A 57,671-nucleotide genomic window follows, 5' to 3' on the forward strand; every position below is an offset into this window, starting at 1 on the left:
CACGCCAACCTGCTTTATCGGGCCGGCATCTCTGCATTGATGTTGTGCGGTTGTGTCGGTAAGAACGGCGGTGGTCTTAATCACTATGTGGGTCAGGAAAAACTAGCTCCAATTGCCCCCTGGTCGACCATTATGGGTGCCCTTGACTGGTCAAAACCACCACGTTTTCAAAATGCTCCCTCTTACCATTATGTCCACAGTGACCAGTGGCGTTATGAACGTACAGCAGATGAGATGCGTGTCAACCCTGTCGCTAAAAGCAATAAAATTACCGAAGGACACACTATTGACCAGCAAATCCGTGCTGTGCGCAACGGTTGGCTCCCCTTCTATCCCCAATTTGACCGTAACCCGTGCGAGGTCATCAAACAAGCGGAAGCGGATGGCGCCAAAAATGATCAGGACATCATCGATTGGACCGTCAAGCAACTCACTGACAAAAAGATGAAGTTCTCTGTTGAAGACCCTGATGCCCCGGAAAACTGGCCAAGGATCTGGTTCATCTGGCGTGGTAACGCGTTGATGTCAAGCGCTAAAGGACATGAGTATTTCCTCAAACATTACCTTGGAACCCATACCAATAGCGTCGCTCCAGAAACGGCTGAAGACTCTGTGAAGGACGTGGTCTGGCACAAGCAAGCTCCAGAAGGAAAACTCGACCTTGTCGTTGATATCAACTTCAGGATGGACACCTCAGCAGTCTATTCAGATATCGTCTTACCCACTGCAACCTGGTACGAAAAGGATGATTTGAACACCACAGACATGCACTCCTTTATCCATCCGTTCCAAGAAGTCGTCCCTCCTTGTTGGGAGTCAAAGAGTGATTGGGATATTTTTAAAGGATTGGCAAAAAAAGTCAGTCAGTTGTCTGAGACCCATCTCCCGGCTCCGGTCCGTGAAATTGTTTCAACCCCCCTTGCCCACGATACTCCGGCAGAGATGTCCCAGCCAGAGATCAAAGAGTGGATCAAGGGTGAATGTGCGGCAATTCCAGGCAAAACCATGCCGGGACTGACAGTTGTCGAACGTGATTATGTCAATTTATATAAACGTTACATCTCCTTGGGACCGGGAGCGCGCAAGAACGGCATCGGCGCACATGGTCTTTCATGGCAGATTGAGGACTTTTACGATGAATTGATTAAAACCAACCCGAGCGTTGCCTGGAACGGGCAGTGCTATCCCTCGCTCGAAAACGCCAAAGATGCTGCCAACGTCATTCTCCAGCTAGCTCCTGAGACCAACGGTGAACTCGCCTTCAGGGCATTTCAGGCTAAGGAAGAAAAAGTTGGCATGCCGCTGGTCGATCTAGCAGCAGATACCCGTGCGATTGGCACCACTTTCAGCGATCTCGATCGCCAGCCTAGACGGCTTCTGACCAGCCCTTGTTGGAGTGGTTTGACAAATAACGGTCGTGCTTATGCTGCCTATTGTCTCAATGTTGAACGCCTGGTTCCCTGGCACACTTTGACGGGAAGACAACATTTTTATCTTGACCATGAGGGTTATATTGCCTACGGCGAGAATCTGCCAACTTACAAGCCGAAACCCGATCCGAGTTCGTTACAGGATCTGGTCGTCACCCATTCCGACGAGCAAAGCATCATGCTTAACTACCTGACTCCGCACGGAAAATGGGGAATTCACTCCACCTATGGTGATAACCACAGGATGTTGACACTGTCACGTGGCTGCCATCCATTCTGGATCAACGACAAGGACGCAGTAAAAATCGGTGTCATCGATAATGACTGGGTCGAAGTGTACAACGACCACGGCGTTGTCGTCACCAGGGCCGTCGTCAGCGCCCGCCTGCCACAAGGGATATGTTTCCTTTATCACGCACCGGAACGGACCATCGGCGTTCCCAAATCACCATTACGCGGTAACAAACGTGCCGGCAGTCATAACAGCCTCAACCGGATTCGGCTCAAACCAAATCTGATGCTCGGTGGCTACGGGCAGTTTACCTACGGGTGGAACTATTGGGGGCCACCTGGGGCCAATCGCGATACTTTTATTTTGGTGCGTAAACTCAAAGATGAACCGAGCTGGTAAACCCGGTACAGGATTTAAGGAGCTATGAACTATGAATATACGTGCACAGGTGTCGTCGGTATTCCACCTCGATAAATGTATCGGTTGTCATACTTGCAGCATCGCCTGCAAAAACCTCTGGACTGACCGTAAAGGGGTCGAATACATGTGGTGGAATAATGTTGAAACCAAACCGGGAACCGGTTATCCGACCCAATGGGAAGATCAGCAGCACCATCAAGGAGGCTGGCAAAAAAAAGGCAATGATCTACAGTTAAGAATGGGCAGTAAAGGAGCATCATTAGGGAGGATATTTCATAATCCAGACCTGCCGACGATGGACGATTACTACGAACCTTTCACCTTTAAGTATCAGGATCTGACCAATGCTCCCGCCGGTGATGACCAACCGACCGCCCGACCGGTATCCATGGTCAGTGGCAAGCCGATAAAGATTGAATCTGGTCCCAACTGGGACGATGATCTGTCGGGATCAAACATCTATGCCGCCAATGATCCAGGTGTCCTCCAGTTGAGTGAGAAAGAACAGCAACAGATGTTCGCCATCGAAAAGATGGTGATGTTTTACCTGCCGCGCATCTGTAACCACTGTCTGAATGCTGCCTGCGTGGCCGCATGCCCTTCCGGGGCGATCTACAAGCGTGGTGAAGACGGCATCGTGCTGATTAATCAGGATAAATGCCGTGGCTGGCGGATGTGCGTATCGGCATGCCCTTATAAGAAGACCTATTACGGCTGGACCAGTGGTAAATCAGAAAAATGCATTCATTGCTATCCACGTCTGGAAGTTGGAGAAGCCCCAGCCTGTTTTCATTCATGCGTCGGTCGCATTCGTTACCTTGGTGTTCTCCTTTATGATGCCGACCGTATTGAGGACGTTGCTAAACTTGAAGATACAGAACTCGCAGCAGCTCAACGTGACATGATCCTTGACCCATTCGATCCACGGGTACAGGAAGAAGCTCTAAAGTGTGGAATTGCCGCTGAAGTTCTGGAAGCAGCACAGAAATCCCCAACCTACAAATTTGTCAAAGAATGGGGCATTGCGTTACCTCTACATCCAGAATATCGGACTCTGCCGATGCTGTTTTATGTTCCGCCATTGCTACCAGTTATATCAAAAGAGACCTTAAACGTTCAAAAATTGGCAGATGATTTTTTTACCAGCTTGGAAAAAGCCCGCTTGCCCCTGAAATATCTTGCTGGTCTCTTCAGTGGCGGCAATGAAGAAGAAATCAAGGCCGTGTATCGTAAGCTGATCGCTGTACGCATCCAACGTCGCAATACCACCGTTGGAGATATGTCAGCAGAAGAGGCACAAAAGGCTCGCGACATTGCCGGGGTCGACAGTGACATGATCGAGGCTATTTTCCGGATGACAACAATAACCAGCATCAAAGAACGAATCGTGATTCCCCCCATGTTACGCGAGCAGGCAATTGAAGCCGGGATGGATACTGAAACCTATAAACAAGAAATGGGATTTGGCAAGAGACAACCACCCAAGAGACGCTGGTAATTATGATGAATGAACCCATCAATAAAAACTTATGTCATCAATTCTCTGTGCTCCTGAGTTACCCCGTTTCAGGTTTACAAAATACGGCTATTATGTGCAGAGATTCGCTTGCAAGAATATCTCCTGATGCCGCCTGTCAGCTGCATGAATTCATCGATTTCGTGGATACTGCCGATCGGGCCCAGATCGAGGAAATATACACCTCAACCTTCGACCTCCAACCTGTTTGCCATCCCTATGTTGGCTACCAACTCTGCGGAGAGAATCAGAAACGTGCCATGTTTCTGATGAAGATGCAGCAGATCTATCGTCATTATGATTACACTCCGGGAAACGAATTACCTGATCATTTATGTGAAATTCTTCGCTTTATCAGCAGAACAAACGCCCCGGACTGTTGTCAGGAACTGATTGACGATGGAGTATTACCGGCACTGGAAAAGATCATTCAAGCGATTGAAAATGATGATCATCCCTATAAAAGACTTCTCATGACCCTGCAATGCTTTCTCAGTGAAAGCCGTACGGAAAATGGAGCATTATTATGATGGATCTGATTTTATTCGGCGTGTTCCCCTATGTAGCCATGACCCTCGCGATTGCTGTCGGTTTTTATCGCTACTGTTTTGATCGTTACTCTTATTCATCACAATCTTCCCAGTTTCTTGAAAGTCGCACCCTTTTCTGGGGATCGGTTCCTTGGCACTACGCTATTCTCCTGATCCTGTCGGCCCACCTTTTGGCGTTTCTTTTTCCGTCTCTTTGGGGGTCTCTGCTCGGGGCCCCAGGCCGACTGTATTTATTGGAGATAACAGGTATCGCTCTCGGGGTGGTCACGACGATCGCGATGCTGGTTTTGCTGCTCCGCCGCGCTAGTAATGCCCGGGTCAACGTAGTCACCACGACCATCGACTGGGTCCTTTTAATTTCTTTATTACTTCAGGTGATCACTGGCGTTTATATCGCTATCACCATGCGTTGGGGGGGCTTCTGGTACGTCCATACGGTCACACCTTGGCTCTGGTCACTAGTCTCCTTCAGCCCGAAAATTGATTTTCTGGTGAACATGCCATTTGTCGTCAAGCTGCATGCCGTCAATGCCTTTTTTCTCGTGGCATTGTTCCCTTTTTCCCGCTTGGTTCACGTTGTCAGCATCCCTCTTGCCTATGTCACCCGCCCCTATCAGCTGGTGATCTGGTATCGGCAACGCAATAACCAGCTTTGATATAAATTTATTTGCCGTGTTCTAGCAACAAACTGAATTATGACCTGAAGGGTGTGACCATGCAAGACGTTGCCACAGGTAAATCTCACAAAATGCTCTTCCTTAACACCCTGGCATTCACGATCTGTTTCGCCGCGTGGATGTTCAATGGTGTTCTGGTAACCTTTCTAGTTGATAATCAGGTTTTCGATTGGGGACCGGTCCAGATTGGTTGGCTGATGGGGATTCCAGTCCTGACCGGATCAATTTTCAGATTGCCAGCTGGGATGCTGACCGATAAATTTGGCGGTAAACCGATCTACGGCACCCTGTTACTCGTCTGTGCAATACCGATGTATTTACTCTCCAAGGCAGATAGTCTCACAACATTCGCCCTTTGCAGCTTCGGTTTCGGTCTGGCCGGAGTCAGTTTTTCTATCGGTATTGCGTTTACATCAGTCTGGTATCCACAGAAGCGACAGGGAACTGTTCTCGGAATCTTTGGAGCCGGCAATGCCGGTGCAGCACTGACAACACTGTTTGCCCCAACTTTGCTAAATCGTCTGACAGATAATGGCGCCCATATCGAGGGGTGGCGGCAGCTACCGGTTTATTACGCAATGATGCTGGCATCGATGGGAATTCTGTTCTTCATCTTTGCTGAGAACAAGAAACCTGAATCGTCAACCAAAAACCTTATCCAAATGCTTAAACCATTATCAAATATCCGCGTTTGGCGTTTTGGACTTTATTATTTTCTCGTTTTTGGCTGCTTTGTTGCCTTTTCGCAGTGGCTGGTTTCTTATTTTGTCAATGTCTACTATCTGTCTTTAGTTACCGCCGGAATTTTTGCTGCAGCCTTCAGTCTTCCGTCCGGAGTGATCCGGGCACTGGGGGGCTGGTTATCGGACAAGTTTGGGGGACGCACGGTGATGTACTGGGTTTTGAGCGCTTCGGTGCTGCTCAGTTTTATGGTCATTATTCCCAAAATGGACATCTACTCTCCTGGCCGGGGAGTGATGGCGCAGCGAGCCGGGAGTGTGACCGAGGTAACGTCCACAGTAATTGGCATCGGTGACAAGCGCTACAGTCTAAAAGCAAAACCCGATGAGCTTAACAACTTTGATGACAGAATGTTGATTCTGCCAAGCAAGCAGACTTGGCAGGAACCAGCGGTCGAAGTCGGTCAGCAGGTTAAGAAAAAGGAACTTTTGGCCAAGGGCGTCACACGCATATTTTTTCAGGCCAATGTTTGGATTTTCGCTGGAATTGTTGTACTGCTCGGCAGCATCTGGGGGATTGGCAGCGCGGCTGTCTATAAACTGATCCCTGATTACTTTCCTGAAGAAGTCGGAGTGGTGGGCGGTATGGTCGGTGTTCTCGGCGGGCTCGGTGGTTTTTTCTGCCCGATCGTATTCGGATATCTGCTTGAATGGACCGGGCTCTGGACCAGCTGCTGGATGTTCATGTTCGCCCTGTCACTTTTGTGTTTACTCTGGATGCATCTGGTTGCGACCCGAATGATGAAGAGTAAACACCCGAAAGATATGCAGAAATTTGAAATTAGCAGCTAGTCAACTGTCTTTAACTGGAGAGATAAAATATGTCGGCTAACCTCGATAAATGGGACGTTGAAGACGAAGAGTTCTGGAATTCCACAGGTAAGAAAATTGCCACTCGGAATCTGTGGATCTCTATTCCCAAACTGCTCTGCGGCTTTGCTGTCTGGCTTTATTGGAGCATCATCACCGTCCAGATGATCAATCTTGGCTACCCCTTCAGCCAATCGCAGCTGTTTACCCTCTCGGCGATCGCTGGACTAACCGGGGCAACCCTGCGCATTCCCAGTTCATTCTTGATTCGCATAGCCGGTGGCCGTAACACCATCTTCTTTACTACCGCGCTACTGATCATCCCAGCACTTGGAACCGGCATCGCTTTACAAAATAAAACCACACCGATAGAAATCTACTACCTGCTGGCACTGCTATCGGGGATCGGCGGTGGCAACTTTGCTTCGTCAATGTCCAACATCAGTTTCTTCTTCCCCAAGCGGGTTCAAGGGACGTCACTCGGACTGAACGCCGGTCTGGGTAACTTTGGTGTCACCACCATGCAGATTCTGATTCCTCTGGTAATGACCTTTGGATTGTTTGGTGGTGAGTCACAGACGCTTATAAACACTAGCGGAACCCTGATCGGCAAGATTCCGGCTGGCACTGAAACCTATATCCAAAATGGCGGCTACGTCTGGTTAATTTTGTTGATTCCACTGGTCATTGTCGGCTACTTCGGCATGCACAACATCAGAACCGAAGCGGTCTCACCTGATGTCAACTCGACCACCCATGCGTTTATTAAAATTACCGGCTTGCTGATGATCGCCTTTGTTACCGCCAGCATCGGCCTCTATCTTTTATTGCCACCTCCTGTCGGGTTAGGGATGCTGAGCAAGTGGATTGTCCTGCCACTCATTATTGCCGCAACAGTGTTCGGCATGAAATACCTGACTCGGGGAGAATTGCGCGCTAATCTCGAAAGACAATATCGGATTTTCAATAATAAGCATACCTGGGTGATGACCATCATCTACACAATGACTTTCGGCTCGTTTATTGGCTATTCTGCGGCTTTTGCTCTCTCAATCAAGGTCATTTTCGGCTTTTCACACATCATGATTGACGGCATTATGACGCACACTACGGCCAATGCCAACGGACCCAGTGCCTTGATGTTCGCCTGGATGGGACCATTCATCGGTGCACTGATCCGTCCGATTGGAGGAAAGATTGCTGACAAGCTCGGTGGAGCACTGGTCACTCAGTGGGTTTCTATCGTCATGATCGCCTCAGCACTTGGTTGTGCCTATTTTATGCAGGCGGCATACTCCTCACCTACTCCGGAAAATTACTTTGTCCCCTTTTTACTCCTATTTATTATTCTATTCGCCGCTACGGGAGTTGGTAACGGCTCTACTTTTCGTTCAATAGCGATGATTTTTGATAAAGAACAAGCAGGACCAGCCCTCGGCTGGACATCAGCAGTCGCCGCTTACGGCGCTTTTATTATTCCGCAGGTTTTTGGCGAGCAGATCAAAGCCACTACACCTGAATACGCGCTCTACGGTTTTGCCGTTTTTTACCTCTTTTGCCTGGTTCTGAATTGGTGGTTTTATCTCAGCAAAAATGCCTCCATCAAGAACCCATGACTGCTATCGATACACCTCTTTTAATCTGATGACAGCGCCCTCTTAGCGAAAGGAAATTTAATATGGAAATAAAAATCAAACAACATATTTACGCAATGATTTGTGAACAAGCCCCAGATGCCATCCTCTATGCCGATCGAGAGGGAGTTATTCAACGATGGAACCGCGGTGCGGAAATGATTTTTGGATATACAGCAAAGGAAGCGATCGGTCAGCCTCTCGATATCATCATCCCGGAAAGGCTCCAGCAGAGACATAATGATGGATATCGACGAGTCATGGTTGAGGGGACGACCAAATATGGCGCAGATTTACTTTCAGTTCCGGCCCGTGACAAAGACAACCACTCACTGTTCAGTGACTTTTCCATTATTATGATTAAAGATGACAACGGTCAGATGCAAGGAATTGCGGCGATAATGAGAGACTCTACGGCCCAAAAAGCAAAAGAAAAAGAGTTGAGAGAACAGATAAAAACACTGACATCAACACAGCAATCAGAATGATTAAAGCGGCAATAAAAGAGCCAAAACTTTCGAAAACTGAGCGTAAAATTACAAGTATTATCGATTTTTTCAATCTGCTGGCTGTACCTATAAGTTGAGAAGTTTTATGATGGAACAAAAATCAACAATGGACTGTTTACAACCGTGGGATTGAAATCATATGAGTGATAAACTTCTTGATCAACTTAACGCACATTTAGAAACATTTCTGCAACTCTGGACCCAGCAAATGTCAGATGCCGGATACCTCGCTCATACAACGGCGAAGCGGGATGATTGTATTGAGTCATTTAATGGGGTCATAGAATCGATTCGGAAAATGGTTCCTGCTGCGGAAATACCAACATTTGCTCCGTTGATGAGAAGGGCCCAAGATGGGGCCTGCTACATGCTTCAAACGGCAAAAAACCATCGTCATCGAGGCATTACCGCAGGAATGTTTCTGGGATGTTTCAAAACCCTGATCCATTCATTGGAAGATATTGTCTTAACCCTGGGATTGAAAGACGGAGAAAAGCTGGAAGCGGTCCTGCGAATTCGCCGTGTCTGTGATGTCCTGGAAACAACCTTTATCAGTGACTGGGAGCAGTCCAGCGATCATGATATGACCGAAAGGTTACAAGGGGTCAACCGTCAGCTCACCTTGAAAAAAAACCGCTACGAAAATATATATCGGAGCACTTCAGATCTGGTTATTTTAACAGATGACCAGGGATTGGTTATCGAGGTGAATCCAGAAACCGAAAAATATGTTTCTGCGGAACTTTTACACGGAAAACCCCTTTGTCAATTCCTGCGCATAGATTGTCAGGATATGGGACAAATGTTGACGAAGTTTACCGCGGGTGAATCTCATGAGGTCTCCTCTCTGGACAATCAGCATGTTTTTAGTCTGCGCATTGTCCCCCTCTCAAGAGTTTCTCTGGCTGCACAAGAGTACATGTTGATTCTCAGCGATATCACTTTGCTAGTCAACCACAGACAAGAGCTTGAACAACGGGTCGCTGAACGGACAGCAGATTTAAGCCATTCCCAAAATTTGTTACAGCAGGAGAAAGCCCAAACCGATGAAATGAACGTGACCTTAAGAAACGTGATGAAAAGCATCGAATCGGAACGACGAGACCTCGAGCAAAAGATCTCTTGTCGTATTTCCACCCACCTGCTCCCAGCTCTGGAAAAAATACGCCATGAAACCGCGCATACAAATCGATCCAGTTTTCTCGATCTGATTCAAGAGCAACTGATTTCCCTGACGTCAGGTTTTGATTCAGAACTCGATGCCGGGATGCTCAAGTTGAGTAAAACTGAAATCAGGATCTGTAATTTCATCCAAGCCGGATGTTCCTCCAAAGAGATCTCTGAAGCCATGAATCTGGCTTTTGATACCGTGAGAACTCACCGCAAAAATATCCGCACTAAACTTGGGTTGAAGGGGAAAGATGTCAACCTGCACCTGTTTCTCGCAAGTCGTAATTGCCCCCCTCCAGAAAAAATATAACCCTTGAATTGGCCCATTATGGGGTAGACAAAGATACCCCATAATGCCCCCACAACTCACCTTTTCATGATTTAATCAGATCGCTATTCTACCTGAAATCACGCCACAGGAGGATTGCGATGACCCAAAACAACACCACCACACCTCAAGAACCCTCTTATGAAACACAGGTCGGCTGCAACTTACGGGATTTTTTCTTCGCTGCTAACAGCCATGAAATTCAACATAGTTATAATCAATTACGCAGCCTGGTTAAAGAGCTTCCTGAGGCAGAAGATCTTGATCAGCTTGAGTTTTCCTTTAATCGTCTGTTCATCGGCCCCAAAGCACTCGTCGCCCCTCCCTATGCTTCAGTCTATCTGGAAAAAGACGAACTTGTTATGGGAACCACGACCCTTGATGCTCGGGATCTTTACTCTTCTCTGGGATTGAGTTTTCCATCACAGGGGACCTTCCCCGATGATCATATTTCACTTGAAATTGATGCCTGCCTACATTTACGCCAACTGCAAACACAGTCACAGGATCAAAACATAACCGCACTCTATCAACAATTTTTGCGGGACCATCTTTTAGTGTGGGCCCCCAAATTTGCTACACGTATCGCGTCCGCAGAGAATGGTTCCGAAACTATTCAAGCGACTGCTGACTTATTAATCGACTGGTTGGAACAAGAACTCTCTGATCACCACTAACAAGGAGACAGGTGATGAACGATTCATGTCAAGGTATGGTGGAGAAAGTCTTAAGGAACCCCTTAAGCCGCCGCAAATTTTTAAAGACGCTGGCTTTAAGCGGCGCAATGGCAATGGTCCCTGGAAGTTTGCTGCAAGCAGCAACGGCAGGGAAAGACATCAGCTATGAAGATGCTTTTGAGATCTTTCGTAACGCTTGTCCCCGCAACTGCTACGACACCTGCAGTATTAAGACTTTCGTCAAGGACGGCGTGATTCAATTCATTGAAGGGGCTTCGGAGTCGACCTTCACTGATGGGGGGCTCTGTGTTAAGGGGTTTTCTTACCCACGCCGCGTTTATAGTCCTGATCGGATTAAGTACCCGATGATGCAAGTCGGCCGTGGCAGCGGCAACTGGAAGCGACTCTCTTGGGACGAAGCGATTGATCGGATTGCCGAAAAGATTCTGGAAATCAACGAAAAAGATGGCAACCTTCTCGGCTTAGCTCTGGATAAATATTCTGGAAACTTTGGCATTACCCATTATGGTGTTGAAGGGATGATGTCTTCACTTGGCTACACGACCCGTTTCGTTGGGACCCCGTGCTGGCCAGCAGGTATCGATGCCCAGAATTTTGACATGGGTGAAATGTGGTGTAATGACCCTGAAGACATGGTCGAAAGTAAGTACATCATTGTCTGGGGAGCTAATCCCGCCTGGTGTTCAGTTCACAGCATGAAATACATATTTGAAGCCAAAAAACGGGGTGCCAAAATCGTGGTTATCGACCCAGTGATGACCCAGACCGCCGCCAAGGCCGATATGTATCTACAAGTGGACACTGCAACGGATGGCGCACTTGCCCTCGGCATGGCACGACACCTGCTCGATCAGGGAATGATCGATCGCGAATTTGTCAATAACCATTCTCTCGGATTTGAAGAATTCAGTCAGTACCTGAAAAAGAATGTCACCGTGACATGGGCAGCAAAAGAGACCGGTATTCCAGCACAAGTTATCAAGCAGATTGCGGAAGAATTTGCACAAGCAGACCCGGCAACAATCTGGATCGGTTATGGCATGCAACGGCATGTCAATGGTGGAGCCATGGTGCGCGCTATTGACGCTCTGGTTGCCATGACTGGTAACGTCGGAAAAGTGGGTGGTGGAGCCCGTTACGGTCACCTGCGGACCTGGGGTTTTAATTATAACGCCATGGTCAATGCAGCTCCAGAGGGTGCCGTTGGTATGATGGACGGCGCTGCGATCAAAGGAGATTTTCATTTTATTGGTGAAGGAAATGCCAAATTTACCGATCGTCCTCTCAATATGAACCAACTGGGACGCGAAATTCTACAGACACAGGATCCCAAAATTCGCATGTTGTGGCTCGCTTGCCGAAACCCATTCAGTCAAGATCCAGATACAGCGTTGCTAAAGAAGGCTTTCGATACTCTTGAAATGGTTGTCGTCGTTGATCAGTTTTTCACTAAGAGTGTGGAGCAAGCCGATATTGTTCTTCCACATACCACTCTCTTTGAAGAGAATACCGTCAATGTTGGTTATTGGCATTACTGGTTGAGCCTCAATGAGCAAGCGATCAAGCCTATGTATGAATCGCGTTCAGATGTGCAAATCGCCGCAATGCTTTCTAAACGGATGAATGAACGCCAGCCTGGATCCTGTACTTTCCCGACCGAACTGGATACCCGCAAGTGGATGGAAAAAGAATTCAACAAGGGTATTTACGATCTGTTTGGTCTTAACTCATGGAAAGATCTGCGCAACGGTCCCGCTAAAGCAAAACTGGTTTCCAGTGCGGCTTGGCACGACTTTAAATTCAAGACTCCTTCTGGGAAATACGAATTCAAGTCTGAATTAGCTGCGCAAAACGGTCATAAGGCGCTCCCTGAGTTCAAGCAGAAAAGAGCTGCCACTGGGCCCTTACGACTATTGACACCACACAGTAAATTCAGCCTCCATTCGCAGTTTCAAAATCTGGATTTCATGGAGGACTTTAATCCTGAGCCGATAGTCTACCTGCATCCAACGACAGCCAAAACAAGGGATATTGAAGAAGGTGTCCAAGTCCGTGTTTTTAATCAGAGAGGTCAAGTCGAACTGATGGCCAGATTGACGGACAACGTTCCACCTGATGTGCTGCTGATGTATGAAGCCTGGTTTAAAAACAGTGACTTCAATGTCCAGAACCTTCTCGATGATGAGTCAGCTGATATGGGTTCCTTTAAAACTGGAGCACCAGGGATAGCAACTCACGATCAATTTGCCAACATTCAGAAGGCCTGAGGAGAAATAGCATGAAAAGTCAATATGGATTTAAAATTGATGCAGAGCTGTGTATCGGTTGTTTTACCTGTGCCATGGCCTGCAAAAACCAAAACCAGTTAGAGCCGGGAGTTAAATGGCGTCAGGTTCATCCTTTGGATGAGGCTATTTATCCCCATACGGACAGAGCATTTTATTCCCTCTCATGCAATCACTGTGAGACCCCATGTTGCGTAGAGTCCTGTCCTGTTGGAGCCTATAGTAAGCGGGAAAAAGACGGAGTTGTCATCCATAACCAGGCAAAATGTATCGGTTGCAAAAATTGTATCCGCTCCTGCCCATTTGGTGCTCCCGTTTACAATGCCAGCCTGAAAAAAGCAGAAAAATGTAGCTTCTGTTTTCAGCGATTGGATGCCAACCGCACACCAGCTTGTGCTCAGGGCTGCCCGACAGGGGCATTAAAGGTTGTGGATCTCGCCACTGAAGATGTCAGTGACTTGGTGCAATACCCCCAAGGATTTCCTCAAGCCAAAAGACTGAACCCTTCAGTCCGTTTCCGTAATCCGCAACAGCCTCAAATTATAAGGAGAGAATCCTGATGAATGAGATGGAACTTCCATTGGTGTTTTTTACCGTACTGGCCCAGACATCTATCGGTCTGGTCCTCTTCAGCACCTTACGCAGCTTGACCTTTGCCGAAGGCCCCGACAAGCCGTTGTTTAACGAACAGATTGTCGCCATGGCCCTGATCAGTGTCGCTTTGTTAGCTTCACTGGCCCATTTAGGCCATCCGTTTGGTGCGATTCGAACTCTGACAGGTCTCAAGCATGCATGGTTAAGCCGCGAGATTCTGATTTTCGGACTGTTATCGTCTGCTCTGCTGGTCTCGGTGGTATTGCGATTAAGAGGAACAAACGACCGACGATTACAAGTTGTGACAGCTATTTTGGGACTGATTGCCCTTGTGGTGCAGGGATTTACCTATGCCCCGCCAAGTGAACCGACATTAGCTAATGGTGTTCCACTGGTGCTGTTCTTGTTCACTGCCGTTACTTTAGGAACAGCCTTTGGTTCCTGGTTTGTCTCTACAGAAAAACAACCAATATTGACTGCTGTGCTAGCAGCCGTTCTGCTGACAGGGCTCCTCATCAATCTGCTGTTACCCAATATCTGGTTGACCGGTGGATTTATTGCAGAGATGACGGGACATGCCTACCTGGATTCTCCGCTTTATTGGGGGCGTCTGCTTATCGGCTTTGTTGTGCCTCTTCTCATCCTGATCCGCATTCGTCGTATCCCCGTGTGGTTACCACTGCTGATTTTGTCAGGAGAGTTGATTGGTCGGATTGCATTTTTCAGCCTTGCTGTCAGCACGGCTCAGCATATCGGAATGCCACTATGAAAAGAATGCGTTGGTGTCGAGTTGAGATCACTCTGGTTACAATAATTCTCATCTATTGTACCCTGAGTGGATGGGCTGCAGAACCTGCCAGAGAGATCCGGCTCGACTCCAACAGCATCACCGGGGTGGTTGATAAACCGTTACAGATTCTGGTCGAAGGTGTTGCTGAACAACTTCCCAGTGGCCACATGTATAGCGTTGTCGCTGATACTTTAGCCTATCCAGGACCGACTCCCCCTGCGATTCTCACCGGCATTCCAGACACAACTATTGATTGTAAGGATGCCGGTGATTATCGTATTCGTATCAGGGTCAATGTCGTCAATAAAAGTTCATGCGGTGGTGCATCAGTGCGAACACTTCTGGATCAGGAGGTCACTCTGCACGTGCTTCAAAGGACTTTTTAGTTCACTATATAAACAGAATCATGGAGATTGTTGACAAAATCACAAAACATCCATCAATGTCATGTTTTTCCCTTGAATATGATGCACTTATAGTTTTACTATAGCTTCGAAAATTGATCATTATTGACGTTAATTTGATTGACGTTTTTTTTAGGATAGCGTTATGCAGATTTCGCAGGTCGGGATTACAGACAACGATCAAAACAATGTCACCGGGGTTTTGCTTGCTGGTGGTAAAAGTCGCCGCATGGGTCAGGACAAAGCTGCTATAAAGCTGGCAGGGTCTACCATGTTTGAACGCACATTAAAGCTCTTACAGAACAATTTCAAGCATGTACTAATCGCTGGTGATCGTCCTGATCTAGCTCGCCCACAGATCCCTGCATTCCCTGACATTTATCCCGGCAGTGCACTGGGCGGACTCTACACAGGGTTAAAGACGGCAACAACGGATTGGATTTTTGTCGCCCCTTGCGACATGCCTTTCCCAGACGAACGTATCGTCCATTTATTACTTCAATACCGTGCCAACTTTGACGCCGTTGTCCCACGAACTAATCAGGGTTACGAACCCGTCTTCGCTCTTTACCACAAGAACTGTCTGCCACAAATGGAGAAGATGCTGCAACAGGGTCAATATCGCATCTACGCATTTTATCAACGTATCAAGATCCGTTACTTAGATTCGTCTGAACTTCCCGATGGTTGGCAACAAGCTCTGCTCAACGTGAACACCCCAGACGATCTGGCCCGGATCAAGGAGAAAAACATGGCCCCACCAGTTGTTTCTATCGTTGCAAAAAGCGGCACGGGGAAAACCACCTTGCTGGAAAAATTAATTTCTGAACTGAAACAACGTGGTTACCGCGTTGCTGCGGTTAAACATGATGCCCACAGTTTCAGTATCGACCATGAGGGCAAAGATTCCTGGCGTCTGACCGCAGCCGGGGCAGACACGATGATTATCACTTCTCCGGAAAAACTGGCGATGGTTAAGCGTAATCCAGCGGATCAAGAACCGGACCTGAAAGATACTCTCGAAAAATATACGACTGATGTGGATATTGTTCTCACCGAAGGGTTCAAACGCAACACGATGCCGAAAATCGAGGTCCATCGCCAACAACGTAGCGAACAACTGCTTTGCCGTGGACTGGAACATGACCCGAAACTGCTTGCCGTCGCTTCTGACAGCTCACTTGATTTAGATGTTCCAGTTTATAACATAAATGATTCCAGTGGTTTATGTGATTTAATAGTCGCCAGGTTTCTGTCATGAATACGATCAGAATACGTTCCAAAATCTGGCTTGAAGTGGATGGTGAGCCGTTTCTTGGCGATGGTCGTTATCATATGCTGACTGCAATTGAGCGCTGTGGATCAATTAACGGTGCAGCAAAGGTTCTGGGGATTTCCTATCGCAAAATTTGGGCTCAGCTCCAAGCGATGGAAGAACACGCTCCGTTTAAGCTGCTAGAGCGCCGTACCGGCGGCATTGGCGGAGGAGAGACGAAGCTGACACCAGCAATCCAAGATTTACTGCGGCACTATCAACTCTTGCGGAAACAGGTCAATCAAGCCGCAGATCTTGGTTTTAAAGAAATTTATATCCCCTAATTGTCAGGAGTTCTTATGCTGACTTATGCTGATGCGCTAAAAATAGTCAAAGAGACGGTATCTCCACTCCCGTCGCAGATTCAACCGTTAACCACAGCGATCGGGCAAGTCATAGCTAAACCAGTGTGTGCCCGCTGGGATATGCCACGTTGGGACAATTCCGCAATGGATGGTTTTGCTGTTTCTTCACAGGCTTTGGATTCTACTGCTGGCCTTGATATTGTCGGCAGTTCATTTGCCGGTCACCCTTATAACAAAACTCTGCAACGAAACGAAGCGATCCAAATCACAACAGGGGCTCCTCTCCCCTGCGGTGCAGACACTGTAATTCCCGTTGAGGACACCAGCGTCAATGACAACTGTCTGAGTTGGACAGGCACAATCCGGGCAAAGCAACATGTCCGTTATCAGGGAGAAGAATACTGCGAAGGAGAACGACTTGTTAATGCTGGAACAGTGGTGGACGCCGGAACTATCGGCTTATTGACCGGAGCTGGAATAACCGAGGTTGCTGTCTATCCTCGACCTCGTGTAGCCATATTTTCTACCGGTGATGAATTGCTCAATCCCGGTCAAGATCCGGGGCCAGGACAGATCATCAACTCCAACCTCCAGTACCTTCAGGCTCGCTTGCAAGAATGTGGCTGTACCGTTCTACCCTTGGGAATAGGAGCAGATCAAAGGGATAATCTGGGCTTGATTTACAAACAAGCCAAAGAAGCTGATCTGATTGTTTCTACAGGGGGTGTCTCCGTCGGAGAAAAAGATCTGGTTCAGCAAACATTGCTTGATAACGGATTTGAACGCAAATTTTGGAAAGTCGCCATCAAACCAGGAAAACCGCTGTTATTTGGACTTCTCAACCATAAACCTTGCTTCGGTCTACCCGGCAACCCCGCAGCCACCGCTTCAACTTTTGAACTCTTCGTCCTTCCGGCACTGCGTATCCTCGCAGGTCATGGGACAACTGATCGAAAAATGACAGCAAGATTGAAACATGGAGTTAAAGCCGGTGGCAGTCGACACGCGTTTCTCTGGTCACGTTGTGAATGGCAGGGCGACGGTTACCATGTCGAGGTTCCACAACGACAGGGTTCCGGTCAAACCCGCAGCATCCAAGGAGCCAATGCACTCCTAAGTCTCGCAGTTGGATCGCCAGATCTAAAAACCGGGGATAAAGTCGAGATCTTCCCGTTATACTCACTTTAAGGATATCGTTATGCAGGATTTACACGGACGTAACATCAATTACCTTCGCCTCTCAATCACAGACCGCTGCAATCTACGTTGTCGTTATTGCATGCCAGCAGATGGGGTGCCACAGACAGATTGCGATGGAATCCTGCGCTTCGAAGATTTCTTGCAGATTGTCCGGGCCGCGACCCATCTCGGCATCCGTAAAGTCCGCATCACCGGTGGTGAGCCCTTAGTCCGCAAAGGGGTCATAGATTTTCTTGGAAAGCTTTCAAGTATTCCGGGCATTGAGGAAGTCGCTTTGACCACCAACGGTATTTTGCTCGCTGACAATGCTAACGCTTTAAAAGATGCCGGGATTAAACGTTTGAATATCAGTCTTGATTCTTTAAATCCTAAAACTTTCACAGAAATAACTCGTGGAGGTTCACTCGAAGCCGTGTTGAAAGGGATAGCGGCAGCAGAAAAAGCCGGTCTCAAGATCAAACTCAATATGGTTGTCATGCGTGGCGTCAACGATCATGAGGTCTTGTCTTTTGCTGCGATGAGCATCAACAATCCTTGGTCTGTACGCTATATCGAATATATGCCGACGATTCAGGAAAGCGACTGGCGCAGCCGGATTGTCAGCGGTGCTGAGATTTTGACCCAGCTACAGGAGAAACATACCTTGGAGCCACTGGGTCATAGCCGCTATTGTGGTCCAGCCAAGCCCTACCGCATCGCCGGCGCAAAAGGATCTATTGGCATCATCACCCCGATGAGTAGCCATTTTTGTAGCTCATGCAACCGCATCCGCGTCGATTCGATGGGGTGGGCCAAGAGCTGTCTGCTCAGTGATGATAGGTTGGATCTGAAACCATATTTGGAATTGCCGCAGCCCCATCTTATTGGCGCATTACAACAAGTCATTGAAAACAAACAACTCGAACATCATCTGGGCTGTGAGCAGGACGTAATGACACCGTTCAGTATGTCGAGTATCGGAGGATAAATCATGCCAAAACAACTTATAGCTGTCTGTATCAGTAAAAATAAAGGTGAACGCAAAACCCCGGTCGAGCAAGTCGAACTCAGAGAAAACCACGGTATTGTCAGTGATGCCCACGCTGGAGACTGGCACCGTCAAGTCAGCCTGCTGGCAAAAGAGAGCGTCGACAAGATGCGGGCTTTAGGGTTGGATGTGGACAATGGCGATTTTGCAGAGAATCTGACCACGACAGGGGTAGATTTACCCAAGCTCCCAATTGGAACCCACTTGCAAATCGGTGATGTGTTGCTGGAGATCACTCAGATCGGCAAAGAGTGCCACCACCACTGTGCTATCTATCATCAGGCCGGAGACTGCATCATGCCGAAGGAGGGAGTTTTTGCCCGCGTTCTTACGGGTGGATCGCTTCGTCCCGGAGACCAGATCAATTTACCGAGCTAAATAGATCCACCTTTAACTGTTTAAACCTTTTAACGGTTGAATGGCCTGCTGAATTCAACAGTTTCCGGCCATTCAACCGTTAATATAAACTCACAAGTATTTTTGAGACACAAGCGCGATATGAAGACAGTTGTCTGCACTCACTGCAAAAAAAAACATCAACTAAAAAACCTGAAAAGGCTTTGCGGTAACTGTTTTGCGTGTACCGGTTGTGAAATTTATCAATGTCCTGACTGTCGAAAAAAAATCGTTATTGTCCCAATCCGCGATCCAGATATCTGATCTCTCAAATAGAAGGGAATAATAATTCTGGTTAAACAAATCCCTGTTCTTGGTGTTTTGACGCTATTGCTTCGGCCAAAACGTCAAGAGCTTGAAAGTCTTGCTCCGACGGAAATCCTTTCGCAAACACGGGATCAATAATTTCAACATTAAGGTTGGGAATCATCCCCGCCAACGTTTCGACTGTTTTCCCACCCCAGCCATAAGAACCGATAATCGATAAGTACTGTGCTCGCGGACGTAACATGTTGGCAAGAAAAGTACAGTAAGCGACCGCAGGATGAGGTCCGTATAGAACTGTTGGCGTTCCAACCACAATGGTCGCGGCATCAACAAGGGCAATTGCCAACTTACCAATATCAGTCACAGATAAATTAAAAAGCTCGACCCTGACCCCTTTTTCCGTCAGCATTGATGCAAGATAGTCCACCATTTTTTTAGTACTGTGATGCATAGAGACATACGGGAGAATGACAACATTTTTCAGCGGGCCGGCGACCCAATCCTTATGAGCATTGATGATAAAAGACGGATTCCTATGGATTGGTCCGTGACTGGGTGCCACAATATCAATGTCGTAAGGGGTCAGTTTTTCCAAATGTTTTTCGATAATTTTCGCGAATGGCATCATAACTTCAGAGAAATAACGTTTTGATGCTTCGTAGACACGTGCTTCATCGACGGCGAAAAGATCCGACGTCGCAATGTGCGAACCAAAAAGATCACAACTGAAGAGAATTTTCTCCTCTTGCAGATAAGCAACCATCGTTTCAGGCCAATGAACCCATGGGGTATAAATAAACTCCAGAGTTTTATCACCAAGAGAGAGGGTTTCGCCATCAACTACGGTAATTATGGAATCCGCTGATATAGCAAGAAGATCCATGAGGATTTCTTTGGCTTTTGGGGTGGTAATCAGCTTTGCATCGGGATATTTGGAGAGAACCTTTGGAATACTCCCGGAATGATCCTGCTCTGCGTGCAACGAGACCAGATAATCAAGTTGAGTGACATTTTCCAGTTGTTCTTCAAGTTCACCAAAGAATTCGGGTTCAACAGTATCGATCAACACCGTCTTTTCACTACCTTCAACCAAATAGGCATTGTAGCTGGTTCCATCGGGCAACGGAATGAGCTGATCAAACAGACGCGCATCCCAATCGATATAACCCATCCAATAAATATTATCCTTTATTTTGCGTGGCTTCATCTCATGCTCCTATGCTGAATAAATTGATTGATCAACACCATGATAACGGAAGATTAAAGTTGTAAGACTATCATACCATCTCTGCAGAATTGTGCCGGTCCCTTAGCGACAACTCACTGTCTATCTGTCTACTTGCAGGATATAGGTCTAATCGGAACCCATCAAGTTTTCAATGTGTTGAATAAGTTCACCTGGGAAACGCGTCACAACATCAGCTGTTGATATTTCCACCTCTTCACCAAATCCCCAAGCAACTCCAATGGAGAAGATGCCATTCTGTTGCGCAGCGTGGATATCGTAATGAGTATCACCTATCATGACGCTTTTATCATGTAAGCAATGATGCTCGGTCAGAATGTGCCGGACTAATTCCGGTTTCGGTATTGTCGATGACCCGCCATAGACTCCTTGGAAATAGTGATCTAAGCGAAAATGTCGCAGCACATCACAGGCCGTTGCAGTCTTTTTAGTTGTCGCAATAAAAAGACGATAACCATTGGCAGCCAGCTGCAACAGGACATTGTCAATACCTGCGTATAGATCATTAATTTTATAACCAACAGTAGTGTAGTCGTGCCGAAAGAATTCCACTGCTGCGTTGACAATATCTTCATCATTCGTTTCCAGCAAGCTACGGAAGGACTCGTCGAGAGGGGGGCCAATATAACGATTCACATCTGTCCGCAACATGGTCGCAGCATTCATCTTATGCAAAGCGTAATTGAATGATTGAAAGATTCCTTCACTGGAATCACTGATTGTGCCGTCAAGATCAAATATGACTGTCTTCATACCTCATTCCTCAAATCCGATGCTGATCAACTAGAAGCGGTTAAGCATCGGAATCAACTGCATATAGTCACGATAACTGAGCGTGCTATGCCAATGGCCGCTGAACATCCCGGCGGCCACACCAAAGGTAAACACCAGCAAAACCAGAGCAGGAAACAGCCAAACGGGCAACACCCGGGGGCTGCCAAACAGCCCCATCTGCAAGACTTGATGCTCGGGGCAACTTTGCACACAACTTAAACAGCCGGTACATTCCATAGAATAGACCTGTTTTTTTCTGGAGACGTTGATTGATGCCGGACAGGCACGATCACAACTTCCACAACCAGTACAACCATTGATGTCACGGGTAATCCGACTGGGGCTTAAAAAACTAAAAAAACCAAGCAAAGCTCCATAGGGACATAGATAACGACACCAGAACTGGCGAATAAAAAAAGATAAGACCGCTAAAGTCAAAACAATCACAATGCTAAGCGTTGAGGGGTTAGTGAAGAAGTGGAGCATCTTCACATCACTGAGAGCCCAGTAGGGACTGGATAAAAACCCCTTAAGTGCAGGGCCAGGCATTCCGAACAGAATCAACTTGACGAAAAAAAACAGCAACAGATATTTGGCACTGCGCAGCACAAGATCCAACCAGCGCCACGGTTTTATCCTGCGACCGATCAGCCGTTCACTACTGCGCCAGAGCCATTCTGACAACGTTCCCACCGGGCAAATCCACGAACAGAACGATTTTCGGGTCAGCAATGCTAAGGCCAGGAAGGTCAAAAACAAGACCAAAGCAGCCGGATGAACCGGATCAATAATCCCGTTTAAAATCCAATTTTTTAAACTGACCAAAGCTCCAATGGGCAAAAAGGCTTCGATTCCCGGTGGCCTTGTGACCAGCGGGCTCTTTCCTTGACTGACAAAGTGTGCAACAAAACGTGAGAACTGAAACCCCAGATAGATGCACCAGAGAAGAAAACCACCTTGAACCAGATTGCGCCAGAACACTGGCTTGTGGCTATATTGACTAATTTGTTTCATAATTGCATTTCCATTCAGGTCACTGTTTTAATCCTGAAGCCTTGTCAACAGATTATTTGTCTCTTGCACAGCTTCAACCACTCCAAAGCATTTAACAGTCATAATTTGCCCTCCCCTGTTGGACATTCCGATAGAGAGACAATATTCTTATAACTGGAGATCAAGCATACCGACCATAGCAAATGAACTCGGTATAAAAATTGATTGATATCAAAGTTTTAAAAACAATCTTTGTTTCTATAACACTTTCCCGACAAAGACATAAAATAAAACCTTCAAGGATCAAAACGCTCCGCAGTTAAGGATCTTTCGTCGTCCAGATAAAAATCAACGGAATAAAGACCAGAGTCAAAAGGGTTCCGACCAGTAAACCACCTATAGCGACCGCTCCAAGAGGTGCCAATCGTTCCAACCCGATAGCGGAACCAAGAGCCACTGGAAGCATACCAGCAGCAACGGCAAAAGCGGTCATCAGGACCGGTCGCGTCCGAATGCGGATACTTTCAAGCATGGCCGATTTTTTATCTATCCCTTCGCCAATCTTTTCCTGAGCGAAGTGAATCAGCAGGATGGCATTATTGACGATAATCCCTGAGAGGAGAATAAAACCCATCATGGCAGGCATCGAGACATGGTAACCAAGCAACAACAAAAACCAGGAGGCTCCGATAATAGTCAGTGGAATTGAGAGGATAATCAACAATGAAATTCGCACCGAATTAAACAGGGTGATCAGAGTAAAAAACAAAAGAATCACAGCAAAACCAATTGCCCCCACCATGCGACCAGCTGAATTATTGAATTCTTTAATATCCCCAACTTGTTCCATCTTCACTGAGGGAGGCAGATTGACGTCCTGAAAATTCTTCTCAAAACCTTCCATGATATGAGAAATCGCCGATTTCTCTCGAAAGCCATAGACATTGAGGGTGTAGTTCAGCCCTTCCCTATTGATGATTCCCGGCTCCAAGGCACGAACCACTTCGGCAATAGCGAACAGTGGGAGCTTTTCCCCTTTCGGAGTGTCAAGCAACAGGTTTGATAGAATTTCAAGCCGATCTCTTTGTGCTGCGGGGAGCCAAACACGAACCCCAAAATCAAGGTTGTTGACAGCAGGAAATGTCGCGACCTGAACACCGCGAAGCAATGCTTGCAGCTGAGAAACAATATCTTCATGAGTCATCCCGTAAAGGGCGGCTTTTTCTCTATCTATAGCCAGATCATAGACCCGTTTATCTATATCCCAGGTGCGAGAAACTGAGATGATACCACGAGTGGCATAGAGAGCCTTCGCAACTTTATCACCGGCGATGACGAGATCTTCAAATTCTGGTCCAGAGAGGAGAATGTCGATGTTTGCCCGGATACTGGAGAGGGCTGTTGCACCATAATCAACGACCTCCAACTGTTTGATATTTTCAATCTGTGCCAACTGTTCTCTTAATTTGCGGCCTATATCCCAAACCGAATCATGCCGTTCATAACGATTGACATAGGTCGCAATAATGACAATATGGTCTGTTGCCGAACCACTGCCGATACTCAGAATTCCCGCTTCACTACCGATGGCAGAAGAGAGATATTTAAGCGTGCCGTTTGCGGCAATGATTTTATCAACTTCGCGGACAATCTTCCGACTTGCGTCAATCGGCAGATTGGGATCTGTTGTAATGCTGATGCGAATTCCACCGGTATCCATCGGCGGCATCAATTCCCTGCCGACAGTCGGCATTACACCTTTGACACTGACGACAAACAGCAGAAACAAGACAACAAAATAAACAACTGCCACAGACTTATGTCCCAAGGCTGCTGCGACCGCCTGCCTGAAAAACCCCTGAATCGCGCCATTAGCCCTGCTGGTCAACTTATGAAAAAAAGCTTCCGTCCGTAACAACCATGGATATTTTAAAGTCAAAATCTTAAGCGAAAGCAATGGCACAGCGGTTATGGAAATGACGTAGGAAGCCGTAAGCGCCAGTAATAATGTCGCCGCCAATGGCCGAAACACCGTCTGCGGGTAACCGCCGACAAACAAGATCGGAGCCAGTGCAATCATGGTTGTGATGGTCCCGGAAAGGTCGGCAAACATAATTTCCTTAGTCCCATCCATAACCGCTTTACGGATATCCGCGCCCAATTCTCGATAATGGCGCTCAATATTTTCCATAACCACAACGGCATCATCAAGAAGCAATCCCAGCGCCAGAATAATGGCCGTGAGAGTGACAACGTTAAACTCAATGCCGACAATCCACATCAGAGCAATTGTTGAGGTGTAAACCAGTGGAATAGTAATGAGAACAACAAGAACCTGCCTGAAACTGGCCAAAAAGAGAAAAACGATAAATATCGACATGAGAATGGCATCACGCAGCGACTCAAACATATTATCCGTCGATTGAATGATCGTATCTTTCTGGGTGTCGGTCGTCTCAAATCGCAGTTGCGGATACTCTCTCTGAAGTTTTTCAACCTCAGCCTCGACACTTTCAACGGTGCTAACGACATCACTGTCACGTCCCCGTTGGACCGCCAGAGCGATCGACTCATTGCCATTACCATAGTAAATCGCACTATTTTCATAGTGACCAAAATAGATATCGGCAACATCAGCTAAAGTGATATCTGCACTTAAACGTAATGATTGCAGACCGGCAATGTTCTCTTCTCGAGAGGATGAACGCAGTAAGTAACGACTCTGTTCATTGGTGAGAAAGCCAATCGCATAATCTCGGTTATTAGCCTGTAATCCTGCCAGCACGGAACCGATACTCAACTGAAAACGATCGAGCTTTTCTTTATCTAAAACAATCTGGATCTCTTTTTTATAACCACCAAACACATCCACATTGGCAACCCCTGGAAGCTTTATCAGTCTCCGCTGCAATTGCTGCTCGGCAATTTGACGGACGTCAACAAGTGGCAAGCTATTTTTGGGACTGACAGCAACAATAATCACTGGAGCGGTTGCGGCAGAAATCTTATGAATCTGCGGTTCTAAAATATCACTTGGAAGTAAAGAACGAATTTTACTGATGGAATTATTGACGTCGCTAGCAGCCATGTCGAGATTTTTACTGTACTCGAACTCAGCCCGGATGACGGAAACCTCATCAATGGTCGAAGAATAAACCCGACGCACCTGATCAAGAGTATAGAGTTCTTCTTCCATGGGGACGCTGACATTGGCGGCAATATTTTTTGCTGATGCACCCGGCTGAACGACGACAACGGCAACCTCAGGATAATTGGATTCAGGGAACAGTTTCCGGTCGATTCGGTTATACCCCAACAGTCCCAGCAACAAAAATAAAGCCAGGAAGGAATAGATAAAAAAAGGCCGCCCCAACAACCGCTCAACCCAGTTATTTTTCATCAGTCGACCCCGAGGAAATTCTGACTTCACCATAAACGGGAAGTAAACTCAGCTTTGCCTCTGTTGCCAAAGCGACCGGGTGGTTGACACAGGGGGAAATTATAGCAAAACTGTCATCCTTTACTTGGACACTCACTGCGATTTCACTGAAATGATCTTCCTGATAGGTCATGATGCTGCTCCCTTGGTCTCGATGTAACAGACTCTGGAGCGGGATAGAACACCCGGTTGCAGTTTTTGTAACAATTGAAACAGTCAGATAGCTACCACTGGGTAGGTTTAATTGTTTATCGGGAACGATCTCGGCCACCGCTAAACCATTTTGCGCATCATTATATATACGACTTATCCGACCGACCCTCTCCCCTTGGTACAGAACCATCTGCCCGGTCTGTAGCTCTGCTGATTCAGGGACAAAACTCACAATAAGTTTCTGCGACAGGGAATTAAGGGTAAGGATAGATCGCCCTGGTGAAGCTAGGTCGCCGGGATGGAGTAAAATGGTTCCAACGATCGCATCAAAAGGAGCCTTAATATTCATATACTTAAGTTGACTCTTTAAACCGATGATCTTTTGTTGCAGATCGTTTACTGCGGCCTGCGCTGTACTCCTGGTCACGTCTGAGGCCTCAAGCTCTTGTTGCGATAAACCACCGATATCGTAGAGAGAAAGGTTACGTTCATATAGCCCCTGATCGTATTCATACTTCTTCAACGCGGCATTAAGTTGGGCCTGCACAGACTTGAGATTGGCAACAATTTCCTCCTCATCGAGCTTAACCAGCAGATCACCTACTTTAATTCGCTGACTCTCATGGATTGGTAACTGACGAATCCAAGCAGAATATTTTGAAGAGATCGCCGTAGTTTCAGCAGCTTTAAGCTCAGCCAGATAACTGTGCGTTTGCATCAGCGTTCGCTCGACAGGAAGAGTTGTCCTCACAGAATGAATCATCGGTTGCGCGACCGGAATGGCAGCATTTTCATGACGACGCTTCGTTAGCAGCATGGCCCCAGCCACAATCATGACAATGACAAAAAGGATGATAAAGAGTTTTTTTTTCACCTTGATTCTCCAGTTTCCAACAAATATTGAAGATAATAGCCTGCGACTTCATAAGCATAACCCGCAGCAATAAAACGACTTTCAGCTAATTGATGCCGCGCTTTGGCGTACAATAAGTCGTTAAGAGATGTCGCCCCCTTATCAAAACGTACTTGTTCGATCGCCGCAGTTCTCTGTGTCAGTTCCCGCTCACTTTGAGCACTTTGATAGTCGCTGACACTGGTATTAATTTTCGTCACCGCTTCCTTCACCGCACGTTTTAATTCAAGCTTCGCTTGCGTCTGTTGGTGACGGCTATGTTGTTCAACAAATCGAGCTTTTCTGATTTTGCTTTGTGTACTGCCGAAATCAAAAACCGTCCATTTGAGACTTAATCCCCCCTGCCAAAGGTCTTGATTGTTCCAGTTGCCACTATCAGCATGACTACTGTCATTAGGGCCAAAGTTCTGCCCATAGGCAACATTTAAAGCGATCTGAGGATAAAGACCTGCTGCCGCTTTCTGAACTAACTTGGCATCTTTGCGAACGGTCAATTCAGCAGCCCGCAATCGCTCGGTGGTCTTTAATTGATCGACAAAATCACCCTGTAAAGGTTGAGGATTGTCCACCGTCAGGTCAAATTTCTGCAGGGGAGGAATCGCCTCAATGTTGAGCTGACTTGCTAATGATCCACTTAGAATGTCGATGTCTGCATTGATCTGCACCAGTCTCGCACGCGCATTTTGCAGATCGGCAGCAGCCTTTAGTTGATCAACAAGTGCTTTCCTCCCGAAAGTTAACTCATGAGAAATCTGTTCGTAGAGTTGTTGCGACGATCGGACATATGCCGCCTGAGCAGATGCTTGTTCCTGCAATGAAAGAATGTTGACGTAGAGGCTTTTAACGTTATAGATCAATTGCTCTTTACTTAATGTCAACGCCGCAGCAGCCAACTCTCTTTGCAAAGCAGCAACTTCAACTGACCGCGTTTGTGCAAAACCGGTAAACAGTTGCACTTCGTAGTTGATTCCTGCGACGAAAAGATCCTCAGTGGTCGGCACGGCCAGAGGATTAGAAGCAATGGCCCCCGGCGTCAAAGGTGCTAACGTATGTGGCAGATTATAATGGGTGTAGCTGGAGACAAGATTCAACTTCCCGTATTTTTGCCCCTGTCGGTCAGCTAAGTCAGCTTGGGTAGTCTCCAAATTGACCTTCTGCTTTGCCATCTCCGGATTGTTCCTTAAAGCGAGTTCCACACATTCATTCAGGGTCATGGCTGAAGCCTGACTCATCGGCTGAAAAACAAGCAGACAAAGGAAGACTAAAATTGGATTTACAGATAATGTTTTCATCGAATTATCTCACAAAATTCATACTGCAGTTACACAGGTTGAGGGTTAAGCATTAGTGATCCCGCGCTGATAAATAGCAAACACCTTTGAGGCATTCTGTTTGATACGCTTAATTTCTCCAGCAAGCAGTGATTGCACCACTAGACCTTGAAGCGTACCAATGAAAAGAATGGTTGCCGCTTCGGTATCGAGTTTGATATCGAAATCCTGCCTCTCTTTCCCCTCCTCAAACAGTTGCTGCAAACACGCACGATAACGATGAAGCAACCTCTGCACCACCAACTTAGATCCGGTTTCTTCAGGCCGTTGTAATTCTGCAAAGAGGATACGTGGCACTCCAGGAAACTCACTGACAAAATCGACGTGGGTCATAAATACCGCTCGCAACACAGCATGGGGCGATAATCCAACTTGGAACTGTGCTTCGACCTGTCCCACCAATAGCTCCTCTACCCACTCCATCACCGCTTCAAATATTGCTGACTTATTAGCAAAATGGCGAAACAGTGCTCCTTGTGTAAGGCCCATGCGTTTGGCAATTGCCGCTGTTGTTATGGTGTTTGGGTCCTGTTCACCAGCGAGTTCGATGACTGTTGCAACAATGATCTTTTTACGTTCATCAGCAGGTAGATGTTTTGCATTCACTTTCATACAACCCCCAAAAGATAGTAATTAATTACTATCTTCATGTGGATAATATTTTTTGTCAAGAGGGAATCTAAATTTAATAAGTTTAACAACAGGATTAAATTGAATGTACGGAGAGAATGGAGCTCTGTTTCACGGATTAACAGATCCAGTCAAAAGCTTTAAGGAAGAGAAAAGAGAATCTAACGCCTTATTCCGCTTCGATAAGTTCTTTGTTTGCGACAATCTTCGCATTGAGAGAAACTTGTTGTTTTTGCAGTTGACTCAACGCTACAGAGATTTTTTCTTGATGATCATCGTCAGCTTTTTCTAAAGCCTCTTGCAGCGTTTCAATACGCGCGGTGATTTCATCAAGACTGGTTGTCTGCTCTTCCAAGGTTGCCGCGTTTTCTGCTTTATCAAAGATAATTTCCTCTGGGTCTTTGGTGTTTTCAACAGAATCTTGCGTAGCAATAGGTTGTGCCCTAAAGTTCTGATGAGCAACATCGCGAGTGTTCATGAAATTCGGAGAAACAATCTCAATCCCAGCCCCATGCAACGAATCAAGGATGGCTCCATTCAAAACTGAGCGAACGGAGAGTAATTGTTTAACATCTTTCAACATACCATTGATTCGATAAAGAACGGAAAAGTCACCAAGCTTGATGATATAGACAAACGGATCTTCTAAACTAGCGGTAATGGCAGCCTGTTTAAGTAGATGTTCAACCTGGGTATGAGAGATATCATAACCAAGAGAGACTTCAGCTGAAATTATCGTTCCAGATGCTCGGGTGACCTTCACAGGATTGGTGGTGACATACAGATTGGGGAGAGTGACCAGATCACGATCCTGAGTTTGTAATTCGATATGAAACAGACTACGGCCGGAAACACGTCCGAAATGTTCATTGATATAGATGAAATCACCGGTACTGAAACTTCGAACATTACGCAACAAGATCCCTGCAAGAGCATTACCGAGAAAAGTTGTCGAACTCAAAGCGATCGTCGCACTGACCAGAATCCCCAGAAGACTGAGAATTTGACCACGCAAGGTTTCACTGATGGGTAACATAATCACAGTGAAAAATAGGGCAATCAGGGTTGCCACTAACATCAAAACCTGACGGTGAAGTGCGCGCTCGGGATGCTTTGCCTGCATCCTGCTTAGGAGAATATTAAGCCCGACAAGGGAGGCAACCATAATTGCTACAATGGTTATAGGCCCCAAAAAATACTCCAATAACATTTCACCTGTGCTCATAATCCCTCTGAAATCTGCAAAAGCTTTAATCCTATGTATGGAATGAGTAACGACAAAATTAATTCGCTACGAACTTCTTCTGACTGAATGAATTATATAGTGAAGCTAGAGAAGATCAAGGTAGGTAGCCGCATTATGCTTTGAGAAAGAAAACATAATTGACAAGGAGCACAGACGGGGGAGATCTAACACCTTTCAGGTCTGAGATATTGCGCAATTAGACTTTCATCAAACAAATAGAGAAGATGAAAAGAACTGCCATTATCATCATAAAAAACCCCAAAAATATCAGTTTCATACATGCTTTTCATGCCATTACCGGCGTTATAAAAGTAATTTTTTTTATTTAGATATTTAGCTAGCATTTCGCCATAGTCAAAACCTTTTCCGGTATCATAAATTCGCAATAATATTCCTTGGTTGCCCTGATATATGTTCACTCCAATGGGGAGCTTCGCCTGACGTTTATGGCCGTGACAATAAGCATTTGATAAAGCTTCACTGATAAGACCACTGGAGCCAATCAACTGTTTGCGGTGTTTCTTCAACCAGGGATCCAAAAAACGGGCCAGTTTCCGTTCTAAAAGAAATAACCAGTCATATTCAGGGAGGTAGCAACTGTGAGAAGCACAGGGCGCTGTCTTGGGAACAATTGTTTCATCAAAGATCAATTGTGGTTCCTCACCCAGTGTAGATAATGCTTGAGCAAATGTTAAAGATAAAAACATGTCGTTATCCGCTTCTTTTGGCTAAGCCAGTATTCGCTTTGATGGCTTGAGCGAGAGACATTTCATTATCAGGCAGATGAGTAAATTCAGTATACGCCCGACCCAACATAGCCAGACAATGGGCATCACTCCCTGCAACCATGGGAAGATCAGCTCTACTGGCTAAATTTCTCGCATCAGCTTCATACTCACCTATGGTCACAGTACTCGCGATCTCAATGGCATCAACCTGGTCAGTCCAACCAAAATGTTGAGTAATGATCCCCCCACGATGTGGATGGGCTAATATCATAGTAGCGCTGGCAGCTTTTGTTATCATGTGCAGTTCAGTCGCGGGAATTCCAACTTGAATACCATGCATATCACGTAGACCAATGACGACAAAATGACCGTCGATACTGCTAACTTCAACACCGCGATAAATTTTTATCCTTTGCCTACTGCGATCTTCTAAAGCCAACACTTCATCTTCTGACCACATCGCATCGTGCTCGGTCAGAACAACTCCGTGCAGCCCTGCTTCTCTAGCAGCAAGACTTAATTTTTCTGGATCCAAGGTCTCTGCACAAGGAGAGTAACGCCTTGTATGGACATGCAGATCAATACAATATTTCCCCATATTCTTTTCCAGCTGGAAACAAGAGCTCTGAAAGTGTCCAGAGCTCTTGTTGAATATCCGTTAATGGACAATAAAATTTTTAGCGAACTTCTTCAGCAATATCGAGAATCACTTTTTCAAGTTGCATTTTAGCCAATGCCACATTCGCATCAGCTTCGAGAACAACCAACATATGTATATGTGCCCGTCCGGCTTCAGAATTATGGAAGTCAGTATTTTCATTTAAACAGCGCATCAACAAGTTCGCTTTAGGAGCAACAATATGAACCATTGAGCCCCGACCAACGCCCATAATGTCTGTCTCTTCTTGAGCTTTGAGGAGAATGTCGTTTGCTAATGCGCCAACTTCAGCTAATCGCAGAGTACTGGAGACAGAGACTTCAGCCATAATTTCACCATCTGCGGAGAAAGCCCCTGCCGCAATAAATCCTTTGATCTTTTTTAAGACCTCCATTTTTTCTTCCATCATTTGAACTCCTTTTGGTGTGGTTAAGTGGTTCTGTTCTGAATCATTTTCCAGAGCAGAGGTTTTGGCATTATTGCCATCTGTTGACGTGTTTATATGGTCTGCTCCTACTTCTTCTCCCTGAGTAGCAGCAGTCTTACAACAATCTCGATCAGAACCGTTGACAATGGATTTGAGTTGCTTGTTCGCTTTTATGCCGTGATTGGCTTCATCGATAGCCCTGAATGCCTCCATCAACAAATGTTCCATAGAGAAATTAATAACGTTCTCCCGCCGTTCACAGACTGAACACATAACTATCTCTGCGTTGTCCCAACCAATAATGCTCAAAGCGGCTTCAATGCCACTGATATCTCCAATTTCAGCATTGACCAATTCTCCAGCAAAGAGATACAAATGACCACATTTGCCCGCTGAAGTGACTGTCAGAGTGCAGGTTTTTCTTTCGACATGCATCAATTGCAAAAATGTCGCCAAAGTGATCCCACGAATAAAACTATTCGTTCCAGTCGATAACCCTTCAAAAATTGCACTTTCTACCGTCTCCAGATCTAAGGGCTTATTTAAAAACTGAAGGGCATTCATGGCTTCGGCACGTTCTTCAATCTCTGGAGTTCCAAATGCTGACATGACAATGACTGACAGTTTGGGTTGATATCTTAAAACCCAAGCCAAAATCTCAAAACCATTCATCTCAGGCATTTTCAAATCAGTCAGTAGCAAGTTGACCTTGGTTGTCCGCAGAATATCAATGGCCTCTCGTCCATTGTCTGCACATAGCACTTCAAATTTCTCTTTGTGCTTGCTCAAGCCATCGTGAAGAGAAAGCAAAAATGATTTTTCATCGTCAACTATTAGGACTTTATCCATGTTTATGTAACCGCCTTTAGAGCACATACTTGACACAGGATAACCACAGAGATTGAACGCTGGTGAATGGTTTTGACGCTCCTGCAAAACCTTATTTATCTGTCATATCAGGGGTTTAAAATATTTATTGTTTAAAAATAAAAGACCCAATGAACGTGGATACTGTTCATCATTTCATAATCCAGATTAACTTAAGGTCATGGCCTGCGTTTAACAGTGTGCAAGAAAACATGCAAAGCAAATTGTTCAGCACAAACAAAACAAGCTTTTTTGTTTATTCTGAACATTGTTTACATGCTCATATAGATGGGATGCTTCCAGGTTTGCATGGCACTATGTTGCTAGCCAAGCATCAAGTATAGCCCCCCCCCAAAAAAACAAGACTTTTAATCCTGTCAAACTAAAAAGCCCCTTTTCTGGCCGAAAAGGGGCTTTGGTACCATCCTTCGGCAACCCGGCTATCCGCATAGGACCCGTGGCTTTGCGTCCCCAAGTCTCCTTGGGTTTGCTATTTCAATAGATGTTAATTATTAACAGAAGAGATAATAATGGATAAGCGCTATAAAATCAATATAAGTTATCGGTTTTATAGAATTACTTTAAATACAATATCAATGGGTGTATTAAAATCTCTAATCCCCTGCAATTAAAGGAATTTTAGTTCCATAAATAGGACTGATGAAAGATGTGAATATGAAGTTGACTAAATTAAATTCTAGAATCAGCCTTCTAGAAACCATTAAATTAATGTATGTGGCGGTTAATCAGAAATCCTGCCGCAAAAATAACTAGAGAGACACAGAGGCCAAAATAAAGTGGCGATATCGAGACTCGTTGCATCATCCCCACCACGATGACAGAAGTCGGAGCAATAAAAATCGACAAGGCCCCTGCCCTGCGGAGATGATATTTATGCAGGAAAACCGCAAATAATAGTGGGAAAAAGAGGGTTGCACCACGTAACCCCATGGAGAGAAAACTCCAATCCATAATCGCTGAACCTAAATTTAACAGCAACAAAACAAACGCCATTAACACCACCACAGTGGTAAGCACTCGGAAATATAATAATTCAGCTACGTTACCAGTCAACCAACTACGCAATATATCAATCTTCAGGGTCGTTGACACGCCAAGCGCTAATCCTGATGCCGTACCTACAGCAGCAATTAATAGAGCCGCAAAGGCAATCCCGGCAAAACTGGCTGGAAAATTCTCTGAGATAAACGCCGGTAACGCTAAAGCACTGATCATAGTCGGGGAGCTTTGCCGCATATACAGACCCACCAGCACACCGAGCAACCCAAGGGGGAAAATCATCAACGCACTGATAAATGATCCATTGCGAGCGGTCGCCCCATTGGCTGCAGAGAATATTGCCTGTAGATAAGTCTGGGTGGAAATAACTCCGACCAACATCGATAACAGGTCTGATAAGCCTTCCTGAACTCCATATCCGAAGAAACTGAACCAAGGATAGTCAGGGAATGTTTCGTGCAATCCGTGCCATCCTCCGGCATGATTCAACGCCAGAAAACCGGCATAAAGCATGGTCGCATAGATCAATCCCATCTTAATCAAGCCGATTCTTCCAGCAGCTTTCATCCCGCCACCAAGGGTAAAAAGGATCACCAGTAACGTTGAAATAGTTGCACTCCATTGCAATGACAGTTGAAACATGACCGCCAGGATGGAACCACAAGCCAACAACTGCGCAACGATCTGGACAAACATTCCTAGCCCAGTGAAAAGACTGGCGGCAACCCGGGCGGGTTCACCATAATAGCGTGAGATATACTGAGGGATGGTTTCGACATTACTTTCACGTAAGGGCCGGGCTAGAAATAGTCCGAGGAACAGACAGGCCAATCCTGCTCCCAAGGTGAACCACCACGCCGAAAGGCCATAGAGGAACGCCAGTTGAGCGGTCCCTATCGTTGACGCTCCCCCCACCAGGGTTCCGGTAATAGCACCTGAAACGGCCCACGAATTAGCTTTTCTCCCACCAAGCGTAAATTCATTGCGACTATGGGCTTTAACTTTAGCTCCATAGGCAAAGTAAATGATTCCGATTATGGTCATCGCAAAAGAGATAAAAAAAAGTGGCATGATTTTTCTGTATAGTTAAATAGGGTTGACCACCTATGGCTCCACAGATGCAGGCCGGTATTAGGTGGCATTAAATATTTGCGTATTCATTTAGAGTTTAGGTGATAGTTAGAGTTGATTTGCCAGCTTGAATTGGACTCACTGAACAAGCGATCCGTTGAGAGAAGCGCTCAAAAGCATCGGGGGTCAACATCAATGGTGCTAGCAATCAAACGGCCAACCGCTCAGCAAGAGTAATACGTTTTGCTTGAATTGTCTTCCAAATTTGAATCTTTTTTCTAAACAACACAGGATGCAAACTTTAATACCGCTTTCAATCTTAGTCTGCCGTTGCCCAAGAGGAGATAACTGAAGTGTGGTTGATATGGTTCAAAGACAAACAGGAGCTCTTTTCGATTGATCCTACAATCACAGGACTATCTTCTCTATCGTTTGACAAAGTCATAAAAGAACTTGATACTAGAGACGATTTTATGAAGGCCTACACTAAAAAGGTGCAGAATGAGACAACCATCGGAACAGATGACCTCACAAGGAGTTGCAATGAGAACACAGAAATCACTGGGTGAATTTATCATTGAGAAACAAGCAGACTTTCCCCATGCAAAAGGTGAGTTAAGTGCGTTGTTAGGCGCGATCAAGCTTGCTTCAAAAATTGTGAACCGCGAAATTAACAAGGCAGGCTTGGTCGATATTACCGGCTCAAATGGCGTAAAGAACATTCAAGGTGAACAGCAACAAAAACTTGATATTTACGCCAATGATATCTTTAAGAATGCTTTAATCGCCCGTGGTGAAGTCTGTGGAATCGCATCGGAAGAAGAAGATAATTTCGTGTTTTTTGATAACAAAAATAGTCGAAATGCCAGCTATGTTGTTCTTATGGATCCCCTCGATGGCTCATCAAACATTGATGTCAATGTCTCAGTGGGGACAATTTTCTCCATCTACCGCCGAGTCTCCCCAAATGATGGTCCCGTAGAATTAGACGATTTCATCCAGGTGGGTCGAAAACAAGTCGCCGCTGGTTATGTGATTTATGGTTCTTCAACCATGCTTGTTTTCACCACGGGTAATGGGGTTCACGGTTTCACCTATGATCCATCGATTGGCATGTTCTGCCTCTCCCATGAATCTCTCAAAATTCCGAAAACAGGTAAGATTTATTCAATCAATGAAGGGAATTATATCAAATTCCCATTAGGGGTAAAAAAATACCTGAAATATTGCCAAGAAGAGGATAAGACAACAAACCGTCCTTATACGTCACGTTACATTGGTTCTTTAGTTGCTGACTTTCACCGCAATTTACTCAAAGGCGGTATATATATCTACCCGCAAACAGCACAGGCGCCATCAGGGAAATTACGCTTACTCTATGAATGCAATCCGATCGCCTTCTTAGCTGAGCAAGCTGGTGCACTGGCTACAGATGGTTATAACCCCATCCTTGACTTAAAACCAACTGAGTTGCATCAACGTGTTCCTTTCTTTACAGGGTCGCCTGAGATGATGGAGACCGCACACCAATTTATGGAAAAGTATAAGGACGAATAATATCCCACAAAAGCATTTCGGACCGGACTGAGTCTTTGCCTATTTCGGTCACTGATCGATCGTTTTCAAAACGTTTATCCTGAATAAGTTCTAACCGTGGGTGCTCTCCACCCTTTGAACCGGTTAGAACACAAAAGAGACAGATCACCAGTGACCGATAGGCTTGGCCTCTAACCAGTTGGAATTCTTAATTTAATATATTCCTACCACCACGCATATTTGCTGTTTCATGGACATAATATCCACACTGGAAAAAACACGCGACTCAGGCGTGTGCCCCTATCCATGCTGACGGATCTTAACTTATAATAGATCATACCTCTTAAATACGGAGGGCTTATGCATGGCTAAAGGTGACACCCCGGCAACAGACTGGTTTCTGTCCATCCTGTTGAAACTGGTCAAAGTAAAGCAGGAAGAGATTCAACCACTGTTGTGGTCGTTCAGTTACTTTTTTGTCCTCCTTTGCTCGTATTATATCTTGCGTCCACTTCGAGATGAAATGGGCATCGCTGGTGGCGTCGAAAACCTGCAATGGCTTTTCACTGGTACTTTCGTGGCTATGCTTGTGGCGGTACCGATGTTTGGTTGGATTTCATCCCGCTATCCACGTAAACAATTCTTGCCTCTCGTTTATCTTTTCTTCATCAGCAACCTCCTGATTTTTTATTTTCTGTTCTATTTTGGATGGAGTTACACCTGGATCGCCCGGTCTTTTTTCATCTGGACAAGTGTATTTAATCTGTTCATTGTTTCGGTTTTCTGGAGCTTTATGGCCGACCTTTTCAATGATAATCAGGCGAGGCGCCTATTTGGCTTTGTTGCTGCGGGCGGCACAGCTGGAGCACTTGCTGGACCGACAATCACCGTCATTTTAGCGGCCCCCCTGGGGACAACAAACCTGCTGCTGATTTCTGTAATAGGGCTGGTTTGGGCGATTCTGTCAATTCATCGTCTCAATTCCTGGAACGATAAGAACACAGCTTCGGTGACTTCCCCATCGCCTCAGATCTTGAAATCCGTCAAGGATACAAATCCTGCTTTAGGGGGCGGTGTTTTTGACGGGCTACGAATGATCATGACTTCACCTTACTTATTTGGAATCTGTCTGTTAATTCTCCTTTACACAACACTTTCCACTTTCCTCTATTTTCAACAGGCCCAAATCATTCACGATAGCTTTAGTGATGCGGCACAACGCACCACTGTTTTTGCTGCCATGGATTTAGCCACCAATGCTCTTACTATTTTTTTTCAGTTTTTTTTAACCAGTCGCATCATCAAACTCTTAGGACTGGGATGGGCCTTGGCGCTGATCCCCTTACTGCTTAGTGTCGGTTTTCTTGCATTGGCATTTGTCCCCACACTTGGAGTCATGGTTTGCGTCCAGGTGGCACGGCGGTCTGGGAACTATGCGCTGATGAAACCAGCGCGGGAGATACTCTTTGTCGTTCTCGACAAAGAACAAAAATACAAAGCAAAAAACATCATCGATACTGTCATTTATCGCAGTGGCGATGTTGTCAGCGCATGGGTCTATGCTGGCCTGCAGGCCCTCGGTCTTGGTTTAGCGGCAATTGCATTGATCGCAGTCCCGCTCTGTGGAGCATGGGCTTGGATCAGCTACCGGCTGGGCAAGCAACAGAAACTTCAAGCCAATGAAAAGGAAATGACAACATGAATATAAATAAACGTTGGTTAAACAGGCGGGAATTTATCACCCTTATGAATGTGGCGCTGGCCTCCTTCATACTCGCCCCTTGGCAACTGAAAGCAGCAAACTCAACGATCTTACGAAAAATCATTCCGGGGACTTCTGAAAGCTTACCAGTGATTGGGCTGGGGAGTTCACGAACTTTTGACGTCAATCCTAACGCTGCGGTAATGACAGAGTTTGTGGCATTGATGCGGGATTTTTTTACCCTAGGAGGCGAACTTATAGATTCTTCTCCGATGTATGGTGCCGCCGAACAGATCATCGGGAAGCTGTTGACGCAGTCCGGTGGACGGGATCGCTTATTTGCGGCAACCAAGGTGTGGACCAATGGAGAACAGGCAGGAATCCAACAAATGGAGAGCTCAGCAAAAAAATGGGGTGTTGACAGGTTCGACCTGATCCAGATCCATAACCTGCGCGATTGGCAGACACAACTAAAAACCCTCAAAGCATGGAAGTCAGAAGGTAAACTCCGCTATCTGGGAATCACCACTTCACATGGACGTAATCATCGTGAGTTGGAAACCATTTTACGTCAGGAACCTTTCGATTTTGTGCAACTCAGTTACAACATTGAGGATCGAACAATCGAAAACAGATTACTTCCAATTGCCGCTGATCGGGGTATCGCTGTCCTGGTCAATCGTCCGTATCAACGTGGATCATTGTTCCGTGCTGTCAAAGGCAAACCCTTACCTGAGTGGGCTGCCGAATTTGATTGCCAAAGCTGGGGACAATTTTTCCTTAAATATATTGTTTCTCATCCGGCGGTAACCTGCGTCATTCCTGCGACAACTAAACGACATCACCTTCAGGACAACATGGCAGCTGGAATAGGTCGTCAACCCGATGCTACACAACGTAAAGACATGGAAAAATTTATATCTAAGCTATTATATTGATCAGCAGTGATTTAAAGATGAGGATTATATTTGATGGAATGGGTAGCAGCCCTGGCGGGATTTCCATGCATAGACTCACATCCATCAGAGCTACAGTGACACAGCAACAAGCCTCAGCCCACAATCATAGACTGGGGCTTGTTGGTTCAGCATCATAAATTCATACGCCTTGTTAGACTAAGCTGGAGTCCAATAACAACGCTTGGGCGAAACGATCTTTTCCTCTTTTTTTAATTGAGTCATTGCCTTGTCGACTGCTTTGCGTTCAAGACCACCAAGCTCAGCAATTTTACCGGCATTTAAAGGTTGCCCTTCGGCACGCATCACTTCTAAAACCTTTTCTGTGACATCCATCCTACTGCTCCTTTTTGTCTTATATGTTCTAACTACTACCACGAGAAAACCATACAGAATGACAACGTTCCTGTGGTCGCCCAGAATTTCATACTAAGAACAAGGGCAAACACCACCTTCTGGATAACTTTTGGTGGAGCTGATGAGGATCGAACTCACGACCTTCGCGTTGCGAACGCGACGCTCTCCCAACTGAGCTACAGCCCCTAATTTAAAAGCTACGACGAACCCGTCTTTCAGACCATAGCAGAAAAGTAGTTCAGCTACAAAGAAATGTAGAACAACACTATCCGCTATGGGTCTTAGAAAGCTATTTTCAAATCAAATCAGACTATTTGATAACAATACATCTCTGCTTTTACCCTTTTCAACCTCAATCCGGGTGTCATAAAAGGTACTTCCTCCCCCGTCATCTGTGAGGCGTTGCGAAGTCAAAGCGTTGACCGAACGCACTCCCGGAGCAAATTCAATCCACCAAACTCCTTCAGCGACAACCACTCCGGCTGGAGTCTTGTCGGTCACATCCAAAATAAAATCCACTTCGCCACGTTCGTTACGCGCGGTTACCTGTTCACCAGCTACCAAGTTTCTGGATTCAGCATCAGCTGGATTCATCATCAAAAGCATCTTCTGCTGTTGACGACGCAGGTCGTCTTGTTCGTAAAAGCTGGAATTGAGCGCATAAAGCGAAGGGGCAGTCATCAGTTGCAACGGAAGATCACCACCATGTGGAGCCATATAGATTGGGAGAGGATGTTCTAAACGGGGATTAAAAATCTCAATTTTCCCAGATGGCGTCTGGTACAACTTGTCTCCATTCGGAATGGGTAATTCCAGCGGTTGTCCTGATCTAAGGGCAGAAAAGTCGACCTCGTGGAGGCGATGAGCGGATTTAAGCAGAAATGCTTCAAGCATCTCACTTTCACTCTGTTGAAAGAAACTCTCCTTAAACCCCATAGCATGAGCTAACAGGGAAAATACCTGCCAGTTTGATTTGCTTTCACCGACTGGAAGAATGACCGGAAAGGCTCGCTGGACACAATAAGAACCATAAGCTCGATAGATATCTTCATGTTCAAGCGATGAAGTTGCCGGCAGGACAATGTCGGCATAGCGAGCAGTGTCAGTCATAAACCGTTCATGCACGACTGTGAACAAATCTTCTCGTTCCAGCCCCTTGATGACTTGATTCTGATCGGGCGCGGCCACCGCGGGGTTGGCTGCATAAACGTAAAGAGAGCGAATCGGCGGATGATTCTCAACAGTCAGAGCATGCCCCAGCTGATTCATATTGATAATACGCGTGGGACGATCAATAAAGTCCTCACGATGGACTGACGCCTTATCGAAATAGCAACCGGTACTTGTATCGGCAAAACACCCGCCGCCCGGTTTGCCATAAGCTCCGACCAGTGCGGGCAAAGCAACAATGCTCCGCGCTGTCATCGCACCATTTCCATAACGGGTCAAGCCACTACCCAAACGAATAAAGGGGGCCCGAGCATGGCCGTAAGCAGTTGCCATTGCCTCCAACGTAGCGATGGGCAGGCCAGTCAGATGACTGACAATCGGTGGTGGATAGTTTGGTAAAATCTGCTCTTTAAGTTCGGAAAAACCCTGCACCTGCTGATCTAAAAATGTTCTGTCAAGCAACCCATCCCGATCCAGAAGGTGCATCAATCCTAAGGCCAGCGCTCCATCAGTCCCGGGACGAATCAAAAAAAACTCATCACTGATAGCCGCAGTTGGAGTCTGATAGGTATCTATCACCCAGACTTTACCACCGTTTTTTTTGGCTTTATTGACGCCGTGGAGAAAATGTATATTAGTAGAAACGGTATTCGCTCCCCAAATAATGACCAAGTCACTTTGAGCTGCAACATCTGGAGATACGGTTGGGGTAGCCCCCATGACCGCCATCCACCCTTTTGATTTAGCCGGAGAGCAGATAGTACGATCAAGTCTTGAAGCCCCCAAGCGGTAGAAAAATGGGTGTCCAGCTTCCTTTTGAATCATCCCCATGGTTCCAGCATAAGAGTAAGGAAGAATCGCTTCAGCACCACAAGTATCAATAATCGCTTGCCAACTCCTGGCAATACGCGCAATCGCATATTCCCAAGAAACCGGCTTAAATTCGCCGCTTCCTTTGGGCCCTATCCGCAACAAAGGGGTGGTTAATCGACGCTTAGAGTGAACGGTCTTTTCATAATGGTTCATCTTTGGGCAGAGAGTTCCGCGTGTAAAAGGGTGATCAGGATCACCTTTTACGTTGCAGGCCTTGCCATCTCTCACTTCGACCAACAAAGAGCAGGCATCGGGACAGTCATAGGGGCAAACAGAGCGTTTTATCTCACGACACATAATGAATTTCCAAGTCAGCCTGTTACAGGCACAAGATGCAATTCTTTGATTGACAAATGGTGATGAATTAGCTTAGAACTAAAAAACGAATTGAGTTCTCCCCTTTCGAGGGGGGAAGAAAGCTCCTGATGGTCACCCCCCCTCCGACCTTCAGGAGCTTTTTTTTATTCGTTCAGCTAAACGGGGCCGCGTTTTCGCTTTAATTGATTCCAAACTGCTATTCTAATTTTTTATCTAAATATCTGTTAAATAGAGGATTGAAGGATTTTATTTTGTAGCTTCGTTAACTTTATCTTTTGCAGAATCAAGCATCTTATCAAAAGTTTTTCCTGCTTTTTCAGCTGTCCCCTCTTTCTCACATCCAGCTACTGTTAAGACAAAAACCATTAAAATCAAAACGATGAAACATCTCTTCATAAAAATCTCCTTGAGGCTAGATTCATTATTATTACAATAAGCGACTTCACTAATGATTATTGGAACCAATCAGTTTTAAGTATATTATTATTATAGACTTTTCCAGATTTGTCAAAACCGGAATATACAGGATAAACAACTTAGGCTGCAACAATTGGTGAGAATATTTGGAATCAGTATTTCCTTAATGAGGATCTCAACATTGATGAAGCATTGCAGACCCTCATCAACCCATCCTAGTGGGGGAATCTATTTTCTCATCCAAGACATCTCTCACGATCTGGAGCAACTTGGAAGATTCCAAAGGTTTCATTAAAAAAGCATCCGCACCAAGCTCTCGTGCTTGGTCTTCATTGACCTTACTACTGTAGCCTGTGCAAATAATCGTTTTCATCTCAGGTTTAATCTGCTTAACTCTACGAATCAAATCACTCCCTGTTATTCCTGGCATTGTCTGGTCAGTGATCAACAACTGAATATCTTCAGCATGAGCAGTAAAGAACTTGAATGCTTCTTGACTGTCCGTCATAGGTGTCACCTGATATCCCATATCCGTCAAAATTTGCTTTGCAAGCAGGACAAGCATCTCCTCATCATCGACATAGAGAATGGTCTCATTCCCACGATAAAGCGTTGTCTCGGGCGGTACTGGTGAGGTTGTTGCCGGCTCTAATTTTTTCTCGATAATCGGAAAATAAAGATGAAAGGTGCACCCCTCTCCAGCGACGCTCTCAACATCAATCATGCCGCTATGCTGCTCGATAGCTCCCTGAACAGTCGAAAGCCCCATGCCAGTTCCTTCATGCAGGTCTTTTGTGGTGAAAAAAGGATCGAATATTTTATCCCTGATCTCAGCAGAGATACCACATCCATTATCCTCAATGCTGAGACGCAAGTAAGCCCCTGGCTGATACTCATACCCCATCAAAACCCCCGCTTGAGGAAAATCGACCCGCTTCAACGTCAAGGTCAACTTCCCCTCTTCTTCCATCGCCTGAACAGAATTATTACTCAGATTGAACAGACATTCTTGAATCTGGGAGGCATCAGCATTAATAAAACAACGACTATTCGCACTGATGTTTGTCTGTAGTTGTATGGTTGTTGGAATTGTAGACCGTAACAGTGCGACGGTCTCTTCAACGATCAAATGCAGCTGCAACGGGACCTTTTTCTGCGGGCCTTTATGGCTATAAGTCATCAGTTGACCCACCAGATCACGCGAACGCAAAACCGCAGTTCTAGCATTATTGAGGTGCTTTTCAACTTCGGCAGATTGGCCTTTTTTCCGGCTCGCCATCTCCAGGCTACCAAGAATAATTGCCAAGCTGTTATTGAAGTTATGAGCCATGCCGCCAGCCATAATACCAACAGCTTCCATCTTGAATTTTTGCCGCAACTGGATTTCAAGCTCTCGACGCTGCTCCTCAGATTTGATTCTTTCAGTAATATCTCTAGTCACAGCAAGAATGTGTTTTTCACCTTCCATCACGATAATTCCTGCAGATATCAAACCATAAATAATGACACCGTTCTTGGTTACAAATTCTGTAGCGTAATTATCGACAAAACCTTTGCTCAGAAAGTCATTGAAGACTTTTTCTCTATCTGATTGATTTTTCCAGATCTTTAAATCGATGGCCGAAACACCGATGATCTCTGCCGCTGAGTAACCCAACAATTTAATAAAACTATCGTTCACCTCGATAAATACAGCGTCACTTTTCCGGCTCAGACTTATTGCATCAGGACTGGTTTTAAACGACAACCGGAACCTTTCTTCACTGCGTTGCAAATCTTCCTGACTAAGCGCAAGAGCCCCTGCCATATGATGGAAAGAGTCCGTCAATTGCCCAAATTCATCGATCCGTTCAGTGGGTTCAATACGAGTGTGGAGATTTCCACGCGCTATTTCACCAGTCATGGAGATCAACTGTTTTATCGGAGTGATAAAGGTCTTACGACCAATCCCCCAGGAAATAAAAAGTGCCATCGTTGTCGTCAATAAAATACTGAGCAGGTTACGTTTTAAAATAGCGTTGGCGGGAGCAAGAATAAAATTTTCAGGAACTCCTGCCCACACGTACATATAAGGCTCTTTGTCTGACTCAAGAGCCACTTGTTCAAACGCAGAGATCCGCACGACTCCATCAGAACCAGGGCTGGTAACAATTCTGTTTTCTGGATTTTGCAGAGCATTATCCCAAACACTGGCTTTAATTGTGGAACCAACAGGATTAGTTGTGGAGTTATCGGGAAAGTAAAATAGACGCAGTCCGGTATGATCGGTAACAGCAATGTAAGATTCCGGAGGTAGATAGGACCCCTTATACAGCCTGGAAAAAAGTTCCAGATTGATCGTTACAGTTAAAACGGCCTTTGGCTCACCTGTTGCGTCCAAGACGGGATAAGCAAAAGGAAAAGCCGGTTCAGCACCACCAACCCGAGCAATGATATATTCACCAGCAACAAAGTCTTTAGTCGATAATGCAGCACGGAAATGTTTTCGATCCGCAATGTTGACCCCGGTGTTCGTAAAACCAGAGGCGATAACATTTCCGTTTAAATCAGCTAACAGAATATTTCTGTAGTTGCTGTTCATTTTTAGAATATTTTTTATGATGGCTTCAATCTTAGGGGGATCAAACGACTGTATTTCTGTTGTCAGAGCTAAAACAGAGAGAGTTTCATGGACAGAGATGGCAATATCTTTCTGTACTTGAGCCATCGAATCGGTGATCAGTAATACATCTTGTTTGGCCGCCTCAATCGTACTCTTTCGTTGTTCCATTCCCGAATAAAAAAGGATCGCGATAGCAGGAAGAACGGCGAGGCACATCAATAACGCAAGATTTTTCCTTATTGATCCCAGATTGAAAAGGCTCATACTCGTTTCCCGTTAAGACATGTTTATTTTTTTGAATCCTGATCTAAAGATCAGGAAGTATTGACATTTAAAAAGGTGGCAATTTAGACGATAATGTTTATCGTAGATAAATAATCTTACATATTTCTGAATCAAATTCAAAAAACAGATTAACAACTTACATTTTTTCAATTCTCATCGATAATGTTCCGATGTTTGTTGTAAAAATTGGGACAACGACAGATCTCCCCTCCCCCTCCTTTCACAAAAACTTGCCGGCAGGAAGATCTTCACCCTTGACTTCCATCCGCATACACGGATATTGTAGCCTCATGAAGAAATTAGCCAAGAACTTTAAAGCTCTCTCTGACGAAACCCGATTGCGGATCATTGCGCTCTTAAGCTACAGCGAACTCTGTGTCTGTGATTTGATGGCGGTTTTACAACTTCCACAATCAACTGTTTCGCGGCATTTGGCTTATCTCAAATCTGTCGAAATGGTTGATGATCGCCGTGAAGGGGTATGGATGTATTATCGGCTGATGAACGAAAGTGAATTTGGCCTTGGTAAATTACTTCCTGCATTATTAGAGCAACTCTCTGCTGTCGATAAAACCCAGCATGACTTGATATCACTTCGAAGCTATCTTAAGCAGAGAGAATCAAACAGCTGTACTTGATTTTTTTTGGCTTTACGCATCCGCACATGCGGATTAGCACATATCGCAAATAGGTCTGTCCATCATTTAATCCAAAGGTTTTCTCATGACTGTTAAACGCGTTCTTTTTCTCTGTACTGGTAATTCCTGCCGCAGCCAAATGGCCGAAGGTCTAGTTAATAACGATTTTAAGGGGCAAATTGAAGCCTTCTCTGCCGGCACAGATCCCCATGGTTTGAACCAGAAGGCGGTTGAAGTTATGGCAGAAATCGGTGTCGATATCGCTAACAATAGTTCCGACCACCTCAGCCTCTATGAAAAACAACATTTTGACTACGTCATTACTTTGTGTGGTGATGCCAACGAAAAGTGTCCGCTGTTTTTTGGTGGCACGAAACGACTGCACATGGGGTTCGATGATCCACCTCAAGCAAAAGGCAGCGACAAAGAGATCATGGAGACATATCGCCGAGTTCGAGATGAGATCCGCAACCAAATGGGATCATTTTTCCAATCCGAATTAGATAGCTAAACTCAGGAGCTGACACATGGCACAAACACTCATTAAAAAACTTTCCTTCCTTGATCGTTATCTAACTTTGTGGATTTTTCTGGCTATGTTTATCGGTGTTGGCACTGGCTGGCTGTTTCCACTGATCAAGGATGTCGTCAACACTTTTACGGTTGGCACCACAAACATCCCCATTGCCATCGGCTTGATCCTGATGATGTACCCGCCCTTGGCCAAAGTTCGTTATGAAGAATTGGGCGAAGTCTTCGCCAATAAAAAAATCCTTGGCATTTCATTGCTTCAGAACTGGCTAATCGGTCCAGTCCTGATGTTCTTTCTTGCCATTGTCTTTTTACATAATTACCCGGAGTACATGGTTGGCCTGATTTTAATCGGCTTGGCACGTTGTATCGCTATGGTCATCGTTTGGAATGAATTAGCCAAAGGCAATACCGAATATTGCGCAGGGTTAGTCGCATTTAACTCGGTGTTTCAAGTTATTTTCTATTCCGTTTATGCCTGGTTCTTCGTGACCGTATTACCACCTCTTTTTGGTCTACAAGGGACAGTTGTGCAAATCTCGATCGGACAGATTGCCGAAAGCGTCGCTATCTATCTCGGCATCCCATTTGTTGCTGGAATGATCACCCGCGTGATCCTGATTAAAGCGAAAGGACGAGACTGGTACGAACAGGTCTTTATCCCGAAGATCAGTCCGATCACCTTAATCGCATTGCTATTTACTATCCTCGTCATGTTCAGCCTCAAAGGGGACCTGATCGTTTCAATACCTCTTGATGTCGTACGCATCGCCATCCCGCTGTTGATCTATTTTGTCATCATGTTCCTGGTCAGTTTCTGGCTGGGGATCAAGGCCGGAGCTGATTATTCCAAGACAGCAACTCTCGCTTTTACTGCGTCAGGAAATAATTTTGAGTTGGCTATTGCTGTCGCAGTCGCAGTTTTCGGGATCGACTCAGCAGCCGCATTCACTGCTGTCATCGGACCATTGGTCGAGGTTCCTGCGTTAATAGGTTTGGTCAATGTTGCTTTCTGGCTCCAGAAAAAATACTTCAAAACGTCAGCAGCCATCTAAAAAGAGGCTTGGCTTCTCCACCGCAGAACTGAGTGGATAGATAGCAAAACCATGGCAAATAACCGGATCAAGACGAATGGGTTACAATTGCCATCAACACAAAAAGGGCCGTTGATAACGGATAAAGATTCCGCGGCCCTCAAGTTAAACTATCGCTATTTCATACGGTCAATGATCTCCTATAATTTCAGCTTGTTAGCTCAGTTTCTACATCAAATGAGCAGACTTTGGAGTTCTTTTTTAATTTTGTTTATCGATTGATCTTGAGTTTTCGCAAGGGAGAAAAGCATGACGATTGAAGTGATCATTCCGATGATCAAAGATGCTTTAGGATTTTTTCTTTACACAGTGACCGAACTTGCCATCCTTTTTATTGGTATCAGCATCATCGTCGGCGTCCTCCAGGAATTTATCCCTCCAGAAAAAATCAAGGTATTGCTCTGTGCCAGCAAAGGGAGAGGATATTTCATTGGGGCGGGACTGGGAGCACTAACTCCATTTTGCAGTTGCTCTACAATTCCGATCATGGTCGGTCTACTCAAAGCTCAGGCTGGTTTTGGACCAACTCTGGCCTTCCTGTTCACATCGCCACTGGTCAACCCTGTCATAGTGGGTCTTTTCTTCATAACTTTCGGATTTAAACCAACCATTATCTATTCGATACTGGCCTTGCTTATGGCTATTGTAATCAGCTACATACTTGAGAAGTTTAATTATCAACGCTTCATCAAGAAGGATGTCCTTGAAGATCAACAACAACATTGTTGCAGCAAACCAACAATGGACACAAATCTAAAGGCTTCAGGTTATCCAAGAGGTGAAAAGACCCAGACCAATAACTGTTGTGATCAGGCATCACCCAGCTTAGAAACCTCTCCGAAAAGTCGATGGAGGCGTATTTTTAAAGATGCGGTCAATGAATTCAAGACATTTTTACCCTACATTCTTTTCGGCGTAGCGCTCGGTGCTATCGCTTACGGCTTTGTCCCCAAAGAGCTTATTATAAAGTATGCGGGACCCGACAACCTGTTCGCCATCCCGATTGCTGCTGTGATTGGGGTGCCTCTGTATGTACGGGTTGAAACAATGATCCCAATCACTGTTGCATTGATGGGCAAAGGGATGAGCATGGGGGCAGTCGTTGCTCTGGTCATCGGCGGAGCAGGTGCAAGCATTCCCGAAGTAATCATGCTCAAACGGATTTTCAAAGGTCCTATGCTCGGTGTCTTCTTAGGTGCAATTTTTTTAATCGCAGTGACATCGGGATTCCTATTCAACGCCGCCTTTTAAGCAAAGGGAAGCAATACTTAACGGGAATCAGGATCTATTGATCAAACATATTATTGTGAAGGTTTTACAACAGAGAAGGCAGAGAGCCGTGGGCTGCAATCATAATCGATCAGAAAGATCCTTATGTCCAGACCACTTAGGTAAGTTATCACTGATGTCAATAACCCGCTGGCCATAAAAAAGATGGCAGGTTGGTTTGAATGAATCTGGCACCTGAGTCCCAGGCTCAAAATCAAATAATGAGGGAAAAGCGAGCCACATCCTACGCCCTTCATCTGCAATCGGAGTCCCACACAGACTGCAACTGACCTTACAGGGTAATATGCGCTCATTTTTGTCCAGTTCATTATTGTAAAAACGGAGGAGATTCACACCGGCAGTAAATCGCACCTGATATTTGTGGAAGATAGCGGCCCATTGCATCGGCGCACCATGCAATCGCTGACAGGTTTTACAGTGACAAAGTTTGGCATCGACAGGATCTGCACTCACCTCGTATTGGACTTTGCCACAAAAACATGCAGCCCGATACTTTGGGACAAAAGTCAAATCATCAACAGAGGCATAGTCAGGGCCAAAGTTATTCTTGGCAGAGAGCATAAAAATCCCTTCATTTTATAATCATCCTGAGGTTCAATTTTCCTCCATCAAAAGCAATTATCGTCGAAGATATTTAGACAATGGGTGTCAGGAGGAAGTAGAGTCGTCATGGACAGTCAACACTTCACGAATATATCGTTCGACATACCTCTGGCTATTCAGGCAGGTTTTAATCACCCAAAATACGAGCAAAACTCCGGCCGCCAGAACAAACAAGCGCCCCTCCGGAAGCACCAACGCAAGGAGTAAAGCAACTGGGATAATAACAGCCAGGCTCCAGATACCACGCTTGCGAACTTTCACCAAAAGATCCTGAGCGGAAGCCCGGGTTGTGAAGCCCGCTTTGTGTAAAGAAAGACACAATGATTCGTAATTCCGTTGATGCTTATCGTGCATTCTTCCGAATGGGTCACTGAGATTCATAGGTTCATTTCTGTAAAAGGGTTAAAGGTTAACAGAGCAATTATCTCTGCCTGATTTGATTTTGTCAAAACAAACCGTGATCAGGGTTAACTATTCCTCTTACAGTTTGTCGGGACATGCGCAACCCGTTGCTTCTTATAAATAACACGTCTTTAACCAGAGCTTTCCCAATCCAGCTCTTCAGGATCAAAGCCGGCTTCAATTTGCGGTTTGATAATCTGAAAATAAGGTGAAACATCAAAATCACCTGGGACAAAAAGGCTATGATGCCGGATTTTCAATATCTGCTTACAGAAGATTTGTCCGTTACGGTCCATAGACTTCTGATAACGGATATTTGGCAAAATCGGATAGCGGACAGAGTGAAAGGCTTGAGCAATCAGGGATGAGCAAATTGCCCTTGTCGGGTCCCCACTCCCAAACGCTAGCAAGCTGCGGCGCCACTTAGCAGGTACAGGGGTGGGGAGAACGAAGTATCGAGCCAGGTCAAAGATATTTTTCAGATCGTAACTGTGACCGAGACGTTCCATAGCATAATCGAGAATTTGATCGATGGCGACCGCCGATAATCCGATCGGACGACAGATTCGGGTATGCTTATGAACATAGTCACTCAGTGGCACTAAACGCACTCCCTCAATCACATCAGCTTCAAGCAGGACTTTGGCCTCCTCCCCTGGTCCACTCAGCGTTTTTTCGGGGCCAAGGTAAAGCGCTGCATGCGACCATCCAGACTGGGTCAGATATTTAATGACGGCACCGACCCGTGAATTACTATCGATCAGCAATACATCTCCAGGTCGCAGGCATTTTGCCAACAATTCCGGATCACTGGTCGCCAATTGAGCCGGACCGCTGCGTGGCTTGGTCAGATATATGGAAAGTTGATGACCAATTTTTTCCAGTATGCGTCGTGCGATATTCAAAAATCGAGTCCTTCCTTCAAAAGTAACTCCATGATAACCCAGTTTTTATCAGATTGGCAGTAGGATTCATTGGCCACAGTCGAGCATTAACATGAGCTCAGTAACAAAATTGGAGTTTCTGTTACAATGTCATTATAACTTTTGAGCATCTTTTTGTTATTACAGCTGGTTTCGTGCATGCCATTGACACTTTAGCTGGAGGTAACACATGATCTCTATCCTACTGTTTCTGTTCGCTTTTTGGATTATGTTGGTGTTTCAGGCCTCCCGCCTTGTGCATACCCTTGTAGCAGCAGTTTTTTTGATTGTAGCCAGTTGGTCTCTGAACAGCATTACCCTATGGCTCCTTTGGCCTCTCTTCGTCATCACCACCCTATTGCTTCATATTGCCAAGATCCGTAAACCATTGCTGACTCAACCAATTCTGTCAGTTTTTCGTAAAATCAAACCAAAACTTTCTGCGACCGAGCAGGCAGCCTTGAATGCCGGAGATGTCTGGTGGGATGGAGACCTGTTTAGTGGGCGACCAAACTGGAACAAATTACTATCATATCCACCTGCGGTCCTTAGCGATGAGGAACAAGCCTTTATTAATGGTCCAGTTGAAAATCTCTGCGAGTTGCTTGATGACTGGAAAATCACCCACGAATTAAAAGATCTGCCACCGGAGGCGTGGGAATTTATCAAATCCAATGGGTTCTTTGCGCTGATTATCCCTAAGCAGTATGGTGGATTGGAATTTTCCGCCATGGCCAATTCCTGCTTGATTTCCAAGTTGGCAGCACGAAGCCTGTCGGCAGCAGTAACGGTCATGGTACCCAACTCACTCGGTCCAGCAGAACTATTGTTGCATTACGGCACAGAAGATCAACGAAATTACTACCTACCCAGATTGGCCCGGGGAGAGGAAATTCCCTGCTTCGCTTTAACTGGTCCAGAAGCAGGCAGCGATGCAGCCTCCCTACCCGACAGCGGCGTGATTTGCCGGGGAGATTGGCAAGGAAAAAACGTGTTGGGAATCAGACTTAACTGGGAAAAACGCTATATCACCCTCGGCCCGGTAGCAACCCTCCTTGGTCTCGCTTTTCGTCTTTACGATCCTGATCATCTGCTCGGTGATGTGACCGATATCGGCATCACTTGCGCACTTGTTCCGGTGAACACTCCAGGTATCGATATCGGCAAACGGCACAATCCGCTCAATGTTCCCTTTATGAATGGGCCGAATAGCGGTCGAGACGTCTTTATTCCTGTTGATCAAATTATCGGTGGTGTCACAGGGGCAGGTAAAGGCTGGCAGATGCTAATGGATTGCCTTTCCGCCGGACGGGCAATCTCGCTTCCTGCTTTAAGCCTCGGTGCGGCAAAACTCGTAGCGCGGAATACTGGTGCCTATGCCCGAGTCCGCCGCCAATTTAATCTTCCTATCGGACATTTTGAAGGGATAGAAGAAGTTCTGACCCGAATTGCCGGAGAAACCTGGGTCATGACGGCAGCCCGCAACTTAACCTGTAGTGCTCTCGATCAGGGATTTCAGCCATCGGTAATTTCTGCCATTGTCAAGCTGAACCTCACTGAGCGCATGCGCTTGATCGTCAATGATGGCATGGATATTGAGGGCGGCAAAGGGATATGTACAGGACCCAGCAATCATCTGGCCTCAGCCTATCAGGCGATACCGATTGGAATTACCGTTGAAGGAGCTAATATCCTCACTCGCACCATGATCATCTTTGGCCAAGGGGCAATCCGTTGTCATCCTTGGATTTTAAAAGAGTTACAGGCTGCGGATAACAAAAATCAAGACCAAGCCATCGATGAATTTGACTTTGCGTTTTTCGGTCATATCGCTTTTAGCTTGCGCAATGCGGCATCAGCTCTGTTTTATGGTCTGACCTCGTCACGGTTTGTCGCTTCACCAACAAGTCCAAACAAGCGTTTTTATCAGCATTCCACGCGCTTCAGTACCGCCTTCGCCCTCACCAGCGACCTCCTCATGGGCAGTTTGGGTGGAAACCTGAAACGGAAGGAAAAGCAGACCGGTCGTATGGCTGATATCCTGAGCGAACTGTACATGCTCTCCGCTGCGCTCAAATATGCTGAGGATCATCAAAATTCTACGACCGAAACGGCACTGCTTCACTGGAATGTTCAGCGCTCCCTGGCGCGGATACAAGAAAGCCTTTTGGCGATTATGCGAAATTTACCCTTGCCGCTACACTTACTGTTGCGCGGCCTTATCTTCCCTCTTGGGGCACACTTTACCCCACCAAATGACACTCTGGGGCGTGACGTTGCCACAACAATTTTAGAACCAGGGGAACAACGGGATCAATTAACCGCCGGTCTTTATTCTCCAACAGGAGAAAATGACCCTGAAAAACTGTTGGAAGAAGCTTTCATACTGGCGGTTGCAACCGATCCATTAGAAAAAAAACTTCGTCAGCAGATCAAGAAAGGAAATCTGGATATCCAAGACCCGGACCTTCTAACCAAGGCCGTTGCTAAAACCATCATCTCGGCAGATGAATCTGAGCTGCTGATAAAAGCACGTGAACTCCGTCGGCGCATCATTGCAGTAGATGCCTTCTAAGGAGAAACAAATTGCTGATTTGCTGGCAGAAGATCTGCAGGAAATTAAACCAACGATATTGATCACCGTTCCACCCATTTTGAGTGAATTTATAGTAAATTAGCCCTTAAACTAGCGGATGAATCCTGGTTTGCACGAAAGATTTTCCAATTGGCAGTCGAGTATTGACTCTGGATTGATTACCACAGCACTAAAGGTGCGTCAGAAAACGGTCATTGAACAATTTTTCCAAAGAAATTGAGGGCATGTATGCTGGGCACCAATAAATTACTGCATTTCCAATACAACAAAATCCAGGATTAAATGGCAGTTTTTGAAAAGGGCTTTTGAAATGAATCTTTTTAGCATTATTGAATAGCAGAGAGGTTTTCTTTAATCCATTGTTCCATCTTCAGTTCGTTGAGACATCTTATCGCGGACGTTCTGACATTTAAATCATCACTGTAAAACAGCTCTTTTAAAGTCTTTATGGATTCTGGTGCAAGGTTCACGAACGACTGTGCTGCTGCAGCCCTGACCTGCCATTGAGGGTGAGAAAAATACCCAGAAATCAGTGGGATCAGTTCATGATCAGTGGATATTTTTAATAGGATATTCGCAATAACCACCGGAGATTTTTCATTATCCAATATCCCCAACAAAGCCGTATCCTCTTGGTAGCAGAAGACTGCTTGCGCCCGCAACTTTTCGTTTTCGTGTTTTAAAAGTATGCTGATAACATCATTGAACACATCGGTGTTGGATGAGTTCTGAATACAACTGAGAGCACAAGAAAGCACCGTCACTGATGTTTCACGCTGCAAAATAGTTGTCAACAAGACTTCATAACCGGATGGGGAGTCTTTAATCAGTTTGATAAGAACCCATTCTTTAAGTGAATCGCTAAGGGTTTCCCAATCTGTTAACAGCAGATTCACTGGTCTGTCTCTCAAAGTCAGAAATTTTTTTCGGATCGATTGAGTATATGGACCCTGCATTTCAGCAATCCAGCTATTTACTGTTTCCTTATTAAAAGGGGGTAAATCACATTTTTTGTCGGCTATTGCGCAGATCCGGATTGCTACATTAGTTGAAATTTGACGATTTCCTGCTAATAAATTGGCGCACAGTCTGGTGCGATTATTGTTATTATCTGCGAGCAATATAGGAGATAAAAATGCAGCTTTCTCAATATCTGTCAACAAAGAGATTCGGTTTGCAGCCATCACCAGATAATGACTTTCAACAGACGCAACGAAAATCTCTTTTGCCAATTCGGCAGTCCTTTGATCTGCAAAGCTGAGAGCCGTAAAAACATGCTCCCACTTTTCAGATGAATTGGAAAACTGGATACACAACTCCAACAGTCGCCCAATCAAGTCCCTACCCGCTTCAGTGCAAGCCTTCTCTGCGCGTGCAGGACGCTGTCTGATAGCCCGGGTTACGGAGATCCTTTCTGCACTTAGAGGGCTATTCAACCCTTTGAAAATACTTACTGCATTCATTAGTTGACAACATTTTCCAGATAGCCTTTATCCACAGACGAACCATCCAGGTCTTGAGCACCGACAGTATTGTAAAATGTTGAATCTCTAACTGATTCACCCTCATTGACGATCGTCTTTACAACTCTTTTTTCCAGCGAAAGGACTTTCAGCCAGGAGATCTGGATAAAGCCTCCTCCGAGCAAATCATACTCTGAATGGGCATGAAAAGAGACGGAGACATCTTTATCACTTAGGTCTGCTGGCAGGGCTCCGTTACCATCACCTTGGCCATATAATATTGTTGTGTCAGCATTTATATCTGCATCTTGGACGGTGAAGCTGCTGTCAGCAACAGAAAAGTCCGTTATGTTGATATCAACAGGAGAAGCAAAGCCAAAGCTTGGGCCAAATGCCAACTGAGGATTGACAAAGTCAACAAGAGTCAACACCACATCTCCAAGTGCGAGAATCAGATCGACGACTAATTCTCCTGGACCTGTTGGCAGAAATATCGCACGGATAACGTCCTCTGAAATGGTTAACACTAAACCGACAAGGTCGACATCTCCCACAACCTTGGGGGCTAGCGAAACCTTGCCATTTTTTGCGCCAATACCTGAAGTTTTGTCATAATAAGCCCCCGTATCTACATTTTCTGGAAGAAGAGCGGCGATGATGTCTCCCAAAGGAATAGCATCCCCAAGAGTAACCAGCTTGCCAACAATCAATGCGATGAACGCAACGGCATTAAACTGATACGGACCCTTGTCAAACGTTTTTATGTGATCCCATGAATGTGATAACCAATGATAATGAATATGGCTTACATCGATATGAAATTCAGGGCTAAGATCCAGACCGATAACTCTCCCTGCGACAAAGGTATCATCTGTAATAGTCAAGGCGGCACTATCAGGGTCATCGTCATCAACTTCTATCTCTGCCTGCAATGTCGCACCCCAGGCTGTTTTACCAAAACCTATAGAACCAGGCATATCCAGCGTGGTTTTAATTTTGAAGACTCCCTCTAAGGGATAATTATTCTCTGTGTGCTTTACCCTGAAAGAGACCGTGCCAGCAGAAAGGCTGTCTTCATCATCGTAAGGGATACTGCCTTCATCATCGGCAATGCTTGCAGGATCATGTGTGGCCAATATTGTTTTGCTGATAGATGTCATTAATCTTTCCGTTTATTAAGCGGGGATACCCACGACCAGAGATCTAGTGCCATCGGCAAAAGTGCAGTAAAAAACAATCCGATCCTGACTGTCAGCTTGAAGTGTTGTTCCACCAAAATAGATGGTTTCCACTGGTGCTCCACCATCAGAAAGGGTGTCGCCGGTCGCCAAAAGGACAGAATGCTGAGCTCCGTTATAGTGAAGCAGTTCCTGAACCGCATGCCCCTCATCGTCTATTGCGGAAAGGGAATAAAAGAGCGAATCATCATGACTTACCGTGCCCGTGCTCAGATATAGAGCTTGATTACCCAGCGGAGTGGTGTCGCCTGATGCTATTATCTTATCAGCGCCAAGAGATAAGCTCATGTGGTCTTCAGTTTCGTCCCAGGTTATGCCGTAAACATCACCTGTGCTTGTCGTTCGTGGTCCATAAAAACATGGAGCAGTCAGTTCTCCACCACCAATATCCGAAGCAGCCCCAAGTAAAAGGGTTTCAGATGTGGCAACATTACCAGTGACTAATAAAGCTGAACTAGAAGGTTCATCTATATTCGAGTTGGTTGCCGCTCCTAAAGCAGTTGCGTGGCCACTAACGGCATAGTGGCCGTTGTCGTGCATGTCAATCAGTCCAAAAGTCTCCATTGCGTGGTTGGAAAACGGGACAAAGTCACCTGTTGTCATAACCAGTTCGGATGAATTCAATGATGCAGCAGGCAGATAGAGGACCCCATAACCGTGCATATTTTCATTGTCAACATATTTTAGATGGCTCGAAAACATAATGTCATTATCTTCATGCAGGTCAATATCGCCGAGTTGCCCGGTTGTATAAACGCTGTTATCAGCTAATTGCTGGCCATAGGTTAATACAGGTTGAAAGCTGCCATTGTCTGTTTGCAAATAGATTCCTGATAACTGATGATTAATTCTTTCACCAGAAGGGGTCTTAGCAACGATATCAACGGCAACAGAGCCTTGTCTGTTGACATCCATAGCTTTAAAATTACCAACATAACGCCCATCATCAAGATACTCATTTGTCATTACAGGGATATTTTCCCATTCGATTTTAGGGGTGCCAGAATCAAAATCGACTGCAATCTGGACGATACCGACCCTCTTTGAGCTGTCGGCAGCATCAAATGTAATGACATTATTATCGCTGAGATGAACTGATCCTCTGAAGATATCCAGTTCCAGTGACCGGTTGTTAGTCCCAACAGCGTCACCACCGTTTTTTATCCTGTAAAAACGGTACCCATTAGGAAAAGAGGCTCCGCTTCCATCTGATCCCATACAACCAATGAAACCAGAAGAAAGGACCGTGCCACCAACAACTCCACTCACAAGTTTTATAAAATGACGTCTACTGAAGTTAGAAATGATAAGCCTCCATTCAAGGTAGAATATAAATAAAATAAGGAAAGCTGAAATTATTTTTATCCATAATTCGGCAAACACAACTAATTTTAAGAGGCGAGTATACGCTGATATGTGTCGATCATCAGCTTTGCAACTCTCATAAGACCTTTATATTCCTCAACTTTATTATTAGCAAAAATAGATTAAGAAAATCAATAAAAAAACAGTTCGAAATGAGATTTTGCAGGAATAAGCGGTACACGCTGAGGCAAAACTATATAAGAATTTTATGACCAGAATGAAGTAACTTGATAACATGGAGACCGCCCCTCTTTTGCCAAGCTATCTCCATAGCAATCATAAGTTTCGAGAGACAAAAAAAGCTATCAATAACCAACCAAGCAGGAAGGTCATGCCACCGATAGGCGTGACCATACCAAGCACACGAACGCCGCTGAGGACCATCACATAAAGGCTGCCAGAAAATAAAATAATTCCACTGAAAAGTAACCACCCAGAGAGTCGAAGTTGCCCTATTTGAGGGAGTAAATGTATCAATATTCCAAGTAAGATCAGTCCCAGAGCATGAAACATGTGAT

At 45.6% G+C, this 57,671-nt stretch carries 49 protein-coding genes, 1 tRNA gene and 1 riboswitch (2 of these 51 cut by a window edge); of the genes, 26 read left to right on the plus strand and 24 right to left on the minus strand.

The window, feature by feature from the left end; translation table 11 throughout:
- The 18 genes from BLU87_RS15230 to BLU87_RS15315 form a co-directional block, all read left to right on the plus strand.
- Positions 1-2,061, plus strand: partial view of a nitrate reductase subunit alpha gene (locus BLU87_RS15230; protein WP_092350385.1) — the 3' portion only. Its footprint begins 1,563 nt before the window's first position; the window shows 2,061 of its 3,624 coding nt (coding positions 1,564-3,624); its start codon lies beyond the left edge, outside the window; it ends in the stop codon at positions 2,059-2,061.
- Positions 2,062-2,092: 31 nt separating this feature from the next.
- On the plus strand, positions 2,093-3,580 hold the full coding sequence (narH, locus tag BLU87_RS15235) for a nitrate reductase subunit beta (protein WP_092350387.1): 1,488 nt from the start codon (positions 2,093-2,095) through the stop codon (positions 3,578-3,580).
- Between the two features lie 2 nt (positions 3,581-3,582).
- On the plus strand, positions 3,583-4,128 hold the full coding sequence (locus BLU87_RS15240) for a nitrate reductase molybdenum cofactor assembly chaperone (protein WP_245706630.1): 546 nt from the start codon (positions 3,583-3,585) through the stop codon (positions 4,126-4,128).
- A complete protein-coding gene (narI, locus tag BLU87_RS15245) occupies positions 4,125-4,805 on the plus strand; it encodes a respiratory nitrate reductase subunit gamma (protein ID WP_092350389.1) in 681 nt (226 codons plus the stop codon). Before BLU87_RS15240 ends, narI begins: the two co-directional genes overlap by 4 nt.
- Before the next feature lie 59 nt (positions 4,806-4,864).
- Complete coding sequence (locus tag BLU87_RS15250) at positions 4,865-6,358, plus strand: MFS transporter (protein WP_092350391.1); 1,494 nt, start codon at positions 4,865-4,867, stop codon at positions 6,356-6,358.
- Between the two features lie 29 nt (positions 6,359-6,387).
- Complete coding sequence (locus BLU87_RS15255) at positions 6,388-7,992, plus strand: MFS transporter (RefSeq protein ID WP_092350393.1); 1,605 nt, start codon at positions 6,388-6,390, stop codon at positions 7,990-7,992.
- Between the two features lie 62 nt (positions 7,993-8,054).
- Entirely contained in the window at positions 8,055-8,498 is a 444-nt protein-coding gene (locus BLU87_RS15260; RefSeq protein ID WP_092350395.1) for a PAS domain-containing protein, read from the plus strand.
- A 160-nt stretch (positions 8,499-8,658) separates the two neighbouring features.
- The gene (locus BLU87_RS15265) at positions 8,659-9,999 is read left to right on the plus strand and encodes a LuxR C-terminal-related transcriptional regulator (RefSeq protein WP_092350397.1); all 1,341 of its coding nucleotides are present in this window, start codon (positions 8,659-8,661) and stop codon (positions 9,997-9,999) included.
- Between the two features lie 119 nt (positions 10,000-10,118).
- Complete coding sequence (locus BLU87_RS15270; RefSeq protein WP_092350399.1) at positions 10,119-10,694, plus strand: TorD/DmsD family molecular chaperone; 576 nt, start codon at positions 10,119-10,121, stop codon at positions 10,692-10,694.
- A gap of 14 nt (positions 10,695-10,708) precedes the next feature.
- On the plus strand, positions 10,709-12,982 hold the full coding sequence (locus BLU87_RS15275) for a molybdopterin-dependent oxidoreductase (RefSeq protein ID WP_217637532.1): 2,274 nt from the start codon (positions 10,709-10,711) through the stop codon (positions 12,980-12,982).
- Positions 12,983-12,993: 11 nt separating this feature from the next.
- Entirely contained in the window at positions 12,994-13,560 is a 567-nt protein-coding gene (locus BLU87_RS15280; protein ID WP_092350401.1) for a 4Fe-4S dicluster domain-containing protein, read from the plus strand.
- On the plus strand, positions 13,560-14,363 hold the full coding sequence (locus BLU87_RS15285) for a dimethyl sulfoxide reductase anchor subunit family protein (protein WP_092350403.1): 804 nt from the start codon (positions 13,560-13,562) through the stop codon (positions 14,361-14,363). The genes BLU87_RS15280 and BLU87_RS15285 overlap by 1 nt, the downstream gene beginning before the upstream one ends.
- A complete protein-coding gene (locus tag BLU87_RS15290) occupies positions 14,360-14,770 on the plus strand; it encodes a hypothetical protein (protein WP_092350405.1) in 411 nt (136 codons plus the stop codon). The genes BLU87_RS15285 and BLU87_RS15290 overlap by 4 nt, the downstream gene beginning before the upstream one ends.
- A gap of 163 nt (positions 14,771-14,933) precedes the next feature.
- Positions 14,934-16,049, plus strand: a complete 1,116-nt coding sequence (mobAB, locus tag BLU87_RS15295) for a bifunctional molybdenum cofactor guanylyltransferase MobA/molybdopterin-guanine dinucleotide biosynthesis adaptor protein MobB (RefSeq protein ID WP_092350407.1) — start codon at positions 14,934-14,936, stop codon at positions 16,047-16,049.
- Entirely contained in the window at positions 16,046-16,387 is a 342-nt protein-coding gene (locus tag BLU87_RS15300; RefSeq protein ID WP_092350409.1) for a winged helix-turn-helix domain-containing protein, read from the plus strand. Before mobAB ends, BLU87_RS15300 begins: the two co-directional genes overlap by 4 nt.
- Positions 16,388-16,402: 15 nt before the next feature.
- Positions 16,403-17,596: a molybdopterin molybdotransferase MoeA gene (locus tag BLU87_RS15305; RefSeq protein WP_092350411.1), complete on the plus strand. Its 1,194-nt coding sequence runs from the start codon at positions 16,403-16,405 to the stop codon at positions 17,594-17,596.
- A gap of 10 nt (positions 17,597-17,606) precedes the next feature.
- Entirely contained in the window at positions 17,607-18,575 is a 969-nt protein-coding gene (gene moaA, locus BLU87_RS15310) for a GTP 3',8-cyclase MoaA (RefSeq protein WP_245706632.1), read from the plus strand.
- 3 nt (positions 18,576-18,578) lie between these two features.
- Positions 18,579-19,013: an MOSC domain-containing protein gene (locus BLU87_RS15315; RefSeq protein ID WP_092350415.1), complete on the plus strand. Its 435-nt coding sequence runs from the start codon at positions 18,579-18,581 to the stop codon at positions 19,011-19,013.
- 313 nt (positions 19,014-19,326) lie between these two features.
- On the opposite strand, the gene BLU87_RS15320 is transcribed toward BLU87_RS15315, so the two are convergent.
- From BLU87_RS15320 to BLU87_RS15375, 12 genes are all read right to left on the minus strand, one after another.
- Positions 19,327-20,505, minus strand: a complete 1,179-nt coding sequence (locus BLU87_RS15320; protein ID WP_092350417.1) for an FprA family A-type flavoprotein — start codon at positions 20,503-20,505, stop codon at positions 19,327-19,329.
- A gap of 147 nt (positions 20,506-20,652) precedes the next feature.
- Entirely contained in the window at positions 20,653-21,297 is a 645-nt protein-coding gene (locus BLU87_RS15325; RefSeq protein ID WP_092350419.1) for an HAD-IA family hydrolase, read from the minus strand.
- Positions 21,298-21,327: 30 nt separating this feature from the next.
- Positions 21,328-22,332 (minus strand): 4Fe-4S binding protein, encoded by a 1,005-nt coding sequence (locus BLU87_RS15330; RefSeq protein ID WP_092350421.1) that lies wholly within the window; start codon positions 22,330-22,332, stop codon positions 21,328-21,330.
- A gap of 298 nt (positions 22,333-22,630) precedes the next feature.
- On the minus strand, positions 22,631-25,711 hold the full coding sequence (locus tag BLU87_RS15335; RefSeq protein WP_175498425.1) for an efflux RND transporter permease subunit: 3,081 nt from the start codon (positions 25,709-25,711) through the stop codon (positions 22,631-22,633).
- Positions 25,701-26,777: an efflux RND transporter periplasmic adaptor subunit gene (locus tag BLU87_RS15340; protein WP_092350425.1), complete on the minus strand. Its 1,077-nt coding sequence runs from the start codon at positions 26,775-26,777 to the stop codon at positions 25,701-25,703. The genes BLU87_RS15335 and BLU87_RS15340 overlap by 11 nt, the downstream gene beginning before the upstream one ends.
- Positions 26,774-28,108 carry a TolC family protein gene (locus tag BLU87_RS15345; protein WP_092350427.1) on the minus strand — a complete coding sequence of 445 codons (1,335 nt, stop codon included), beginning with the start codon at positions 28,106-28,108 and terminating at the stop codon, positions 26,774-26,776. Before BLU87_RS15345 ends, BLU87_RS15340 begins: the two co-directional genes overlap by 4 nt.
- A 45-nt stretch (positions 28,109-28,153) precedes the next feature.
- Positions 28,154-28,759, minus strand: a complete 606-nt coding sequence (locus tag BLU87_RS15350; protein ID WP_092350429.1) for a TetR/AcrR family transcriptional regulator — start codon at positions 28,757-28,759, stop codon at positions 28,154-28,156.
- Positions 28,760-28,946: 187 nt separating this feature from the next.
- Entirely contained in the window at positions 28,947-29,969 is a 1,023-nt protein-coding gene (locus BLU87_RS15355; protein WP_217637533.1) for a mechanosensitive ion channel domain-containing protein, read from the minus strand.
- A gap of 218 nt (positions 29,970-30,187) precedes the next feature.
- Positions 30,188-30,730, minus strand: a complete 543-nt coding sequence (locus BLU87_RS15360; RefSeq protein ID WP_092350433.1) for an ATP-binding protein — start codon at positions 30,728-30,730, stop codon at positions 30,188-30,190.
- A 4-nt stretch (positions 30,731-30,734) separates the two neighbouring features.
- On the minus strand, positions 30,735-31,349 hold the full coding sequence (locus tag BLU87_RS15365; protein ID WP_092350435.1) for a PHP-associated domain-containing protein: 615 nt from the start codon (positions 31,347-31,349) through the stop codon (positions 30,735-30,737).
- A gap of 79 nt (positions 31,350-31,428) precedes the next feature.
- Positions 31,429-32,685: a response regulator gene (locus BLU87_RS15370; RefSeq protein ID WP_175498426.1), complete on the minus strand. Its 1,257-nt coding sequence runs from the start codon at positions 32,683-32,685 to the stop codon at positions 31,429-31,431.
- 445 nt (positions 32,686-33,130) lie between these two features.
- Positions 33,131-33,205: riboswitch (cyclic di-GMP riboswitch) on the minus strand.
- A gap of 224 nt (positions 33,206-33,429) precedes the next feature.
- Positions 33,430-34,794 (minus strand): sodium:solute symporter family protein, encoded by a 1,365-nt coding sequence (locus BLU87_RS15375; protein WP_092350439.1) that lies wholly within the window; start codon positions 34,792-34,794, stop codon positions 33,430-33,432.
- Between the two features lie 543 nt (positions 34,795-35,337).
- Here BLU87_RS15375 and fbp point away from each other — a divergent pair.
- The 3 genes from fbp to BLU87_RS15395 all read left to right on the plus strand — a co-directional run bounded on the left by fbp (position 35,338) and on the right by BLU87_RS15395 (position 38,970).
- Positions 35,338-36,351 carry a class 1 fructose-bisphosphatase gene (gene fbp, locus BLU87_RS15385; protein WP_092350442.1) on the plus strand — a complete coding sequence of 338 codons (1,014 nt, stop codon included), beginning with the start codon at positions 35,338-35,340 and terminating at the stop codon, positions 36,349-36,351.
- Positions 36,352-36,694: 343 nt separating this feature from the next.
- Positions 36,695-38,032, plus strand: coding sequence for an NTP/NDP exchange transporter (locus BLU87_RS15390; RefSeq protein WP_092350444.1), 1,338 nt, complete (start codon positions 36,695-36,697; stop codon positions 38,030-38,032).
- Positions 38,029-38,970, plus strand: coding sequence for an aldo/keto reductase (locus BLU87_RS15395; RefSeq protein WP_092350446.1), 942 nt, complete (start codon positions 38,029-38,031; stop codon positions 38,968-38,970). The genes BLU87_RS15390 and BLU87_RS15395 overlap by 4 nt, the downstream gene beginning before the upstream one ends.
- 177 nt (positions 38,971-39,147) lie before the next feature.
- Here the strand turns inward: BLU87_RS15395 and BLU87_RS15400 are convergent, their stop codons facing one another.
- The 5 genes from BLU87_RS15400 to BLU87_RS15415 all read right to left on the minus strand — a co-directional run bounded on the left by BLU87_RS15400 (position 39,148) and on the right by BLU87_RS15415 (position 44,989).
- Positions 39,148-39,324 carry a MarR family transcriptional regulator gene (locus BLU87_RS15400; protein ID WP_092350447.1) on the minus strand — a complete coding sequence of 59 codons (177 nt, stop codon included), beginning with the start codon at positions 39,322-39,324 and terminating at the stop codon, positions 39,148-39,150.
- Between the two features lie 131 nt (positions 39,325-39,455).
- A tRNA-Ala gene (locus BLU87_RS15405) sits at positions 39,456-39,531 on the minus strand.
- Between the two features lie 114 nt (positions 39,532-39,645).
- The gene (locus tag BLU87_RS15410; protein ID WP_092350449.1) at positions 39,646-41,685 is read right to left on the minus strand and encodes a molybdopterin-containing oxidoreductase family protein; all 2,040 of its coding nucleotides are present in this window, start codon (positions 41,683-41,685) and stop codon (positions 39,646-39,648) included.
- 267 nt (positions 41,686-41,952) lie between these two features.
- Positions 41,953-42,102: a hypothetical protein gene (locus BLU87_RS17370; protein ID WP_175498427.1), complete on the minus strand. Its 150-nt coding sequence runs from the start codon at positions 42,100-42,102 to the stop codon at positions 41,953-41,955.
- A gap of 226 nt (positions 42,103-42,328) precedes the next feature.
- Entirely contained in the window at positions 42,329-44,989 is a 2,661-nt protein-coding gene (locus BLU87_RS15415) for an ATP-binding protein (RefSeq protein WP_092350451.1), read from the minus strand.
- A 311-nt stretch (positions 44,990-45,300) separates the two neighbouring features.
- Between BLU87_RS15415 and BLU87_RS15420 the strand changes: the two genes are divergently transcribed.
- From BLU87_RS15420 to BLU87_RS15440, 4 genes are all read left to right on the plus strand, one after another.
- Positions 45,301-45,648 (plus strand): ArsR/SmtB family transcription factor, encoded by a 348-nt coding sequence (locus tag BLU87_RS15420; protein WP_092350453.1) that lies wholly within the window; start codon positions 45,301-45,303, stop codon positions 45,646-45,648.
- An 85-nt stretch (positions 45,649-45,733) separates the two neighbouring features.
- Positions 45,734-46,159, plus strand: coding sequence for an arsenate reductase ArsC (locus tag BLU87_RS15425; protein ID WP_092350455.1), 426 nt, complete (start codon positions 45,734-45,736; stop codon positions 46,157-46,159).
- A 16-nt stretch (positions 46,160-46,175) separates the two neighbouring features.
- Entirely contained in the window at positions 46,176-47,234 is a 1,059-nt protein-coding gene (gene arsB / locus BLU87_RS15430; protein ID WP_092350457.1) for an ACR3 family arsenite efflux transporter, read from the plus strand.
- A 288-nt stretch (positions 47,235-47,522) separates the two neighbouring features.
- Positions 47,523-48,524 (plus strand): permease, encoded by a 1,002-nt coding sequence (locus BLU87_RS15440; protein ID WP_092350461.1) that lies wholly within the window; start codon positions 47,523-47,525, stop codon positions 48,522-48,524.
- Positions 48,525-48,623: 99 nt separating this feature from the next.
- Here BLU87_RS15440 and BLU87_RS15445 read toward each other — a convergent pair whose 3' ends face one another.
- From BLU87_RS15445 to BLU87_RS15455, 3 genes are all read right to left on the minus strand, one after another.
- Positions 48,624-49,124 carry a GFA family protein gene (locus BLU87_RS15445; RefSeq protein WP_092350463.1) on the minus strand — a complete coding sequence of 167 codons (501 nt, stop codon included), beginning with the start codon at positions 49,122-49,124 and terminating at the stop codon, positions 48,624-48,626.
- 87 nt (positions 49,125-49,211) lie between these two features.
- A complete protein-coding gene (locus tag BLU87_RS17140) occupies positions 49,212-49,427 on the minus strand; it encodes a hypothetical protein (protein WP_139167590.1) in 216 nt (71 codons plus the stop codon).
- A 272-nt stretch (positions 49,428-49,699) separates the two neighbouring features.
- Positions 49,700-50,473, minus strand: coding sequence for a YiiX/YebB-like N1pC/P60 family cysteine hydrolase (locus BLU87_RS15455; RefSeq protein WP_217637535.1), 774 nt, complete (start codon positions 50,471-50,473; stop codon positions 49,700-49,702).
- Between the two features lie 208 nt (positions 50,474-50,681).
- On the opposite strand from BLU87_RS15455, the gene BLU87_RS15460 reads away from it, so the two are divergent.
- On the plus strand, positions 50,682-53,066 hold the full coding sequence (locus BLU87_RS15460; protein ID WP_092350467.1) for an acyl-CoA dehydrogenase: 2,385 nt from the start codon (positions 50,682-50,684) through the stop codon (positions 53,064-53,066).
- Between the two features lie 347 nt (positions 53,067-53,413).
- Here BLU87_RS15460 and BLU87_RS15465 read toward each other — a convergent pair whose 3' ends face one another.
- The 4 genes from BLU87_RS15465 to BLU87_RS15480 all read right to left on the minus strand — a co-directional run.
- Positions 53,414-54,319 (minus strand): HEAT repeat domain-containing protein, encoded by a 906-nt coding sequence (locus BLU87_RS15465; protein WP_175498428.1) that lies wholly within the window; start codon positions 54,317-54,319, stop codon positions 53,414-53,416.
- 230 nt (positions 54,320-54,549) lie between these two features.
- Positions 54,550-55,710, minus strand: a complete 1,161-nt coding sequence (locus BLU87_RS15470; protein ID WP_092350471.1) for a hypothetical protein — start codon at positions 55,708-55,710, stop codon at positions 54,550-54,552.
- 15 nt (positions 55,711-55,725) lie between these two features.
- The gene (locus BLU87_RS15475; RefSeq protein ID WP_092350473.1) at positions 55,726-57,006 is read right to left on the minus strand and encodes a hypothetical protein; all 1,281 of its coding nucleotides are present in this window, start codon (positions 57,004-57,006) and stop codon (positions 55,726-55,728) included.
- Positions 57,007-57,429: 423 nt separating this feature from the next.
- Positions 57,430-57,671, minus strand: the 3' portion of a protein-coding gene (locus BLU87_RS15480) for a DUF423 domain-containing protein (RefSeq protein ID WP_092350475.1). It continues 130 nt past the right edge of the window; 242 of the gene's 372 nt are visible here — the last part of the coding sequence; the start codon falls outside the window, past its right edge; it ends in the stop codon at positions 57,430-57,432.

Origin of the sequence: Desulfuromusa kysingii (assembly GCF_900107645.1) — a bacterium.
Taxonomy (GTDB): Bacteria; Desulfobacterota; Desulfuromonadia; order Desulfuromonadales; family Geopsychrobacteraceae; genus Desulfuromusa; species Desulfuromusa kysingii.

Bases quoted from the DNA above. Each gene is read 5' to 3' on its own strand.
- narH (WP_092350387.1), top strand. From the start codon at position 2,093: ATGAATATACGTGCACAGGTGTCGTCGGTATTCCACCTCGATAAATGT.
- BLU87_RS15240 (WP_245706630.1), top strand. From the start codon at position 3,583: ATGATGAATGAACCCATCAATAAAAACTTATGTCATCAATTCTCTGTG.
- narI (WP_092350389.1), top strand. From the start codon at position 4,125: ATGATGGATCTGATTTTATTCGGCGTGTTCCCCTATGTAGCCATGACC.
- BLU87_RS15250 (WP_092350391.1), top strand. From the start codon at position 4,865: ATGCAAGACGTTGCCACAGGTAAATCTCACAAAATGCTCTTCCTTAAC.
- BLU87_RS15255 (WP_092350393.1), top strand. From the start codon at position 6,388: ATGTCGGCTAACCTCGATAAATGGGACGTTGAAGACGAAGAGTTCTGG.
- BLU87_RS15260 (WP_092350395.1), top strand. From the start codon at position 8,055: ATGGAAATAAAAATCAAACAACATATTTACGCAATGATTTGTGAACAA.
- BLU87_RS15265 (WP_092350397.1), top strand. From the start codon at position 8,659: ATGAGTGATAAACTTCTTGATCAACTTAACGCACATTTAGAAACATTT.
- BLU87_RS15270 (WP_092350399.1), top strand. From the start codon at position 10,119: ATGACCCAAAACAACACCACCACACCTCAAGAACCCTCTTATGAAACA.
- BLU87_RS15275 (WP_217637532.1), top strand. From the start codon at position 10,709: ATGAACGATTCATGTCAAGGTATGGTGGAGAAAGTCTTAAGGAACCCC.
- BLU87_RS15280 (WP_092350401.1), top strand. From the start codon at position 12,994: ATGAAAAGTCAATATGGATTTAAAATTGATGCAGAGCTGTGTATCGGT.
- BLU87_RS15285 (WP_092350403.1), top strand. From the start codon at position 13,560: ATGAATGAGATGGAACTTCCATTGGTGTTTTTTACCGTACTGGCCCAG.
- BLU87_RS15290 (WP_092350405.1), top strand. From the start codon at position 14,360: ATGAAAAGAATGCGTTGGTGTCGAGTTGAGATCACTCTGGTTACAATA.
- mobAB (WP_092350407.1), top strand. From the start codon at position 14,934: ATGCAGATTTCGCAGGTCGGGATTACAGACAACGATCAAAACAATGTC.
- BLU87_RS15300 (WP_092350409.1), top strand. From the start codon at position 16,046: ATGAATACGATCAGAATACGTTCCAAAATCTGGCTTGAAGTGGATGGT.
- BLU87_RS15305 (WP_092350411.1), top strand. From the start codon at position 16,403: ATGCTGACTTATGCTGATGCGCTAAAAATAGTCAAAGAGACGGTATCT.
- moaA (WP_245706632.1), top strand. From the start codon at position 17,607: ATGCAGGATTTACACGGACGTAACATCAATTACCTTCGCCTCTCAATC.
- BLU87_RS15315 (WP_092350415.1), top strand. From the start codon at position 18,579: ATGCCAAAACAACTTATAGCTGTCTGTATCAGTAAAAATAAAGGTGAA.
- BLU87_RS15320 (WP_092350417.1), bottom strand. From the start codon at position 20,505: ATGAAGCCACGCAAAATAAAGGATAATATTTATTGGATGGGTTATATC.
- BLU87_RS15325 (WP_092350419.1), bottom strand. From the start codon at position 21,297: ATGAAGACAGTCATATTTGATCTTGACGGCACAATCAGTGATTCCAGT.
- BLU87_RS15330 (WP_092350421.1), bottom strand. From the start codon at position 22,332: ATGAAACAAATTAGTCAATATAGCCACAAGCCAGTGTTCTGGCGCAAT.
- BLU87_RS15335 (WP_175498425.1), bottom strand. From the start codon at position 25,711: ATGAAAAATAACTGGGTTGAGCGGTTGTTGGGGCGGCCTTTTTTTATC.
- BLU87_RS15345 (WP_092350427.1), bottom strand. From the start codon at position 28,108: ATGAAAACATTATCTGTAAATCCAATTTTAGTCTTCCTTTGTCTGCTT.
- BLU87_RS15350 (WP_092350429.1), bottom strand. From the start codon at position 28,759: ATGAAAGTGAATGCAAAACATCTACCTGCTGATGAACGTAAAAAGATC.
- BLU87_RS15360 (WP_092350433.1), bottom strand. From the start codon at position 30,730: ATGTTTTTATCTTTAACATTTGCTCAAGCATTATCTACACTGGGTGAG.
- BLU87_RS15365 (WP_092350435.1), bottom strand. From the start codon at position 31,349: ATGGGGAAATATTGTATTGATCTGCATGTCCATACAAGGCGTTACTCT.
- BLU87_RS15370 (WP_175498426.1), bottom strand. From the start codon at position 32,685: ATGGATAAAGTCCTAATAGTTGACGATGAAAAATCATTTTTGCTTTCT.
- BLU87_RS15375 (WP_092350439.1), bottom strand. From the start codon at position 34,794: ATGCCACTTTTTTTTATCTCTTTTGCGATGACCATAATCGGAATCATT.
- fbp (WP_092350442.1), top strand. From the start codon at position 35,338: ATGAGAACACAGAAATCACTGGGTGAATTTATCATTGAGAAACAAGCA.
- BLU87_RS15390 (WP_092350444.1), top strand. From the start codon at position 36,695: ATGGCTAAAGGTGACACCCCGGCAACAGACTGGTTTCTGTCCATCCTG.
- BLU87_RS15395 (WP_092350446.1), top strand. From the start codon at position 38,029: ATGAATATAAATAAACGTTGGTTAAACAGGCGGGAATTTATCACCCTT.
- BLU87_RS15400 (WP_092350447.1), bottom strand. From the start codon at position 39,324: ATGGATGTCACAGAAAAGGTTTTAGAAGTGATGCGTGCCGAAGGGCAA.
- BLU87_RS15410 (WP_092350449.1), bottom strand. From the start codon at position 41,685: ATGTGTCGTGAGATAAAACGCTCTGTTTGCCCCTATGACTGTCCCGAT.
- BLU87_RS17370 (WP_175498427.1), bottom strand. From the start codon at position 42,102: ATGAAGAGATGTTTCATCGTTTTGATTTTAATGGTTTTTGTCTTAACA.
- BLU87_RS15415 (WP_092350451.1), bottom strand. From the start codon at position 44,989: ATGAGCCTTTTCAATCTGGGATCAATAAGGAAAAATCTTGCGTTATTG.
- BLU87_RS15420 (WP_092350453.1), top strand. From the start codon at position 45,301: ATGAAGAAATTAGCCAAGAACTTTAAAGCTCTCTCTGACGAAACCCGA.
- BLU87_RS15425 (WP_092350455.1), top strand. From the start codon at position 45,734: ATGACTGTTAAACGCGTTCTTTTTCTCTGTACTGGTAATTCCTGCCGC.
- arsB (WP_092350457.1), top strand. From the start codon at position 46,176: ATGGCACAAACACTCATTAAAAAACTTTCCTTCCTTGATCGTTATCTA.
- BLU87_RS15440 (WP_092350461.1), top strand. From the start codon at position 47,523: ATGACGATTGAAGTGATCATTCCGATGATCAAAGATGCTTTAGGATTT.
- BLU87_RS15445 (WP_092350463.1), bottom strand. From the start codon at position 49,124: ATGCTCTCTGCCAAGAATAACTTTGGCCCTGACTATGCCTCTGTTGAT.
- BLU87_RS15460 (WP_092350467.1), top strand. From the start codon at position 50,682: ATGATCTCTATCCTACTGTTTCTGTTCGCTTTTTGGATTATGTTGGTG.
- BLU87_RS15470 (WP_092350471.1), bottom strand. From the start codon at position 55,710: ATGACATCTATCAGCAAAACAATATTGGCCACACATGATCCTGCAAGC.
- BLU87_RS15475 (WP_092350473.1), bottom strand. From the start codon at position 57,006: ATGGGATCAGATGGAAGCGGAGCCTCTTTTCCTAATGGGTACCGTTTT.